This is a genomic window from Ruegeria sp. AP12 (genome assembly GCF_056540025.1).
Map to the genome: position 1 here is coordinate 1 of NZ_JBQFVZ010000006.1, position 56,740 is coordinate 56,740.

The 56,740-nt window shown below is 55.5% G+C and carries 55 protein-coding genes and 2 tRNA genes (1 of these 57 cut by a window edge); 31 read left to right on the forward strand and 26 right to left on the reverse strand.

The window, feature by feature from the left end; translation table 11 throughout:
* Nucleotides 1–120 precede the first annotated feature (120 nt).
* A tRNA-Met gene (locus ACR0E6_RS15540) sits at nt 121–197 on the forward strand.
* Nucleotides 198–595: 398 nt separating this feature from the next.
* On the opposite strand, the gene ACR0E6_RS15545 is transcribed toward ACR0E6_RS15540, so the two are convergent.
* Nucleotides 596–1,309 (reverse strand): response regulator, encoded by a 714-nt coding sequence (locus tag ACR0E6_RS15545; protein WP_480584990.1) that lies wholly within the window; start codon nt 1,307–1,309, stop codon nt 596–598.
* Nucleotides 1,302–3,533: an ATP-binding protein gene (locus ACR0E6_RS15550; RefSeq protein ID WP_480584992.1), complete on the reverse strand. Its 2,232-nt coding sequence runs from the start codon at nt 3,531–3,533 to the stop codon at nt 1,302–1,304. The genes ACR0E6_RS15545 and ACR0E6_RS15550 overlap by 8 nt, the downstream gene beginning before the upstream one ends.
* Nucleotides 3,534–3,792: 259 nt before the next feature.
* On the opposite strand from ACR0E6_RS15550, the gene ACR0E6_RS15555 reads away from it, so the two are divergent.
* From ACR0E6_RS15555 to ACR0E6_RS15590, 8 genes are all read left to right on the forward strand, one after another.
* Nucleotides 3,793–4,632: an alpha/beta fold hydrolase gene (locus ACR0E6_RS15555; protein WP_480584995.1), complete on the forward strand. Its 840-nt coding sequence runs from the start codon at nt 3,793–3,795 to the stop codon at nt 4,630–4,632.
* Between the two features lie 73 nt (nt 4,633–4,705).
* Nucleotides 4,706–5,536, forward strand: a complete 831-nt coding sequence (locus ACR0E6_RS15560) for a class I SAM-dependent methyltransferase (RefSeq protein WP_170519856.1) — start codon at nt 4,706–4,708, stop codon at nt 5,534–5,536.
* A 115-nt stretch (nt 5,537–5,651) separates the two neighbouring features.
* Nucleotides 5,652–6,017: a group I truncated hemoglobin gene (locus ACR0E6_RS15565; RefSeq protein WP_170455020.1), complete on the forward strand. Its 366-nt coding sequence runs from the start codon at nt 5,652–5,654 to the stop codon at nt 6,015–6,017.
* Nucleotides 6,014–7,036, forward strand: a complete 1,023-nt coding sequence (locus tag ACR0E6_RS15570) for an adenylate/guanylate cyclase domain-containing protein (RefSeq protein ID WP_170455018.1) — start codon at nt 6,014–6,016, stop codon at nt 7,034–7,036. The genes ACR0E6_RS15565 and ACR0E6_RS15570 overlap by 4 nt, the downstream gene beginning before the upstream one ends.
* A 267-nt stretch (nt 7,037–7,303) precedes the next feature.
* Nucleotides 7,304–8,395, forward strand: a complete 1,092-nt coding sequence (locus tag ACR0E6_RS15575; RefSeq protein ID WP_170624496.1) for an integrase family protein — start codon at nt 7,304–7,306, stop codon at nt 8,393–8,395.
* Nucleotides 8,395–9,132 (forward strand): hypothetical protein, encoded by a 738-nt coding sequence (locus ACR0E6_RS15580; protein WP_480585000.1) that lies wholly within the window; start codon nt 8,395–8,397, stop codon nt 9,130–9,132. The genes ACR0E6_RS15575 and ACR0E6_RS15580 overlap by 1 nt, the downstream gene beginning before the upstream one ends.
* Nucleotides 9,133–9,207: 75 nt before the next feature.
* The gene (locus tag ACR0E6_RS15585) at nt 9,208–9,411 is read left to right on the forward strand and encodes a helix-turn-helix domain-containing protein (RefSeq protein ID WP_170624492.1); all 204 of its coding nucleotides are present in this window, start codon (nt 9,208–9,210) and stop codon (nt 9,409–9,411) included.
* Entirely contained in the window at nt 9,411–10,055 is a 645-nt protein-coding gene (locus tag ACR0E6_RS15590; protein ID WP_480585003.1) for a helix-turn-helix domain-containing protein, read from the forward strand. Before ACR0E6_RS15585 ends, ACR0E6_RS15590 begins: the two co-directional genes overlap by 1 nt.
* 238 nt (nt 10,056–10,293) lie before the next feature.
* Here ACR0E6_RS15590 and ACR0E6_RS15595 read toward each other — a convergent pair whose 3' ends face one another.
* The 4 genes from ACR0E6_RS15595 to ACR0E6_RS15610 form a co-directional block, all read right to left on the reverse strand.
* Nucleotides 10,294–10,599, reverse strand: coding sequence for a hypothetical protein (locus tag ACR0E6_RS15595; protein ID WP_480585006.1), 306 nt, complete (start codon nt 10,597–10,599; stop codon nt 10,294–10,296).
* A gap of 87 nt (nt 10,600–10,686) precedes the next feature.
* A complete protein-coding gene (locus tag ACR0E6_RS15600) occupies nt 10,687–11,364 on the reverse strand; it encodes a GntR family transcriptional regulator (protein ID WP_480585009.1) in 678 nt (225 codons plus the stop codon).
* Nucleotides 11,361–12,392, reverse strand: coding sequence for a Gfo/Idh/MocA family protein (locus ACR0E6_RS15605; RefSeq protein WP_170694206.1), 1,032 nt, complete (start codon nt 12,390–12,392; stop codon nt 11,361–11,363). Before ACR0E6_RS15605 ends, ACR0E6_RS15600 begins: the two co-directional genes overlap by 4 nt.
* Entirely contained in the window at nt 12,389–13,477 is a 1,089-nt protein-coding gene (locus ACR0E6_RS15610; RefSeq protein WP_170694207.1) for an isocitrate/isopropylmalate family dehydrogenase, read from the reverse strand. The genes ACR0E6_RS15605 and ACR0E6_RS15610 overlap by 4 nt, the downstream gene beginning before the upstream one ends.
* Nucleotides 13,478–13,612: 135 nt before the next feature.
* Between ACR0E6_RS15610 and ACR0E6_RS15615 the strand changes: the two genes are divergently transcribed.
* Genes ACR0E6_RS15615 through otnC form a run of 7 tightly spaced genes read left to right on the forward strand, consistent with a single transcriptional unit; the run spans nt 13,613 to nt 19,936 of the window.
* The gene (locus tag ACR0E6_RS15615; protein ID WP_170387573.1) at nt 13,613–14,620 is read left to right on the forward strand and encodes a Bug family tripartite tricarboxylate transporter substrate binding protein; all 1,008 of its coding nucleotides are present in this window, start codon (nt 13,613–13,615) and stop codon (nt 14,618–14,620) included.
* Between the two features lie 57 nt (nt 14,621–14,677).
* Nucleotides 14,678–15,427 (forward strand): hypothetical protein, encoded by a 750-nt coding sequence (locus tag ACR0E6_RS15620; RefSeq protein WP_170694208.1) that lies wholly within the window; start codon nt 14,678–14,680, stop codon nt 15,425–15,427.
* Between the two features lie 4 nt (nt 15,428–15,431).
* On the forward strand, nt 15,432–16,943 hold the full coding sequence (locus tag ACR0E6_RS15625) for a tripartite tricarboxylate transporter permease (protein WP_480585014.1): 1,512 nt from the start codon (nt 15,432–15,434) through the stop codon (nt 16,941–16,943).
* Nucleotides 16,943–17,230, forward strand: a complete 288-nt coding sequence (locus ACR0E6_RS15630; protein WP_170694210.1) for a putative quinol monooxygenase — start codon at nt 16,943–16,945, stop codon at nt 17,228–17,230. The genes ACR0E6_RS15625 and ACR0E6_RS15630 overlap by 1 nt, the downstream gene beginning before the upstream one ends.
* Nucleotides 17,227–18,024, forward strand: coding sequence for an N-acyl homoserine lactonase family protein (locus tag ACR0E6_RS15635; RefSeq protein ID WP_170694211.1), 798 nt, complete (start codon nt 17,227–17,229; stop codon nt 18,022–18,024). The genes ACR0E6_RS15630 and ACR0E6_RS15635 overlap by 4 nt, the downstream gene beginning before the upstream one ends.
* Nucleotides 18,021–19,298, forward strand: a complete 1,278-nt coding sequence (gene otnK / locus ACR0E6_RS15640) for a 3-oxo-tetronate kinase (protein WP_170694212.1) — start codon at nt 18,021–18,023, stop codon at nt 19,296–19,298. The genes ACR0E6_RS15635 and otnK overlap by 4 nt, the downstream gene beginning before the upstream one ends.
* Entirely contained in the window at nt 19,295–19,936 is a 642-nt protein-coding gene (gene otnC, locus ACR0E6_RS15645; protein WP_170694213.1) for a 3-oxo-tetronate 4-phosphate decarboxylase, read from the forward strand. Before otnK ends, otnC begins: the two co-directional genes overlap by 4 nt.
* Before the next feature lie 214 nt (nt 19,937–20,150).
* Here otnC and ACR0E6_RS15650 read toward each other — a convergent pair whose 3' ends face one another.
* A complete protein-coding gene (locus ACR0E6_RS15650; RefSeq protein ID WP_170694214.1) occupies nt 20,151–21,830 on the reverse strand; it encodes a BCCT family transporter in 1,680 nt (559 codons plus the stop codon).
* Between the two features lie 154 nt (nt 21,831–21,984).
* Nucleotides 21,985–23,631, reverse strand: coding sequence for an ABC transporter substrate-binding protein (locus tag ACR0E6_RS15655; RefSeq protein ID WP_170694215.1), 1,647 nt, complete (start codon nt 23,629–23,631; stop codon nt 21,985–21,987).
* 95 nt (nt 23,632–23,726) lie between these two features.
* On the opposite strand from ACR0E6_RS15655, the gene ACR0E6_RS15660 reads away from it, so the two are divergent.
* The 4 genes from ACR0E6_RS15660 (at nt 23,727) to ACR0E6_RS15675 (ending at nt 27,558) form a co-directional block, all read left to right on the forward strand.
* Nucleotides 23,727–24,659 carry a LysR family transcriptional regulator gene (locus ACR0E6_RS15660; RefSeq protein ID WP_480585018.1) on the forward strand — a complete coding sequence of 311 codons (933 nt, stop codon included), beginning with the start codon at nt 23,727–23,729 and terminating at the stop codon, nt 24,657–24,659.
* 667 nt (nt 24,660–25,326) lie between these two features.
* Nucleotides 25,327–26,400 (forward strand): hypothetical protein, encoded by a 1,074-nt coding sequence (locus ACR0E6_RS15665; protein ID WP_170624464.1) that lies wholly within the window; start codon nt 25,327–25,329, stop codon nt 26,398–26,400.
* 11 nt (nt 26,401–26,411) lie between these two features.
* Nucleotides 26,412–27,083 (forward strand): hypothetical protein, encoded by a 672-nt coding sequence (locus ACR0E6_RS15670; RefSeq protein WP_170624462.1) that lies wholly within the window; start codon nt 26,412–26,414, stop codon nt 27,081–27,083.
* Nucleotides 27,084–27,093: 10 nt separating this feature from the next.
* Complete coding sequence (locus tag ACR0E6_RS15675) at nt 27,094–27,558, forward strand: HEAT repeat domain-containing protein (RefSeq protein WP_170624460.1); 465 nt, start codon at nt 27,094–27,096, stop codon at nt 27,556–27,558.
* A gap of 689 nt (nt 27,559–28,247) precedes the next feature.
* Here the strand turns inward: ACR0E6_RS15675 and ACR0E6_RS15680 are convergent.
* The 3 genes from ACR0E6_RS15680 to ACR0E6_RS15690 form a co-directional block, all read right to left on the reverse strand.
* The gene (locus ACR0E6_RS15680; protein ID WP_170624459.1) at nt 28,248–29,267 is read right to left on the reverse strand and encodes a glutathione S-transferase C-terminal domain-containing protein; all 1,020 of its coding nucleotides are present in this window, start codon (nt 29,265–29,267) and stop codon (nt 28,248–28,250) included.
* A gap of 10 nt (nt 29,268–29,277) precedes the next feature.
* Nucleotides 29,278–29,844, reverse strand: coding sequence for a hemerythrin domain-containing protein (locus tag ACR0E6_RS15685; protein WP_170624457.1), 567 nt, complete (start codon nt 29,842–29,844; stop codon nt 29,278–29,280).
* 401 nt (nt 29,845–30,245) lie between these two features.
* A complete protein-coding gene (locus tag ACR0E6_RS15690; RefSeq protein ID WP_170624455.1) occupies nt 30,246–31,418 on the reverse strand; it encodes an adenylate/guanylate cyclase domain-containing protein in 1,173 nt (390 codons plus the stop codon).
* A 131-nt stretch (nt 31,419–31,549) separates the two neighbouring features.
* Here ACR0E6_RS15690 and ACR0E6_RS15695 point away from each other — a divergent pair, with 131 nt between their 5' ends.
* Nucleotides 31,550–33,160, forward strand: a complete 1,611-nt coding sequence (locus ACR0E6_RS15695; RefSeq protein ID WP_170624453.1) for an arylsulfatase — start codon at nt 31,550–31,552, stop codon at nt 33,158–33,160.
* Nucleotides 33,161–33,480: 320 nt separating this feature from the next.
* Here ACR0E6_RS15695 and ACR0E6_RS15700 read toward each other — a convergent pair whose 3' ends face one another.
* The gene (locus tag ACR0E6_RS15700; protein WP_170483685.1) at nt 33,481–34,437 is read right to left on the reverse strand and encodes a helix-turn-helix domain-containing protein; all 957 of its coding nucleotides are present in this window, start codon (nt 34,435–34,437) and stop codon (nt 33,481–33,483) included.
* 106 nt (nt 34,438–34,543) lie between these two features.
* Between ACR0E6_RS15700 and ACR0E6_RS15705 the strand changes: the two genes are divergently transcribed.
* From ACR0E6_RS15705 to ACR0E6_RS15720, 4 genes are all read left to right on the forward strand, one after another.
* Entirely contained in the window at nt 34,544–34,699 is a 156-nt protein-coding gene (locus ACR0E6_RS15705; RefSeq protein ID WP_170380012.1) for a hypothetical protein, read from the forward strand.
* A gap of 14 nt (nt 34,700–34,713) precedes the next feature.
* Nucleotides 34,714–36,387, forward strand: a complete 1,674-nt coding sequence (locus ACR0E6_RS15710; RefSeq protein WP_480585022.1) for a sulfatase-like hydrolase/transferase — start codon at nt 34,714–34,716, stop codon at nt 36,385–36,387.
* Between the two features lie 152 nt (nt 36,388–36,539).
* Entirely contained in the window at nt 36,540–37,220 is a 681-nt protein-coding gene (locus ACR0E6_RS15715; RefSeq protein ID WP_480585025.1) for a hypothetical protein, read from the forward strand.
* Nucleotides 37,221–37,253: 33 nt separating this feature from the next.
* Nucleotides 37,254–38,069, forward strand: a complete 816-nt coding sequence (locus tag ACR0E6_RS15720) for a hypothetical protein (RefSeq protein WP_480585028.1) — start codon at nt 37,254–37,256, stop codon at nt 38,067–38,069.
* A 365-nt stretch (nt 38,070–38,434) separates the two neighbouring features.
* On the opposite strand, the gene ACR0E6_RS15725 is transcribed toward ACR0E6_RS15720, so the two are convergent.
* The 7 genes from ACR0E6_RS15725 to ACR0E6_RS15755 all read right to left on the reverse strand — a co-directional run bounded on the left by ACR0E6_RS15725 (nt 38,435) and on the right by ACR0E6_RS15755 (nt 42,396).
* Nucleotides 38,435–39,313 carry a CopD family protein gene (locus tag ACR0E6_RS15725; protein WP_170624441.1) on the reverse strand — a complete coding sequence of 293 codons (879 nt, stop codon included), beginning with the start codon at nt 39,311–39,313 and terminating at the stop codon, nt 38,435–38,437.
* A complete protein-coding gene (locus ACR0E6_RS15730) occupies nt 39,310–39,654 on the reverse strand; it encodes a copper resistance CopC family protein (protein ID WP_480585030.1) in 345 nt (114 codons plus the stop codon). The genes ACR0E6_RS15725 and ACR0E6_RS15730 overlap by 4 nt, the downstream gene beginning before the upstream one ends.
* A 12-nt stretch (nt 39,655–39,666) precedes the next feature.
* Entirely contained in the window at nt 39,667–40,110 is a 444-nt protein-coding gene (locus ACR0E6_RS15735; RefSeq protein WP_480585034.1) for a c-type cytochrome, read from the reverse strand.
* A gap of 20 nt (nt 40,111–40,130) precedes the next feature.
* Nucleotides 40,131–40,466, reverse strand: a complete 336-nt coding sequence (locus ACR0E6_RS15740) for a DUF411 domain-containing protein (protein ID WP_480585037.1) — start codon at nt 40,464–40,466, stop codon at nt 40,131–40,133.
* A gap of 190 nt (nt 40,467–40,656) precedes the next feature.
* Nucleotides 40,657–40,992: a hypothetical protein gene (locus tag ACR0E6_RS15745; RefSeq protein ID WP_170451089.1), complete on the reverse strand. Its 336-nt coding sequence runs from the start codon at nt 40,990–40,992 to the stop codon at nt 40,657–40,659.
* 209 nt (nt 40,993–41,201) lie between these two features.
* Complete coding sequence (locus tag ACR0E6_RS15750) at nt 41,202–41,741, reverse strand: luciferase domain-containing protein (protein ID WP_170624435.1); 540 nt, start codon at nt 41,739–41,741, stop codon at nt 41,202–41,204.
* A gap of 64 nt (nt 41,742–41,805) precedes the next feature.
* On the reverse strand, nt 41,806–42,396 hold the full coding sequence (locus ACR0E6_RS15755; RefSeq protein ID WP_170624433.1) for a YceI family protein: 591 nt from the start codon (nt 42,394–42,396) through the stop codon (nt 41,806–41,808).
* 124 nt (nt 42,397–42,520) lie between these two features.
* On the opposite strand from ACR0E6_RS15755, the gene ACR0E6_RS15760 reads away from it, so the two are divergent.
* Nucleotides 42,521–43,102 carry a TetR/AcrR family transcriptional regulator gene (locus ACR0E6_RS15760; protein ID WP_170624431.1) on the forward strand — a complete coding sequence of 194 codons (582 nt, stop codon included), beginning with the start codon at nt 42,521–42,523 and terminating at the stop codon, nt 43,100–43,102.
* Between the two features lie 392 nt (nt 43,103–43,494).
* Here the strand turns inward: ACR0E6_RS15760 and ACR0E6_RS15765 are convergent, their stop codons facing one another.
* Nucleotides 43,495–44,265 (reverse strand): TIGR01458 family HAD-type hydrolase, encoded by a 771-nt coding sequence (locus ACR0E6_RS15765; RefSeq protein WP_480585041.1) that lies wholly within the window; start codon nt 44,263–44,265, stop codon nt 43,495–43,497.
* Nucleotides 44,266–44,371: 106 nt separating this feature from the next.
* Between ACR0E6_RS15765 and ACR0E6_RS15770 the strand changes: the two genes are divergently transcribed.
* The 4 genes from ACR0E6_RS15770 (at nt 44,372) to ACR0E6_RS15785 (ending at nt 49,383) form a co-directional block, all read left to right on the forward strand.
* A tRNA-Gly gene (locus ACR0E6_RS15770) sits at nt 44,372–44,445 on the forward strand.
* A gap of 131 nt (nt 44,446–44,576) precedes the next feature.
* A complete protein-coding gene (locus ACR0E6_RS15775; RefSeq protein ID WP_480585044.1) occupies nt 44,577–46,397 on the forward strand; it encodes an ABC transporter transmembrane domain-containing protein in 1,821 nt (606 codons plus the stop codon).
* A gap of 160 nt (nt 46,398–46,557) precedes the next feature.
* On the forward strand, nt 46,558–48,447 hold the full coding sequence (locus tag ACR0E6_RS15780; RefSeq protein WP_170455014.1) for an acyl-CoA synthetase: 1,890 nt from the start codon (nt 46,558–46,560) through the stop codon (nt 48,445–48,447).
* Nucleotides 48,448–48,459: 12 nt separating this feature from the next.
* Nucleotides 48,460–49,383: an alpha/beta hydrolase gene (locus tag ACR0E6_RS15785; RefSeq protein ID WP_170624424.1), complete on the forward strand. Its 924-nt coding sequence runs from the start codon at nt 48,460–48,462 to the stop codon at nt 49,381–49,383.
* 9 nt (nt 49,384–49,392) lie between these two features.
* On the opposite strand, the gene ACR0E6_RS15790 is transcribed toward ACR0E6_RS15785, so the two are convergent.
* Nucleotides 49,393–50,229: an alkaline phosphatase family protein gene (locus ACR0E6_RS15790; protein WP_170455009.1), complete on the reverse strand. Its 837-nt coding sequence runs from the start codon at nt 50,227–50,229 to the stop codon at nt 49,393–49,395.
* Between the two features lie 176 nt (nt 50,230–50,405).
* Here ACR0E6_RS15790 and ACR0E6_RS15795 point away from each other — a divergent pair, with 176 nt between their 5' ends.
* Nucleotides 50,406–50,903: a TlpA family protein disulfide reductase gene (locus ACR0E6_RS15795; protein WP_480585047.1), complete on the forward strand. Its 498-nt coding sequence runs from the start codon at nt 50,406–50,408 to the stop codon at nt 50,901–50,903.
* Between the two features lie 55 nt (nt 50,904–50,958).
* Here the strand turns inward: ACR0E6_RS15795 and ACR0E6_RS15800 are convergent, their stop codons facing one another.
* The 5 genes from ACR0E6_RS15800 to ACR0E6_RS15820 form a co-directional block, all read right to left on the reverse strand.
* Nucleotides 50,959–52,596: an ABC transporter ATP-binding protein gene (locus tag ACR0E6_RS15800; protein WP_170624420.1), complete on the reverse strand. Its 1,638-nt coding sequence runs from the start codon at nt 52,594–52,596 to the stop codon at nt 50,959–50,961.
* Nucleotides 52,593–53,408: an ABC transporter permease gene (locus tag ACR0E6_RS15805; RefSeq protein WP_170455004.1), complete on the reverse strand. Its 816-nt coding sequence runs from the start codon at nt 53,406–53,408 to the stop codon at nt 52,593–52,595. The genes ACR0E6_RS15800 and ACR0E6_RS15805 overlap by 4 nt, the downstream gene beginning before the upstream one ends.
* Complete coding sequence (locus ACR0E6_RS15810) at nt 53,405–54,361, reverse strand: ABC transporter permease (RefSeq protein WP_170519884.1); 957 nt, start codon at nt 54,359–54,361, stop codon at nt 53,405–53,407. Before ACR0E6_RS15810 ends, ACR0E6_RS15805 begins: the two co-directional genes overlap by 4 nt.
* A 15-nt stretch (nt 54,362–54,376) precedes the next feature.
* Complete coding sequence (locus tag ACR0E6_RS15815; RefSeq protein WP_170455000.1) at nt 54,377–55,960, reverse strand: ABC transporter substrate-binding protein; 1,584 nt, start codon at nt 55,958–55,960, stop codon at nt 54,377–54,379.
* A gap of 238 nt (nt 55,961–56,198) precedes the next feature.
* Nucleotides 56,199–56,740 carry the final stretch of a glycerate kinase type-2 family protein gene (locus ACR0E6_RS15820; RefSeq protein ID WP_480585050.1) on the reverse strand. Its footprint extends 562 nt past the window's final position, so the window shows 542 of its 1,104 coding nt (coding positions 563–1,104); the start codon falls outside the window, past its right edge; its stop codon occupies nt 56,199–56,201.

Sequence of the window (56,740 nt, forward strand, 5' to 3'; positions counted from 1 at the left end):
GGAAGTTAAGCACTGCCGCGCCAATGGTACTTGGGCTTAAGCCCCGGGAGAGTAGGTCACCGCCAAACCTAGTAAAAGCCCATATCTCTCTCGAATACGATGATACAAATCTGACTCTGACGCGGGATGGAGCAGCCCGGTAGCTCGTCAGGCTCATAACCTGAAGGTCGCAGGTTCAAATCCTGCTCCCGCAACCAGTGTCAGAAAATCTCAGCAAAGCCCGTTCAGACTACAATTGATCCACTGGATCAATTGCTTAACGTCTTCACCTCGTCGTTATCAGGGCTTTCGCGGCCCCACTGCGGCCACGGTCCCTTCAAACCATAACCTGATGGTCAAAGGTGCAATTCCTAAGCCCGAAACCATTACAATCGAACGCAGTGTCAGACGAGCCGCTTCAACGCGCACAGGTTGAACCTGTTCTTCACGGAATAGCCTTTCCGTATGCCGTTCACTTCTGGCATTACTAAGAAGCCGCGCCTAACCATTTGACGGGTAAGTTTCACAAAAATATCGGGTCCAAAGCTTCGCCAGCGCGATCGATGCCAATGGTGCTGTGTAACGCGGCTAATGCAGAGAAGCCAAGGACCGCCAATCACTTGGGATCATATAAATAGCCAATTCCCCTAACGGTTCTGATGATTTCGGGCTTTTCGGGGTTGGCCTCCAGCTTGCGGCGTAATCTTGAGATTCTGATGTCGATGCTGCGGTCGAAAGGGTCCCAGCTGCGGTCATGGGCCTGTTCCAGCAGCTGATCCCGGTTCAAGACACGCCCTTTGTTTTCCGCAAAGACCTTGAGCAGACTGTACTCCATCGCCGTGAGTTGAACCTCGGTCCCATCCGCGGCGAGAAGCTTTGCTGCCTCTTTATCCAAAGTGTAATCTCCAAACAGCGCGTAGTCTTCACCGGGTTTTGCAGAAGGCGCGCTGTCATTCATAGAACCGCGCCGCAGGATGGCCTTGATCCGGGCTTCCAGTTCACGCAGGTCAACGGGTTTGCCCAGATAGTCGTCGGCACCCATTTCAAGGCCGATGATGCGATCCACCACGTCGCCTGCTGCGGTTAGCATGATCACCGGAGTTGTATTCTCGGGGCGAAGGGACCTCAGGATCGAAAGGCCGTCTTCTTTCGGCATATTGATGTCCATGATCATGACGTCCACGGGTTCAGCGGCAGCAATTGCCCGGAGCTCTTCGCCTCCGGGTGCCGCCGACACCTGGTAGCCGCGTTTGCTGAGGTATTCCTGCAGCATCTCGCGCACGTCGACTTCATCATCGCAAACCAGGATATGGGTTTTTTGATTATCCATCTGTTTCGTCCTTCCGGTCGGCAATCAGCTTCCCGACAAGTGTTCTGAGCTCTGTCGGCGAGACCGGTTTTTCCAGATAGGGCAGGCCGGAGTCCTGCAACAACCCCAAGGAACTTTCGCCCATCGTGTCGCCGGTGATATATGCGGTTCTGGGCAGCATGTCGGGGAAGCGGGACACCAGCGCCTCGTATATCTTGCGGCCATCTACGCCGGGCATGTTCAGATCGCTCAGGAAGACGTCATAAGAGGTGGATTGCAGGCGGTTCAGCGCCTCTTCGCCGGATGAGACGAAATCGACGTGAAAGCCTTCTCTCCTGAGAATTTCGGCATTCAACTCGCCCACCTCGACCTCATCATCCACCACCAATACGCGGTGTTGAGCCACGGTCGGGACTGGGTCGTGCGGTTCATCAGCCTCATCTGTGTTGGACACCGCAACAGGCAGCGTGATCCGAAAACAGGTGCCCGACAGGACAGTTTGATCAAGCCTGATCTGCCCGCCATGAGACAGCACGATCCGGTGGCAAAAGGCCAACCCGATCCCGGTTCCGTCGCCAACCTCTTTTGTTGTGAAGAAGGGCTCAAAAATGCGGGGGCGGATGGATTTGGGAATTCCGGGGCCGTTGTCTTCGACCGTCACCTCGACAATTCCTGCGTCGGGATTAGCCGCCGCCGACAGTGTTATCCGGTCGCCAACGCCGCTGGAGGTCATGGCCTGTTCTGCATTGAAAATCAGGTTCAGGATGACCTGCGTCAGTTGATCGGCGTCCCCGGCAATCGGCGGCAAATCGGCGGGCAGGTTGCGCGTGATGCTGATCTCGCCCGAGGTGCTGCCATAGCCCGCAACATCTGCGGCGGTTTCGATCATACCGGGTACATCGACCTGTTCGATCTTGCTGGGCTGCTGGCGTGCCATCGCAAGAAAAGTCTTCACGATCTTGGCGCAGCGTTCTGCGGCACTGCCGATTTTTTCGATCCGGGCGGTCAGGTCGGGGTCCGTAATCTCTTCTTTCAGCATCAGCGAGTGACCCACAACAACTGACAGCGGGTTGTTCAGTTCATGCGCGACGCCTGCCAGCAGCTCACCCAAAGCAGACATCTTTTCGTTCTGGAACAGCAGCTCTCGCTGTTTTTCAAGCTCTGCTTCGATTGCCAGTTCGTCCGTCAGATCGCGGGTGTTGGAAACGATGACTTCTTCGCCGTTGAATTCAATAAGGCGCGAAGAATCCGCGCCCCAAAACTTGCGCCCCTTTGCATCCACAAATTCCATGCGCCGGTCTTTCAGCGCACCTGCTTGTCGAAGGTCCTTTAAATAGCGGTCCCGTTCTTCGGGGTCTGCGTAGTAGGATTTGGAACTTTTGTTGTCACCAAACAGCGCCTTGATTTCCGGCGTGGCAAATAGAACCTCGCCAGTGTCGGCATGCGTCATGTTGATGGCGGCCGGATATGCCTCCATCACCTGCCGGATCAGGGCGTCGGCTTCTTTCTGAACAGTCAGATCGATGATGCTGGTGACGATGACCTCTTCGCCCTTGTAGTCGATCAATTGCGAAGAAATGGACGCCGGAAAAGTCTTTCCCTGCGCATTCACCAAATCGAGCTTGTAGTCTTCGACCTGACTGTCAGCCAACAGCAGAGTAATAAAATCCGCGCGTTCTTCGGGGTTCAGATAGTGCTCTCGCGCAGATCTGGACGGCCCGAACATCTGCAGGGCCGCCGGCGTGCGATACAGGATCTGTCCGTCGCCAATCCGGGCCATTGTCACCACTGCCGAACTGGCGTCCAGAACCTGCCGGATCAGAAGATCGCCGTCGCGTTCTTCCACCTCGGCCTGTTTGCGGTCGGTAATGTCCTCGCGGGTGACGACAAAGCCGCCCAGCTTGGTGGGATGGACCGAGACCAGATAGGTGCGCCCATCCGTTTCGGTCAGTTCAAAATCCTGAATGAACTCGATCCCGTTGACCAGCCTGTCTGAAACCCATTGCTGTTCATTACCGATGGCGTCAGCGTAGATCCCCCGACGCGCGGTCTCGCGCATAAGGATTTCCCAATCCAGACCGGGCTCCAGCAGATCGGCAACCCCCTTGTTCATTTCGGCATAGCGCTGGTTGAACATCACAAGGCGACGGTCGTCATCATAAAGGGCGAACCCTTCCTTGAGCGATTCAATGGCGTCGCGAAGAAGGTCTCGTGCCTTCTCCATCTCTTCAAGATTGTTCGCCATGCCCATCGTCATCCTGAATTTCTAAGATACCATTGTTTCAGTGCCATTTCAAAATCGGCCTCTTGTGTTTCAATTGTTTCACAGCGCGCCCCGCCGCGCCAGCTTCAGCCCGAAAGCTGGTTGTTTTCGAACCGGATAGCCAGTTGTGCGAACCACTTCACCAAGCAACAACTGAAACACTTTGCGCTGCATTCAGAAATCACATTGAAACAATGAAAGGTCAGTTATTGCCCATCACAAACGCAAATGGGTAAGTACGATGACTATTTCATTTAACACTTCTGAACTCACCAACGCTCCTATTGTCGCGTTGCATTCTTCTGCGTCGAACGGTGGGCAGTGGGGGCCGCTGGCAGCGGATCTGGACGGCCGCTTTTCGGTTCACGCCTTTGATCTGCCCGGCTATGGCCAAGCGCCCCTTACAGGTGACGCGTCCCAGACCGGTGCGGCCGTTTCCGCCATGCCGGTCATCCGCGAAATCGAAGCGATGGGTCGCCCTGTCCATCTGGTTGGGCATTCCAACGGTGGCGGTATCGCGATCAAGATCGCGCTGATGCGCCCGGATCTGGTGAAAAGCCTTACGGTTTACGAACCCGCCGCCTTTCATTTCCTCAAGCATGGGACTGAAGACAGCAAGGACCTGTTTCGGCAAATTCAACTGGTTGCGGCCATGGTGACGGCGTCGGCAGCAGACGGCAATCCCGCTGCGGGTATGCGTCATTTCCTGGACTTCTGGAATCAAAAGGGGTTCTGGGATGCGCTTCCAGCGCCTGCGCAAGATCGGTTCAGCGGGATGATCGCGTCCATCATGACCGACTTTGCCAATGGGTTTGCCGAGACCTGGACATTGAAGGATTTGGCCGGGATCGAAGTTCCGACGCTTGTCATGACCGGTCTGGAATCTCCGGAAATCGCTCAGCACACGTCGGTTGCGATCGCCAAGGCCCTGCCCAACGCACGGATCGCGCTGCTGCCAGAGCTGGGCCATATGGCACCGGTCTTCCAGCCCGACTGGGTCAACCCAAGAATTCTTGAGCACGTGGCCAGTGCGGAACGGCCCGTCATGAATATCAGCTGGCCGGATCGGAAAGCTGCTTAACCCGCATGTGACGATGCGAATTTTTCAAAACCCGCTGGTGTCAGGCCAGCCTACCATCAAAAGGAACAAAATCATGGGTATTCAAACAGCTATCGCCTCTACAACGGACTTTACGGCAATCAAGGCCAAGCAGAACGTTGCCTGGGGATCCGGGGATTACAGCAAGGTTGGCGTCACCCTTCAAATCACCGGCGAAGAGCTTGCCGAGGCCATGGACATGACCCCAAGCGCCAAGGTGCTGGATGTCGCGGCCGGGAATGGCAATGCCACTCTGGCCTTTGCGCGGCGCTTTTGCGACGTGACCTCGACCGACTATGTCGAGGCGCTGTTGGAAGCCAGCAGCCAACGCGCAAAGGCAGAGGGCCTGTTCGTGACCTACAAGGTAGCGGATGCGGAAAACCTGCCCTTTGCGGATCAGTCGTTCGACGCGGTTGTGTCCACCTTCGGGGTGATGTTCACGCCCAATCAACAGCAATCCGCGGCCGAGCTTCAACGCGTGGTCAAACCCGGCGGCAAGATTGGCATGGCGAACTGGACACCCGAAAGCTTTATCGGCCAACTGTTCAAGACCATCGGCAAGCATGTGCCGCCGCCCGCTGGCGTGAACTCCCCCGCGATGTGGGGCAGACAGGACTGGGTCGAGGACACCTTTGGCGACAAGTGCGAGGTTATTTCCTTCCGGCGCAAGAACTTCATGTTCCGCTACCGCTCGGCCGAGCATTTCCTGGAATACTTCCGGACGTTCTATGGCCCCATGCAAAAGGCCTTTGATGCGCTGGACGAAACGGGGCAGGCGGCATTGCAGGCCGACCTTATGGCGCTGATCGAAAAGTTCGACATCTCGACCAACGGTTCCCTGTGCATCTCGTCCGAATATGCCGAGGTCATCGCCCAGCGTCGCTGACGGTGTGACACGGTAACTCAACGCTCTTGCGGTTTTGCATCCAAGGGCGTTGAGACTTGGCGACCAAGGCATCTGGGTCGCGTTTCTTTATCGGTTTGTCAAAAGGGGTTTCGAAATGGCTGAACGCACACTTTACGAGAAATACGGCGGGTTCTCGAAGATCAGCAAGATCGTGATCTCATTCTACGACACGCTTTTGGACAATGATGAGGTTGGCCCCTTCTTCGATCATGTGGACATGACCAAGATGGTCGATCATCAGACCAAATTCATTGCCTCGCTGCTGGGCGGTCCGGCGTCCTACACAGACAACCAGCTTCGCCAGCTGCATTCTCACCTTGAAATCACGAATGCGCATTTCGATGAACTGGAAACGGTGTTGCAAGACGCTTTGCAAAAACACAACGTGGCTACAGAAGATATTGCGGCCGTTGTCGCCGAATTCGCGAAACGGCGCCCTCTGATTGTAGGTAAGCCATGACTATTGCAGCCATAAACGAACAACTGCTTCGCGCCATTGGCGTGGGCGTTGCCCTGCTCGACCGCCAGACACTGCAGTTCGGTTTTCGAAACGACACGTTTGACGAATGGTTCAGCGGCGACACCCCGTCGGATCAACTGCAACAGCTTTTTCCTGATCTCGATACTAGCGCGGTGCAGCAAAGCCTGCATGAGACCGGGCGGCATACGTCCGAGATCAGTTTCAAGAAAAAGCGCCGAACGCTGGTCATCGCGCTCGACTTCACGGTGGCGCATGATGACGTGCTAGTTCTGGTCTGCCAGAATATCACCCGCATCAAAGAGCTGGAATCCATGATCGATTCCTATTCGATGATGGTCGAGCGCAACACGCGCGAGTTGAAGCGCGAAAAAGAGCAGGTCGAAAAGCTGCTGCTCAACCTGATGCCGCGGTCGGTTTATGAAGAATACAAAACCTTCGGCGTCGTCACACCGCAGCTTTATGACCCGGTATCCGTTCTGATGCTGGATTTCGTCGGGTTCACCGAGATGGTCGCCGCGCAAGAACCCAGCGTTACGGTCACGGAACTGAACGACATCTACAGCGCCTTTGATCGCATTGGTGAGCAATTTGGTTGCGAGCGCATCAAGACAATCGGGGATGCCTATATTACCGTGGCGGGCCTGCCTGATCCGACGCCGGATCATGCCAAGGCGATTGCAAACACGGCCATTCGGTTTGTGCGCTACCTGAACCGCCGCAACCTGAGTCACCCGCATCAGTGGCGGTGCCGCATCGGGCTGGCGTCCGGGTCTGTCGTTGGGTCCGTGGTGGGCATTCAGAAATATGTCTACGACATCTTCGGCCCCGCCGTTAATCTGGCTTCACGGCTTCAGGAATTCTCGGATCCGATGCAGATCACGGTTCAGGATGAGGTCGCGGATATTCTCAAAGATCAATTCGACCTCGAGCCAATGGGGTCCAAGGCAATCCGTGGATTTGATGAGCAGGAGGTCTGGCGTTTGGCCGACAAAAGCTGATGTCACAGCATCTGGCAAAACCCTAAAATCAGACCAACGCATACTGGGGCGAGATCGCTCTTGACGCCCACTTGACCTTCACATAGGAAAGCCAAACCGTGAGCGGGTATAGCTTAATGGTAAAGCCCCTGCCTTCCAAGCAATGACAGTATGTTTCCCAGACATTCCCTGTCTTGCCAAGTAATTCAATATAAGTAATTAATTTTGTCACGATAGTTCCTGTGGTATCCTCAGGTTTCAATCCAGTTCCGACAAAAAGCTGACAAAATGCCAAAGCTCACAGAGACATTCGCACGCAAGGTTCCGCAGACAAAACAGGGCACTGCCAAGCACTGGGATAGCGAGATAAAGGGGCTTGTGCTCTTCGTCGGGAAACAGTCAAAGACCTGGTACTTCCAGAAAGACGTTGGAGGCCAAACGCGGCGTGTTTTGATCGGGCGCTACCCGATGATTTCCGCAGATACTGCTCGACAAACTGCACTGGGATATGCGCTTGACTGGGGCAGGGGAGCGGGCAAGCGTATACAGATCGGAGCGCCGACGCTTGAGACAGCCATGGAAACCTATTTGGCACGTCCCAAACTTCGGTCTGAGGCTCACCGATCCGGGGTGCGTCAGCAGTTCGAGCTACATTTGAAAGATTGGCTGCGACTGCCGCTGGATGAGATAACCAAGTCGATGGTGGTTGAGCGTCACAGATCCATGGCAGCAACGCCATCTTCGGCAAATCATACGCTGAAATACTTTCGGACGGTCTGGAACCATGCACGGCGCATCTACGATCTGCCGGAAAGCCCAACGATGGCTATCGAGTGGTATGAGGAACAACCGAACGGTTCGATCATTGAGGACTTGAGCGCCTGGCGCCAATCAGTGGACGATCTGTACAACCCCATCCACAAGATCTTTTACGAGCTGCTTTTGTTCACAGGCTTTCGCAAAACCGAGGCACTGACGCTCGAATGGAAGCATATCCATGAAGATCACATCCATTTGCCGATGACAAAGAATGGTCGCAGCTTTGATCTTCCCATTTCACAGGTCCATCACGAAATACTGGCCCCTGTGCGCGGTCTGCATAGGCAATGGGTGTTTCCGTCACCCAAATCCCCCACAGGCCATCTGAAGGGACCCGAGCGTCTGCAATGGTCCAGCCATGTCCATCGTCGGACATTTGCAACGGTCGCAATGGAGGCAGGGATACTCGAAGAGATAGTTGGCCGTTTGCTGAACCACACTCCGCTTTCGATCACCGGACAACGCTACGTGAAACCGTCGCTCGACGCACTCAGGCCGGCGATGGACGCTGTCAGTCGGGAGTTGCTTCTCAGGACCACGGGCAAAAACGGTGGTTTGTGATGAGTGGGCGAGATTGGATATTGCCGATCGACCCGGAAATATTCGAACTTGATTTGCTAGACCAAGAGGAATTCGAAGCTGGCGCCAGCAAGTTCCATAGCGAGTTAATTCGACTTCTTAGAAAACACTTTGAAAAATACGAATGTTTTGACGATGAGAGCTTTGGTTGGGTGGCGCATTTCTTGGTTTTCGATCAAGCGCATGAACTGGATGAATTCTGGTCAGCTAAACGCGTATTGGAAGACCTCACTAAACTGAGAACACGTTTGAACGAAGCAGATGAAATTCTGGACCGTCTCCCCACTCCTGTTAGCGATGCATTCCGTATCGGAGCTATTCAAAGAAGCAGGTTGTTAAACGAAAATGAAAGCACCGAAGGCGACCACGATACTCTCACTGACAAATTGAAGGAGTCTCCACACTGGAAGGCGATGTTGGCAAAGGCAGAGTTTTTCAGGAGACTTCGTCATTTCGTGGACTTGATTGAAGACTTTGAAAAGGCGGCAACTCAAGGTGTGCCGGTTGGAAAAAAGGCAATAGAGGCTTGGCGCCTGGTGGCAGCTTGTGTTGGATTATGTGAGCGCCACCCTGGAACGATAAAAGTTCCCAAAGCGATGAATGAAAGCGGGCCATTCTACCGCTTTCTGAGCGATATGTTTGAGCTCTTCGACATAGAAGAACTGCCGACGTCAGCGTTTCGCAGTTGGAGAAGGTATGTGGGGCGTAAAGAACACTAATTCGTTTGCACGACCCATGACGCCAACTCCAATTGTTTCTCTGTTGCTCCCAGACGTGTTCAAAGGAGCAATGCTATGCAGGCAAACTATCTGACGGCCCGGGAGGCCGCTCGTTACACTGGAATCAGTGAAAGCTACCTCGCGAAACTGCGGATGGGAATTGGCGCTGTCGCCGGGCCCAGGTATATTCGGATTGGAATTCGTTCCATCCGGTACAAGCGCTCTGACCTCGACGACTGGATGGCCTCGCGCAGTGAAGGTTTGGGAGGAGCGGACTGATGTCTCGGAACTCCCCATTCTCAAAATATCGTTTTGATTGGAAGAAACGCGTTCACGCTACAGATCACTTAGCACTGCGCACCAAACACTTCGCGTCTTTTGTCTGCGACGAGTTTGTATCGAAAGATAGCGGCTGCTTCTGGGCGAGCAACGCTACCCTGGCCAACAGGTTTGGCGTCCATAAGCGCAGCATCCAACGCTACATTCGGGAGCTCGAAAAGCTCGGCTGGATCCGGCGTGTACGCAAGCAAGGTGTCAGGCGCACGTTCCAAATCACGGAGCCCAAAATCAGCTTTAAACGTGACACTGGCACGCATCATGAGGCGACAACCGTGTCGCAAAAAGGTGACAACGCTGTCGCTCATTATAAGAACAAAGGAATGAACAAAGAAAACGTGAATGTTGGAGCCAGTCGTGGCGGATATCTTTGGTTTGCCGAAGATGACCAGCAGAACCTTCTTGAATGGGAAGCGTTCGTTACTGCCCACACGGTCTTCGACTTTGCATCGCTTTTGCAGTTGCTGCGGAAGAACGGCAGCATTGCATTGCCGACCCGTTTTCCAAGGCACGAAGAAATTGATCGCTACATTCTCTTTTTCAGCGATGTCGTGTTGAGTAAGGGACAGAGCATTGGTGTCACGTAGTCCTGAGTCCTCATCAGAGTTGGGGGGGGTATCAAAAGTTGGTGGCTCCAACCCACGGGACCGGCGGGGGTAATCAGATTTTTCCGCGGGAAAGTTTTAAGGGGGGGGGGCTACAGGCAACGGGCGGAAAGCTGACCTTCGCTGCAATCGCATGAATCCCCGGAAGCGACTTTCAAAGCGGCCATTCATTTCGGTAGTGGTGAGTTGAATCGGAAGGTAGTTCTTTTGACGAGGCGGCTCAGTCTCGTTTGCCAATCTCGGTTTCGACAAATGCTTCAACTTCGGTCTTTGTGACTGTTTCAATCTCTGGGTTGATGATTGTCGAGTTGGGTGTTTGCAGATCAACTTCATCGTCCGGGGACTTGAAAGACACGATCAGCGCAAAGCGCGCAGACTGACTGTTATTTCTCGGTGTTTTAGAACCTTTCCACCAACCTTTAGCTGGATACACGCAGATCATGTTCCGGGTCAGGAGTTTGGCAGCATCTCCGCGCCAAACATCACAGTGAAGCGATCCAGAAGCTACGGCAGCACTTCGGAACACCAATCCTTCATCAGACGGCCTAGTCTGTTTCTTTGCCGCTGTTCAAAAAACTATTCCTTAGACGCCTAGTGGTCGGAAACGAGTAAATCAGAGACTATTAAGTCGATGCTTCTCTAGTATCCCACAAAGCATAGCCTTGGCCTGAAGCCTGTGTTCGCGATGGCGTTCACGCGCAACATCCGGTCGACTTTCACTAATCGCCTGGAAAACGACCCGGTGATCTTCATTGGATTTGACTGGCAGAGGTCTGATGAAAAGCGTTGTAACGCGCGCGCGGCGAACCTGATCGCTCATCATCGCGACAATCGTTTCTACACGTTTGTTACCACCTAAACGCACGAGTTCCTGGTGGAACAGCTCATCAGCTTCGGCCCAGGCTTCCAGGTCTTCGGTGTCGATTGCCTGATCCATCTGCGCGATTGAACCGGCAAGGACCGCAAGCTCTTCTTCTGAATAGCCCGCTTCGGCGGCGCGCTGCGCGGCAAGGCTTTCGAGTTCGGTCAGGATGTCATAGATTTCGCGCATATCCTCTGCGGAAACGGGCAGGATGCGCACACCTTTACGGGGGCGCATTTCCAGCAACCCTTTGCTTTCCAACATCAATGCGGCTTCGCGCACCGGGGTGCGGGACATGCCCAGTGTTTCTGCCAGCTCCGATTCCAAGTGGTCCGTCCCGGCGGCGAGTTCGCCAGACAGGATCATCCGACGCAGGTCTCGGACCGCGCGCTGCGTATTGGAAAGGGTTTTGTTGTCCTGATCCTTCACGGCGTCTCCAAGTTGATCTTTCGTCCCTCGGCAGTCGAAAGATAGATTTTCTCTTCGATACGGATCACGTCCAGATAATCTCGGGCTGTGTTCTCAAGCGGTGTGCCCCGTAGAAGGCCTGAAACAACGTGGCTTTGCAAGGCGTGTACGCAGTCGCCTCCAAATCCATCATGAAGGCTTGGAGGTAGAATTAGATGCCGCTTCAGTTCCCCGAAAGCGCGGAGTTCAACCGAACCGTCACCATTCAGGACCAACGACCCCTCAGTTCCCTCGATAAGCGCTTCGCCCATGGTCTGGCGCAGGTTTTCGGCGCTATGGTCAAGGCATCTGTTTCCGTCGAACACAGCTTTCAGACCGCCGGGGTGGTCAAACAGGATGTAACCCGCGTCTTCGCCAGCGATCACGGGGTTAATCCGGCGCAAGTCAGCATATACCGCATTTGGATTCCTGAATAGAAACCGGAACGTATCTATCCAGTGCACCGCAGTTTCATGCACCAGGAACCGCGGCATGTCCTGAAAATACGGCTGCCGGTCGAGATAGGCGCGGGGCCCTTGTCCATCGCCGGGGCGGAGCCGGAATGTGGCTTGCAGGGGCGTACCAATTCGACCCTGTGAAATCGCTGCTTTGATTGCGCGATACCAAGGCTGAAAGCGAAAGTTTTCATGAACAACAATAGTTGCCCCAACCGTTTCAGCCTCTGAAACGACCTCCTCGGCCTCTGCCAGGGATACGCAGAACGGCTTTTGACAGATCAACCATTTGATACCCGAGCGCAGGGCCGTCCGGATTGCGTCGGCTTGCGCCACGGGTGGAAGGATGATGTCCACGAGATCTGGTTCTTCCTGGTCCAACATTTGCGATAGATCATCGTAAGCAGGTAGTCCGGTGGCTCTGGCCTTGTTGATATCACGATTACACGATGCAACCGGAACAGCGCCGGGCATTCGAGACCAGCTTTCATAGTGGAACCTGCTAAAGTATCCCGCCCCGACACAGGCAACCCTGATCTCTGATTTTGCAGTCATGTCTGCAACGCTTCCATCACGGATGAGGCCGCTTCCTTCGTCCCCGCTGTGCCACCCAGATCACGCGTCAGCACACGGCCGTCCGCTGTAACTTTTTCCACGGCCTCACTCAGGCGTACGCCGTCTTGCGACAATTCCGGGTGATCGTGGGTCAAACCCAGCCATTCAAGCATCATCGCCGCAGACAAGAACATCGCGAAGGGATTAGCGATGCCGCGTCCGGCAATGTCCGGAGCCGAGCCGTGGCAGGGCTGGAACACCGCGTGATTCAACCCGATATCTGCGGACGGCGCCAATCCCAACCCTCCCATAAGTCCCGCGCCAAGGTCCGAGAGGATGTCCCCGAACATGTTCTCGGTCACCAAAACGTCGAACTCCCACGGTTTCTGCACCATCCAGAGGGCAGTGGCATCCACGTAGGCATGATCTGCCTGCAAATCGGGATGGCGGTTGGCCTCGGCATCGAACATTGATCGAAAGAAGGCAAAGGCGCGGAAGACGTTGGCCTTGTCGACACATGTCACGCGCCCCTGACCGCGCCCGGATGCTTTGCGGTTCCGGGCGAGTTCAAACGCAAAGCGGAACAGCTTCTCGGATACCTCTCGGGTGATCAGCAAGATTTCGCGCGCCTCGTCATCGGTGACTTCACCGGTACCTTGAGTGAAGAACAGACCCTCGGTGCTTTCGCGTATCAGGACAAAATCGATCTCGTGCCCATTGGGCAGCGCCAAAGGTGTTTTCTGTCCGTTGCTGACCTTCACCGGGCGAACACCGGCAAAAAGGCCCAGCTGTTTTCTAAGGTCGATCTGGGGTGAGATTTCCGTTCCGTCGGGGTAGCGAACATCCGGCAAACCCATTGCAGACAGCAGAATCGCATCAGCGCTGCGCGCAGTTTCAAGCGATCCCTTCGGAAACGATTCTCCGGTTTTTGCGTAGTGGGAGGCTCCAGCCGGCGCATCCGTAAACGCGAGTGCGTAACTGGGATTGCTGCATGAGAGCTGGCGCAGAATTTCCAGCGTAGGGGCCATAATTTCAGGGCCAATACCGTCCCCGTGGAAAACTGCCACATCGTAAGTCTTTTTCATTTTGCCCCGCTTCCTTCCCGTTTCGCATTCATAGCGCGATAGCAGCTTTCACTACAGTCCGTTGACAACGCATTCTTTAATGTATACGCAAATAAATGCAATAATAAACGCAAAGATGTTTGGGAGGACTTGGAAATGAAACTAAAGCTAGGGCGGTTGGCGGCCGCAGCCGTGATGGCGACTGGGATTGCAGGGGCAGCTGTTGCGCAGGATTATCCCTATCGCGATATCACTACAGCTGTGGTCTGGGGGGCCGGAGGTGGCACGGATACGATCAACCGAATGATCATGGCTGAGATGGAAAAACACCTTCCCGTCTCGATCAATGTGATCAATCAAACAGGTGGTGTCGCGGGCTCCAACGGGATGGTCTATGTCATGAACCAACCAGACGATGGTTATACATTGGTTGGTCTGTCAGAGTCGAACGTCACAGCTGCTGTGCAAGGTGGTTGGGATAAGAAATTTGATTTTTGGTATCCGTTCATTGTTGGCGGATCACCTGATCTGATCTCGGTTCCGGCGGAGAGTCCTTACAATACTCTGGAAGAACTGGTCGACGCTGCGAAAGCTGCTCCTGGCACTATTCCAGCGGCGGCTTCCGGCGCAGGTTCGATCCACCACTTGAACCTTCTGGCCATCGAAAAAGGGTCCGGTGCAGAGTTCAAGTTTGTTCCATACAAAGGCTCAGCGCCAGGGCAGGAAGCAGCGATAGCGGGTGAAGTTGCGTTGGTTGTGACTTCTCTAGCTGAACAGGCCCCGTTGATCGAAGGCGGTCAACTTAAACCGCTTGCGATGTTGACGCCCGAAGATGCGCAGATTGCAGGGGCAACAGTGCCTTCTGCCTTTGGCATATATGACGGTCTCGATCAGTATTTGCCGCTCAAGCAGGCCATCGGGTTTGCAGTTCACAGTTCAGCCGGGGACGACGTAAAGGCCGCGCTTGGTGATGCCTTCGAGCAAGCGATTGCCTCCGACACCGTCGCTGAATGGGCCTCTGCAAACAATTATGATGTCGGTGGTCAACACGGCGAAGAAGCTCAAGAGCTGTTTGCAAACCTCGAAGCTACCTTTGCCTATACCTTGCAAGATCTGGGCGCAGCGACCGTCGATCCGGCGTCGCTGGGTATCGAGAAGCCATAATCCGATCACTTTTGAAAGGGCGCGTCTGATCGCGCCCTTTCCGACAAGAGGCAGGCAATGGACGAATCTGACGATACACTGATCATGCGGGCGCGCGATTTCTGGGCATCGATTGGTCTGATAGCAATTTCCACCTTTTTCCTTTGGAAGACGTCGGACATCCCGCTTTGGGGCGAAAACCGCGCAGGTGTAAGTGGATCTGATTGGTACAACTCGGCTGCAATTGTACCGCTGTCCATCTTCGGTGGATTGCTTGGTTTGTCCTTCGTCTTGCTGGCTATTTCGATCCGTTCAGGTGGAGCCCAAAACGCGCTCAGTGCTTTGGGGATCGGATGGGATAAGTCGGAAGCCTATCGAGCATCAACAATCGGCCTGATGCTTCTTGCATATGTCGTCGGACTGGTCCCCAGAGTGGACTTCATTCTGTGTTCTGGGTTGCTGATTACAGCTTTGACTTACGGCTACTACGGAGGTCATGCGCGACGTGCTTTGGTGGCCTGTGTCGCAGTTGTCGTCGCCGGTTTGTTTGCGTTCGCCGCGTTTCCTGCTCAGGCGGATTGGAATGCACGCGGTGATGATTGGTTCACACTGGCCTTGTGGGTCGCGTTAACACTAGTGGTGTTGACCAAAGCGGCTTCCGAACGCGTTTTGCGGTTCGTTCCATTGGTGGCAATACTTGCCCCGCTCATCCTTGTTTGTGCGATGGCCTTTGTTTTCCGGCAGAACGTGCCCGCGCGCGGCGGGCTGATCTTCAAGCAAATCGAATACCACTACTACGTGACGCTTCGTCCGCTATGGAAAGACTGACCGGATGGACTTTATTCTTTCGCAACTGGCTGGATTTGGGACTGCATTCGTGGGTCTGGCAGTGGACCCGCTGACCTACCTATATTTGATCGCATCCGTGTTCCTGGGCATCACATTCGGCGCGTTGCCCGGCCTTACGGCAACTTTGGCAGTGACGATCCTGACGGGTTTTTTTGGCAACAAAATCCCGTTGGATTATTCGCTTATCGCATTGCTCGGGGCCTATGTCGGCGCGATTTACGGCGGCTCTTACCCGTCTATTCTGCTGAACATTCCGGGCACGGCAGCCAGCGCGGCGACGGCCATGGATGGCTACCCTTTGGCCAAAGCGGGTCGAGGGGGCGAAGCACTTGGGTTGACCACAACGGCCAGTTTCATTGGCACAGTTATCGGGACCATCACGCTTTTGATTTTTGTCTGGGCGCTGCTTTTGGTTTCAAAGAACATCGCAAGCCCGGAGAAAGCACTACTGGCCCTGTTCGGCATTCTGCTTTCTGGCACTTTGATGAGCGAAGACCTGGTGATTAAGGGATGGATCGCCGGTCTGATCGGGCTTGCGATGTCCATGGTGGGGCTTGACCCTCTGTTGTCTGAACCGCGCTATACCTTCGGTTGGTCTTACCTGATGAGCGGATTTCAGGTCGTGCCAGTTTTGATGGGGGCCTTTGCCATTCCCCAAATCATCGACGGTTTGAGGCACGTTGAGGCTGGGAAAGTTCTGGCTCTGAAAGGCCGTATACTTCCAAACCTTCGCTCTATTCGACATTACTTGCCGACCATTGGCCGGTCAGGTGTGATTGGAACCGGGGTAGGAGCGCTCCCCGGCGTGGGTGAAGATGTCGCTGGTTGGGTCAGCTACGGTGTTGGCAAGACCGTATCCGCCGAGGGCGACGAGTACGGAAAAGGCTCCGTGGAAGGTCTGCTGTGCTCCGAGACTGCAAACAACGCCTGTATTGGCGGCGCGCTGATCCCGCTTTTGGTGTTGGGTATTCCCGGTTCACCACCCGCCGCCGCTTTGATGGGGGCCTTCAAGATCAACAACGTGATCCCTGGGCCGACGATTGATCCCGAAATCATTCTGCGCGTGGTTGCGATTTTGGTGCTCGCGTCGCTGACGATGTTTCTTATGGGGCTTTTCACCGCTCGGGTATTTATCAAAATCCTTGCCATCCCGCAGACCATCTTTTTGCCGGTCGTGATGGTTCTGACAACAATTGGGTCTTTCAGCGTTGGTGGGGGCATCAATGATCTCTACTTGATGCTCGGCGTCGGTGCCGTCGCCTATTTCATGAACCTGATGAAATACCCAATCGCGCCGTTGGTGATCGGGGTTATTCTGGGCAGCCTGTTTGACGAAACCTTCCGCCGGTCGCTGTTCTTGTCGGACGGGGATCTTTCGGTCTTCTTTTCACGACCCGGTGCGGCCATTCTGCTGATGCTCAACATTGGTCTGATCCTTAGCCAACTGCCCGTAGCAAAACGCGCTTTCTCACGTCTGAAAGGACTTTCAGTCTGATGTTTGTAGTTACTGTCACCTTCACTCTCAAACCCGGTACGAGAGACACCTTTTTACCGCTGATGGTCGAAAACGCTTCTACCTCTTTGCGTGAAGAACCCGGATGCCAGCAGTTTGACGTTTGCCTCGGCGATGATCCCGAGACAGTTTTTCTCTATGAGGTTTATGATGACAGCGTGGCGTTCTCCGCCCACCTAGAAAGCGTGCATTTTCAGTCATTCGATACGACAGTGGCTGATATGGTCGCCACCAAGGTGGTTCACCAGTATTCCGAGGTCATCCGATGAACGATTGGGAAATCCACGCCGTGAAATACGCGGATCGAAATGCCCGGACGAGAGCTGATAGTTTCATCATCGATGATAATCACGACGCGCCTCATGCGATGGACTACTTCGTTTGGGTGCTCAAACGCGGCAACAAAGTCATTTTGGTTGATACTGGTTACGATACCGAAGAGGCAACCGCCCGTGATCGCCCCATCGCTATGGATCCTCGCGAGGCTTTGCGGCCCTTAGGCATTTCGCCGGAAGCGGTCACTGAGGTCATCGTGACCCATCTTCATTATGATCACGCAGGGGGGCTACATATGTTCCCTAACGCGAAGCTGCACATGCAATCGGCGGAAATGGCCTTCGCCACAGGTCCCTGCATGTGCCATGACCACCTACGTGCGCCTTTCACGGCTGGCCATGTCTGCGAGGTCGTTAGGCGCCTCTATTCAGGCCAGGTCGTATTCTACGACGGAGAAGCCGAGATTGCAGATGGGGTCACGGTGCACTGCATCGGTGGGCATTCACGCGGGTTACAATGCGTTCGTGTAAGGACGGCAGCCGGGTGGATTGTGCTCGCCTCTGATGCCTCGCATTACTATGAGAATTTCATGGCGCGCAAAGCCTTTCCCATTGTCGTTGACCTGCAAGACATGATGGATGGATTTAGGACGCTCGAGAGGTTGGCCTCGCACCCTCGACTCATCGTGCCCGGCCATGATCCACTTGTGCGAGAGATTTTTCCCGTTGGAGCGGCACCGCATATTCATAGGCTGGATCCCGGGCCAACTAGGGACATCAAACTATGAAGATCGGAGTCATCGCGGACGATTTTACTGGTGCGAGTGATATTGCGAACACCTTGGCAAAGGGTGTTGAGCCGGAAGGTGGGTTACGAACGGCTCAGTTTCCGGGTATTCCGACCGCCTCGGCGGATAAGGAGATCGAGGCGGGTGTGATCTCGCTCAAAAGCCGCACCGCACCTGTCGAGGAAGCTGTTGCGGACAGCCTGCGCGCCCTGGGGTGGCTTAAAGATCAAGGATGCCAGCAGTTCATCTTCAAGTATTGCTCGACCTTTGATTCCACGATGGAGGGAAACATCGGCCCCGTTGCGGAAGCGTTGGCCAACGAACTGGGTGCGCAAAAGGTTGTTTTCTGTCCGGCCTTTCCGACAACGAGGCGGACGGTTTATCAGGGCCATCTTTTTGTGCTCGGTAAGCTGTTGCACGAGTCTGGGATGGAAAACCACCCTCTCACTCCGATGACGGATGCCAACATCAGGCGATGGTTGCAGCATCAGACCGAAGAAGCGGTCGGGTTGGTGTCAATTGATGCCGTGAAGCAAGGATCAGAGGCGATTGCTACTGCTTTGCTGAGTACCAAAGAAAGATTTGTGATCGGTGATGGGATTTCAGATGAAGATTTGTTGGCCTGGGGCGAAGCTCTAACGGATGCGGAGCTCATTACTGGGGGATCGGGCATAGCGCTGGGGTTACCAAGAAACTTCTTGAGAGAGACTTCGCCTAAAAGTGCTGGCAGTGTGTTCACTGGTATCGCTGGACCTGCAGCGATCCTTGCCGGGTCGTGCTCGGGTGCAACCCGTGGGCAGATTGATGTTCACTCGAAATTCAATCCGTCCTTCGCCATTGATGTGCAAAGTGTCATGTCCGGGGATGTGACCACGCAAACGCTTCTGGATTTCTTCGAAGCGCATCCCGATCAGGCGCCGCTCGCATATTCATCGGGATGCCCGGAGGATGTACGAGCGATCCAAAATCAATTTGGTCGGGAAGCAGTTGCGGACAGGTTGGACAATCTCTTTGCAGATACAGCCCGACAACTTGCCGAAACGGGGTACAAGCGCCTTGTCGTGGCCGGAGGTGAGACGTCGGGAGCTGTTGCCAAGGTCATCTCTGAGGCAGTGGGGTCTCCAGCCATGTCAATTGGGCCAGAGATTGATCCGGGCGTGCCAGTCCTGAGCGTGGGAAAATCTGAACCCATTGCGCTGGCTTTGAAGTCTGGAAACTTTGGCGCTCCAGACTTCTTCGCGAAAGCGCTTAGAATGATGGAGGCGGGCAAATGAGTTCCGAAGAAATGGCGCTGCGGCAGCAGATGTCGGAGCTGTGTGCCTCGCTGTTTGCGCGTGGATTTTCCGTTGGCACTGCGGGCAATGTCTCTGCGCGTTTACATGACGGGATTCTCATGACGCCAACGAATTCCACCTTGGGCGATATCAATCCCGAGCGCATCGCCAAGATTGATTTGGATGGCAACCACGTCTCCGGAGACAAGCCGACCAAGGAGGTCTTTCTGCATCAAGCCTTCTATGAGACGCGGCCAGAAGCGGGCGCCGTGGTGCATCTGCACTCGACTTGGGCCACCGCACTGTCGTGTCTGGAAGACACCGATCCCAGTGATTGTATTCCACCGCTTACACCATACGTGGTGATGCGCGTCGGCACGGTCAAACTGGTTCCATACGTTAAGCCCGGTGACCCGAAATCTGGTGATTTGATCCGCGAACTGGGCGGCAAGTATAGTACGGTTCTGTTGGCCAATCACGGTCCCGTCGTCTCGGGAAAGGATCTCTTCTCAGCGGTCTGTGCAGCAGAGGAGCTGGAAGAGACTGCCAAGTTGCTAGTGGCTTTGCGGGGCCTGCCAACCCGAATGTTGGATGCAGCACAAGTTGCAGACCTCAAGGGAACTTTCGGAAGAATTTAATCCCGCACCGAAAAGGGGAGTGCGCAAACGTTTGGGCAAATTGTGCAAAGTTATGCGCAAGTACTACGCAAAGTTTCGGCCCAACTTCCAAGGTTTTTTGGATAGAATCAATGTAAGAAATTCGCGGCAAAACCTGCGCTTTGGAAAACTTCTGAATAAGCCCTGGTCCTATTTGTGACCCCAGTTCCTGGGGTCACAGTTGGATACGCGCGTACTATTCGGCGGGCATAGTTGATGTTTCTGGATCAATAGTTGATGCAACACCGGCGGCTTCGCGGCGTCCGTCATTCCAGATCGCTTTTATCAACGCAATACACATCAGCGCCATGACGATAGAGAACGGTAGTGCGCCAATTACCATGGCGGTCTGAATGGCGCCTGTTCCGCCTGAGATCAGAAGACCTCCAACCACCAATGCTAGCGCAGCACCCCAAAACATTATATGCGGCCGCGCCTTGGGCCCTTCGTCACCAGCCGCGTTGATCGTATTCACGATCAGCACAGCCGAGTCAGCGGAGGTCACAAGAAACGTCATTAGCAAGATCACGATGACAACCGCCATAGCCCAGGCAAGGAACTCAGCGATTGGCGCGAGCATGTAGGTGGTCATGGCAAAGATCTTGTCGCCATTGGCCGCATCAAGGATCACGCCATTGGCGTCTCCGTTAAGCTCTAGGTCAATAGCGGTGCCTCCTGCCCATGCGAACCAGACAAAGCACATCAGCGACGGCACGATCATCGCACCTAGCACGAACTCACGGATAGAGCGACCGCGTGAGATGCGCGCCAAGAACAATCCGACGAAGGGCGCAAACGCGATCCACCATGCCCAGTAGAAAACTGGCCACCAGCCTTGCCATTGCGCCAACAGGAAGGATTCGGACCCCTCGACACCGTCTGACGCATAGACGTTGAAGCTGAGCCACGGCAGAGCGACCAGATAGTCCCATATGCCAACAAAGAATGCCTTAGCGCCAAAGAATGTCGCCCCGAACAGGATGAAAAATCCGAGCAGGAAGATCGACAGTGCCATGTTAATGTTCGACAGCCACTTGATGCCCTTGCCAACACCGGATAGCGCCGACAACGTCGATGCCCCCATGATGACCAGCAATGCTACGATGATGCCCAACGTGGTGGCCGAGCCATCCGCATGTGCCAGACCGCCAATGCCGATACGCGTCAGGCCTGCCACGAATTGCTCAACACCAAAACCAAGCGTCTGCGCCACACCGAGGATGGTTGCAACGACGGCGACGATATCGATGAGGTGGCCGAGGTTGCCCGACAGCGCCTTGCCAAAGAGGGGCGTCAGAGACGAGCGGATGGTCAGTGGAAGCCCGCGGCGATAGCTGAAGAACGCCAGTGCAAGCCCTGCAATCGCGTAACACGCCCATGCGCCGAGACCCCAATGCAGGTAGGACCAGACGTAAGCCGTGCGCACATTGTCCGCGTCAAGGGCTGTTGTCACGCCCTGAATAACTGACGGGTTGTTCTTGAAATGCGCGACGGGTTCCGCAACGGCCCATGTCAGCATCCCGACACCGATACCGGCACCGAACATCATTGAGAACCACGAGAAATTCGAGAATTCGGGCTTTTCGCCTTCGACACCCAAGTTCAGGCGTCCGGCTGCTGGCCAGATGGCCAAACCGATACAGACAATAACAAATCCGGTGACAACCCAGATGTACCACGCGGCAAACTGAGCCAGGATGGCTGCGTTCCAGTCGCCCAGAATCCTGCCGGCCTGGGTTGGCCACACGATGCACCAGACAACTAACAAACTGATGATTATCTTACTGACAACCGTCACGTTTACGCTGAACCCCCGATAAAAACCGTTGTCGGCGGTTTTAATCGGAAGTTCCGAAAGAGGTGGCTTTATCGCCATAGTCAATTTCTCCCTGTTTTTTGATTTTAGAGCGGATAGATTTGCTTGTTCTGTCTTGTTCTCCCATTTCCAAAGACACCAATGAGATCAACGATGCAGATAATCTGCTTCGCCAATCTCATTGGGTCCGGGGAGTTAAAACTTGCCGGTGCTCTCAGCTTTCCAGAGCCAGCTTATGCACGTGAATTTCGTTGATCGGGTGACTTTCCGCGCCAATGACTCCAGGACGGGAATGGCGATACAGCGACCGCCAGTAGGGTTGAATTATTGTTCCGTCATCCCGCATAAACTGTTGGATCTTTTCCATGTGACCGCGGCGCGTTTCCGCATCGGCGATTGCTGATGCTTCTTCCAGCATTGCGTCAAATTCGGCGCTGGCCAGGCCGGTTTCGTTCCAAGCCACACCCGATTTGTAGGCCAGAGTCAGCACCTGTACACCAAGCGGCCGATGCCCCCAGTCTGTCGAACTGAACGGGTATTTGTTCCAATCGTTCCAAAACGTATTTCCCGGCAACACTGTGCGCTTAACATTCAGCCCAGCATCGCGTAGTTGCGCCGCCAATGCGTCAGTTGTGTTTCGGCGCCAGTCATCGTCGATCGAGACAATTTCGTGCTCGTAGTCGAGCATGCCGACTTCTTCCAGTAACGCACGTGCCCCTTCCACATCCCTTTCCGGCGCGCCAATGTCTGCATATTCTGGATGAATGGGGCAAACGTGGTGATTTTCGCCTAGAGTTCCGCGATTTGCGTATCCCAATTCCAGCAAAACGGCATTGTCGCAGGCCATCGCCAAAGCCCGGCGAACTCGTGCGTCTTCATATGGCTTCACTCCGTCTACCTCAGCATCGCGGTTTGTTCGCAAAACCATAGTGTTGGCAGAAACGGACTCGCTCTGGTTCCAGCCGATGCTCTCATAGATGTCGACAAATTCGCCGACTGTTTCGTAAGTCATGTCGATTTCTTCAGCTTCTGCCGCAGCCAAATGCGCTGCGCCATCCGTGCCATAATCGATAAACTCGATCCGATCTAAATAAGCGCCTTCGCCCCACCATTCGTGATCTGTGTTCTTCTCCAGAACGACCTTTTCACCGACCAGGTATTCAACCAGCTTGTATGGTCCCGTACCAACCGGATCATTCGCCGGATCGCCAGACCAGCCATCAGGCACGATTGCTGCCGGGTATTCGGTGACAGCAGGAATAATGGTGATGTCCGGTCGCGTTAGCTTCAGTTTCAACGTCAGATCGTCGACCACTTCCAAGGCCCCTTCGGCAGGGCCATCTCCGGCGTCATTTTGCAAGGACCCCATACGCGCGGCCATGGAGTTGCCTTCCCAACTGCCGTCACACCATCGACCAAAGTTGTACGCAACATCCGTAGCCGTCAGCGTTCCGCGACCGTCGTTCCAGTTCACTCCGGGCCGTATGCGCAACACGTACTCCGTCGCGTCGTCGTTCACTTCCCAGCTTTCAAGCAACCGAGGTTCGAATGCACCATCTGCGTTGTACTGAACGAGATACTCCAAGAACCCACGGACCACGTTTCCTAGCTGAGGCCAGTTATAAAGCGGCGGATCAAGCTGAGCACGCACAACCTGCTGAATACGAATCGTTCCGCCGGGTTGGATATTCGACGCAGCCTGTGCTGGCCGAGATACACCAATCATCGAATAGGCAGCAGATGCTGACAAACCAAGTGCAGTCGCGCGTGTCAGGAATTCACGACGGCTGAGCATTCCGTCGGCCACCTCACCGGCGTGCATTGCGATGGCTGGATGAATTGTTTGGCTTTGTTTTGTCATCATTGGCTCCCATGTTTTTCCCATAAGGCTGCATTCGCGCCCTTTGGCACAGTTTTTGGTACATATTTCCTCTTTTTTGCAGTAGCTGAGTAATTATGGATGACATTAATAGAGCTAATACCAACTTAAGTCGGAACCTTGTGGCGCTTTATGCGTTCGAGATGGTCGCGAAACACGGCAACTTTACAAGTGCCGGCGACGCTCTCGGGCTTACCCAGTCCTCAATCTCGCAGCGAATAAAAGGTCTGGAAGTTGATCTGGGCGTGGTCCTCTTCAAAAGAGAACACCGTGGCGTTTCACTCACATATGAAGGGCTGAGACTTCTGAATGTGGTCAGACCCGCGATGGCGCAAATGAACTATGCTGTAAGTTCTTTGCTTGAGCGTAAAACTAAACCCAGGGTTCGAATTTCTGCAGATTTCGCGTTCTCAACGTTCTGGTTGTTACCGCGTCTGGGATATCTTCGAGAGGAAATCGGTGAAGAAATCGAAATTCAGATTTTGGCCTCGACTGTTCCACCCGGTCTAGATGACACCGATTGCGACATTCAAATCCATGTTGCACCAAAAGACCAAACTAAAGCCGATGAAATACTGCTGTTGGAAGAGGTCGTGGCGGCCGTCTGCAGCCCGAAGCTATTAGATAAGATTAGACCAATCCGATCACCCGCGGACTTACTGGATGTGCAACTTCTGAGCCTGTCAAAACCTGCAACCGCTGCTTGGCAAACCTGGCAAGGATGGTTTGATAGCTTGGGCGTAACGGGCGAAAGAAAGAGAAATTACGTAAGTTTCAACAACTATGACATGGTGACTCAAGCCGCTTTATCCGGCGATGGCGTGGCTTTGGGTTGGATTGGCTTAATCGACGATCTGCTCAGCAAGGGTTCTTTGGTGACCGTTACGGATGATTTGGTCTATAGCGACGCTGGGTATGTCATGTCACGGAGCCTTACCAACTCGGGCCGAGGTCCGAGGCTTGTGTTTGACTGGATCGCGGATCAAGTGCTCTCAAAACCTATGAAATAGTGCGTTGTCTAACTGTTCGGCTGACACTACCCCGAAGTCATGTCAATTCGAAGAATGACGGCGTCTTAACAACGCCTAGAAACGACACTGAAGGCTCGCTCTTTAGCGCCCTTCGAAAATGCGAAGGCTGGTCGCGAATGTCAGCTTTGGCTGAGTGAACAGCTGTCATTCCCAGGTATTTTCCAAATGGCAGCTTCGTTTCGCGAACTGATAGTTCGCCACCAAGCATAGTTCACAGACGTGATGAAGGTCTCCTATGGTGGGGTTGGGCCGCAGCGTCGGTACAAGTCGATGAACGGCAGGTATGGGCCGTTAGCGGACAAGTGCGTGCTGCAGTGGGTTGTCGTGGACGACGCGGATTGGTTTTATGCGTCGGTCGGAACCGAGGCAAGGGACAACAAGCCGCCGAATGCTCGCTGGAGCCGGCGAGTGTCCGGCTCAATAGCAAGTGCTCTTGGGCCAAGGGTTTGAATTGCGTGCGCCGATGACGACCCGGAGATTGAGGATAGTTGCGTAAAACGGGTTGTCATGGTACAATTATTGCACGGTCTCGGGCCTGAGGCGTTATTGTACCAACACGCAATCACCCCTCTATACAAATTTTAATTACCTATTTTTTGATCCACCCAGACTGGCGACAAACCTCTGATATTACGGAGACATATTCATGGCTATTTCGATAAATTCGAACAACGGAAACATCTCGGCTGGTGGCGACAACACCGACGGTGATCTGCTTTTGAATGCCAATGACGGTAAGCGACGCATCCATCTGGATGCGGGCAGTGGCAACGCGTATTTAGGTGGGAACGGCGCCGACGGGGACCTTGTGCTAATGCCCAGCGGGGCGACCAGCCAATCGGCTTCGGCGGGTACGATCCATATGAGCGGCGACTCCGGCAACTATCGGGCTGGAGGTAATGGCGCGGACGGCGATATCACGCTGAATTCCGTCAGTGGTGAACGGCGTATCCACCTTGATGCCGGCGGCGGCAACTTGTGGCTGGGTGCGAATGGCGCCGATGGTGACCTCGTGCTGATGCCCAGCGGCGCAAGCACGCAATCGACGGCCGCGGCGACGATCCACATGAGCGGCGATTCCGGGAACTACCGCGCGGGCGGCAACGGCGCCGACGGCGATATCACGTTACGGGCCGATAATGGTGATGACCGTATCCGGCTAGATGCTGGCGGCGGCAACATGTGGATCGGTGGCAACGGTGCCGACGGCGATATCGTGGTCTTCGCCTCGGACGGCGACAACACGACGCTGAGCCAAGCCACGATCCATATCAATGGTGACGCCGGCGACATTATCATGCAGAACGCGGACTTTGCCGAGGATTTCGATGTGGCCGCCTGTGCCGTGGCCGATGCGAGCCCCGGCACTGTTATGTCGCTGATCGACGACGGATCGCTGGTGCCATGCGAACGTGTCTATGATCCAAGAGTGGTAGGCGTGATTTCGGGCGCCGGCGATTTCAAACCGGGAATCGTCATGGACAAGCGTCACGACGTAGAGGACCGGATGCCAATCGCGTTGGTCGGTAAGGTCTATTGCAAGGTCGATGCACGCATGGAGCCGATCGCGGTCGGGGACCTGCTGACCTCGGCGGACATGCCGGGCCATGCGATGAAAGCCATCGACCGCGACCGAGCGTTTGGCGCAGTGCTGGGCAAGGCGCTGGCACCGCTGGAGGAGGGCACTGGCCTGATCCCCGTCCTGGTTAACCTGCAATAGGGGGCCGGGCCATGAGTGCAAGCATCAGAAATGTGGCGGGCTCGTGCCTGGACAAAACCGGGCGCCTTTCACTGCGCGAGGATATCCTTGGCGTCTACGGCAACGACAATCCCCGCAACCGATCGGTTTTGGCGCAGATGGACCGAATCCAGAATATGCCATTTGTCAAAGTGGCGCTGGTTACAATCCAGGGGGCTACGCCTCAGATCCAGCGCGACCTGGACAATGGCAACGACGTTTACCAGAACGAGTGCGATGTCTGGATCTATCCAACGGACAGCATCACGGTGAACAACCCCGGGCTGCTGGTTTTTGAGCAGGACGATTGCCGGGGCAGCGGCCACAGCGTGAGCGATGACGAAGACGAACTGTTCGATTTGGGCCGGAACCTGGGAGCGAATGTTGTTGGGTATTACGTCAATAACCCCAGCCCGTTCGGGTGTGCCGCGCACCCGTCGGACCGGCGAGGGTTTTGGGTCGGGCCAGGGGCATCGCCATGGACATGGGTGCACGAACTGACCCATGTGGTCGGCGACAACTCGCACATTGACAGTGACGACAGTTGCGACCTCACAAACCTGATGACCGGTTGCGGCACTAACAACATCAACGTTGCGCTGCCCAACCTGAATACATCGCAGTGCAACAACATCAACGACGACGACGATGTCGAGGAATGCTAAGGAGGCGACAATGGCAGAGCTAGACAACATTGCTGAGCGCATGCTGGCCACCGATTGTGGCCACTCGCTGGAGGAACTGGCCGGCAAGGCGAAGGCCGAGGACCTGGCTGCGCTGGTCCGGGTCATCGAGGACGCCGGCGCACCCAATGCCAGAACGACCCGTGCAATATTCGTGCTGGGACGGATGAACAAGAAAGAGGCGGTGCAACCGATCCTGAAAGCGTTGCCCAAGCTGGACGAAGGCGGTCTAATTGCCGCGGTCGACGCGCTTGGACGGCTGGGTGGAGCCAAGGCGCGGGGCGAACTTGTTAAGATGACAGCCAAGGACAATGCCCAAATTCGCAAGGTCGCCGCTCAGGCGCTGGCGCGGATCGGTGACAACACCGCGATGGACCGGTTGAAAGAGATTGCCGAGAGCGACGCCGAAACATTCGTGCGACGGGCGGCACGCAAGAAGCTGGACCGCGCGAAATAGACCAGTGCCGATCCAATGGACGGGCGCGCGCGTGTTTTTAGGTATCGTCCATGCTCTGGTAGTGACCTGAAGCTATCGACGGATCGTCGGGCACTTACAGGCAGATTTGCCGCGTTCTCTCGTGCAACCGAGTTTCGTAGTTTTCCTATCTCTTCGAAAAAAGGTGTAAAATTCCATAGATTGCTTTGGCGAAAAAGAAAGTACCTCTGATCTAAAGAGATACCATGTGATATACTCGGCACTGGTGCCAGCGAAGGGTGCCATCGTATCCGTGATCCTCCTGCAAGTGCCCTTTTCGATTGCCAACAACTCTGGTCTCCTAATTGTGACCCACGGTGTTTCAACCCCCCGCACTTTTCGGAAAAACCCAAAGGCTCAAAACACTCTTTGAGGAGGGTGCACCGGTGATCGCCACTGATCCACACCCGAGCAATGCCGGGCGATTGCTGCATACAAAAAAAGCAGGTTTCAAGGAGTTGCGCCCTGCCGAGGAAACTCCTTGTGGCTTAATTCTTCCCATGGTCGTGTACACTTAGCCGGGAATATCCCACTATCCGCTTCCAGCCCAAACCGGACATTCGCAACTAAGAATAAGCAGGTTTCGAAATGCGGGGAAAAAGTGCTCTCGTAATCCAAAATAGTAACGTTTGGTTACGAAGCTAGGCCTCCCAAATACACCTAGACGAGGCCTACAGTGTTGCAAGGTCAGGGTGGTGATAGGCCTCAGGGTACGACATCGGCTTGAAAGGCCCCTTGGGCACTACGCTATTCCAGCTGCGTCCGAAATAACCCTGGCGGCAGTGTACAAGAGACCCTGCCTCGGCAATTCCGGGCAACGCATATACTCGGCACAGCCACCGCCACAAGTATGGGTAATCTAGGATTCTCGCACCATTAAGCTTCATTCGCACATAGTAGACGGGATCGTGACGATAGAGTGTTGGGAACAGGCGAAGATCTACTTCTGAAAAGTGGTTGCCTGTCAAATAGAGCCTGCCATCTGAGAGATGCTCCTCCAAATATTCTAGTGTCTCAAAATAGGCGTCAAAAGCTTTGTCATAGATCGTTTGATCAGACGAAAACCCGGCCTTGTAGGCACCATTGTTAATCGCTGTATATATCCGTTCGTTCAGGTCGTGAATTTGGTGACGCGGCACTTCGTCTGGGTAGAGCTTAACGCGATCAGCTGCCGGGATTGTGCTGCCAAGAGAATCCACCCCAGCGTACAGCATTCGGACAATTTCAGCGCTTTCGTTGTTAACAATGCGTCTTTGTATCTTGTCATACAGGATTGGAAGGGATTGCTCTTCAGAGCCTTCGGCACGATAGATCTCTTTGGCAAGGCGCAGTCCTTTGCCGGTGCCGGTCTCACTCGTGCATTCTGGCAAAGTCTCACTTGTAAGCGATGCAATCCGATCAGGCGCAAACTCCCATAGGTTTGGCGCCTCTGGATCGTCGTCGCCGGTGCGGTTTGGAAATGCAACGTCCATCGTGATGCTGTTTCGAAGGCCCAACACATTTCGCGCCAGCGTCACTCTGTGACACCACGGACAATTCAGTGCTACGAACAGGTGATAGCGATAAGGTTCTGCCGGGAACACTGGATCGCCAATAGCGTGGCGAAAGCCGCTGACACCGCGCACGAATTCACCCCGTGCGCGGCGCTTGTTGATATCAGTTTGGTCTTCTTCGGTAGACGTGTCGGTCATGACTTCAGCATCATCCTCTCAGCCGGTGATGCAAGATGATTGGCACGGCCAATTCTTCTTCATCGCTGAGATGCCGTCTGAGGAACGCTTCAATCGTGTCGCTCGTCGCATGTAGCTGTCCGGCTTCATCGTAAGCTTGCGCCTCATCAAGCGCGGATAGCTTAATCACACGGTTCGCCGTGCGGGTGAAGTCATTCAGCACCTTATCCAGATCGAAGTGATCCTTTTCCAGCAACTCCAGCCCCGCATCAAAACGAGGATCCGCAGCAGAAAGTTCAGGGAAATAGCTGCGATCTTCCCAGCCGTGATGGCCATGCAGGGTCCCGACTAGGTTGCCGCCATAGTAGGACAGCCGCCCCACGTAGTCGTCCAACCCCATCTCGTTGCTCAAAACCCCTTCTGTATCCAAGCGAATACGTTCCGCAACATGGCGGAACATCTCATGCGCGCCGAGCCAATGCTTGGTTTTTTCTTTGAAACCTGGATGGGTTTCCCAACTGTCGCGGGGGTATTGGTCCAAGAGAAACCGCATTTCTTGAGGCATGTCGTCTTGGCGAATGGCATATGTATCGAGCATCGGTTGTCTCCTTTCAGGCCGAAGATGGGAGGTCGGACAACTGCTCGCCACTAGCGAGAACGCACAGTCACTATGCGTCAGCGAACCCCCGCTAAGTCGGTGCCACTCAAACCAACGATCTTGTGGTTCCGGGATGCGATGTTGTGCTTGATGAATCCTTACAGGCCTTCGCGGCTGAAGTTGCGGACGTGGACATAAATCGGCTCAACACTTGAGCCAAACATCGCGTGAGCTTGCAGACTGTCTGTGCCGCAAGTTGAATCAGTATCCAGCCCGAACCGAACCTTCACCGTCGGGCTTTGCAAACCCCCAAATGTGGGACAAACCAGCCTTTTGACAATTGGCGCCCAATACCCGTTTCCTGCTTTTTGCGATGCAGCCAAAATCAGTTCAGCACGAAATCAAAGCTCTTCTTCGACGAGAGAAAACAATTCGATTGGACGAGCAAGGCCACGAACTTCGTGAAACCCACAAGGGGAAAACAGATCAGGGGAGGCATCAGCAATCGCTGATGTCGCCAGCACTCTGCGGCCAATAGACTTAGTTAACCCTTCAATTCGACTGGCAACGTTCACTGCGCCCCCAAGAACCGTGAAATCAAGCCTTCCTGGGCTGCCGATGTTGCCATAGCTGACTTGCCCAACATTGATCCCGATCCCAACATCCAAAGATGGCTTTTTAGCCTCGACACAGCGACGGTTTAGCGTCGTCAAACCGGCCAATACAGTTTTTGCGGCTTGCGCTGCCTTTCGGCATCGTTCTGCGTGATTAGCCTGAGTTTCGATGGTGAAAATCGAAAGAATTCCGTCACCCATAAATTTGAGAACATCGCCTCCGTTGTCTTCCACAGACTGAACAACCAGATCAAAGTAGCCGCTCAGCGCGTCAAAAACATCTGCCTCTGGCGCGACTTCTGAAAGTGCCGTAAAACCTCGTAAATCAGAAAACATGACGACCGCATCAAGGGTCGTTCGCTCGCCTCGCTTGATCCGCCCGTTCCACACGGCGTCGGAGGGCCCGTCGCCGAGATATGTTCGTAGCAGCCCCTGGGCTGACTTGCGCATCGTGACGGGTTCCAAAGCGGAAGACAGAGCAGGCAGTGCCGCCTCAATCAACGCCAGATGTTGCGGTGAAAAGCCTTCTCGCTTCTGCGTGACAAAAGTGCAGCCGTGCAGAGATCCGTCGCCATAATACATCAAAGTGGCATAGTAATCTGTGCCACCTAACCCAGCGAATTCAACATACGATGAGTGCTCAGTCTTTGGGTCCAGCTGTCGCAGGCTTTTGTGCAGAGGTTTTCTGTGCTCCAGAATGTACTCAAATGAGCTACCAACATACCCTTTTGTCAACGTCGTTTCATGAGTTACGTCGTAGCTGTCTGTTCCGTCAGGGGTCCAAACGACCCCCCATGCGATGAGTAGCGGATTGGCGAAGCGCTGACCGATATTGACCCGCCAGAGCGGTACACCTTCCTTACTTAAGAACGAGCAGAAATAAGAAACTACTTTCTCAGGGTCGCCTGAGCGGCGTCCTTCGGTAATCATCCAGTCGGTTAGTTGTGCTACGGAGGCCATGTTCTCAAACTAGTCGCTCGGACAGGATGATCAAAGAACCTTGGCTCTACACTTCTGTGGTCGGGTCGCTTGGGGACAAGATCATCTTCAATCGTGCGGTAAGATCACAAGTGTAGCAATGGAGCCCCCGAATGCCGACAGGAAAACGACCGAATGTGATACTGATCCTGGCCGATGATCTGGGCTTTGCAGATTTGGGTGCCACCGGGTCGGAAATACGCACTCCAAATATCGATGGCCTTGCAAGGGATGGTGTGCTGCTTACGGCAATGTATAACTGTGCCCGCTGTTGTCCTACGCGGGCGTCTCTTTTGACAGGGTTGTACCCGCACAACGCCGGCGTGGGCCACATGGGGGCCAACCTGGGAACGCCCGCATACCAGGGGTTTTTGCGGAATGACAGCGCCACCATTGCCGAGCACCTACGTGCTGGTGGCTATCGGACTTTGATGTCCGGCAAATGGCATGTCGCCGGAGATTTCATGGCGCGCGAAGTTGACAGTTGGCGTGTTGGAGATGTTGAGCACCCAACGCCGAGACAGCGCGGTTTTGATCGCTTCTATGGGATCGTCGATGGCGTCACCCATTTCTTCTCACCGCATTACATGCTCGAAGATGACAGCCGTGTCATGACATTCCCTGATGACTTTTATTTCACAGATGCAATCACGGACAAAGCGATTGGAATGATCGAAGAAACGCCCGACGATCAGCCATTTTTTCTTTATCTCGCACATACTGCACCGCATTGGCCGCTGCATGCCCATCCCGAGGACATCGCTCGATATGACGGGGTGTATTCTGGCGGTTGGGACGCAATCCGTACCGCACGACACGAAACCATGAACAGCATGAACCTGTTTCAGAAGAACTGGGAAATATCTCCGCGTGATGTTGCTGTTCACCCTTGGGAGGTTGAACAGAATACCGATTGGGAGGCACGGAAGATGGCCACCTATGCTGCGATGGTTGACCGGATGGATCAATCTATCGGCAGGCTCATCGCTTCGTTAAAGCGTTTTGGGCAGTTTGAAGACACCTTGATTTTGTTCCTGTCCGACAACGGTGGTTGCGCTGAATTCATGGCGGAAGACGGGTGGGCAAAGTTCTTCCCAGATACGACAAATGACGGCCTAACCATTGAAATGGGAAACCGCCCCGACGTGATGCCGGGCGGTGCCCAGACATACCAGAGCTACGACAAGCCGTGGGCAAATGTCTCGAATGCGCCATTTCGGTTGTTCAAACACTACGTCCATGAAGGCGGGATTTCGACACCACTGATAGCGCATTGGCCGAAAGGGGTCGCTTCCGGTGCGACCGCACATGCGGCCTGTCATGTCGTCGATATTTTGCCGACTATCTTGGACGCAACGGGTTGTCAGTACCAAAGTGAGGTTGGTGGCCACGAAATTCAGCCCATGCAAGGGCAGTCATTGATGGACCTGTTCCGCGGCCAGGATTGGGCGCGAGAAGAGCCTATCTTCTTCGAACATGAGGGAAATTCGGCGGTGCGGCTGGGTCAGTTCAAACTTGTCAGGCAGCATGGGCAAGATTGGGAACTTTACGACGTCGAAGCGGATCGCACAGAGTTGACTGATTTGAGAGGGAGTAACGTCGAATTAGAGGCAGACTTAGTTGGCCAATACAACGACTGGGCCAAACGGACAGGTGTTGTTGATTGGGATGTTGCACTTCCGCAGTTGCTAAAGGCGTGGAAAATTGAAACAGCAGAAGGATAGTTAACTTCACGCAGGGCTCAGAACCGTCCATCTCTTTACTCCAAGAAGTGGACCCTCTCCAGCCCGAACCGGACTTTCTAAAATAGGTTTAGCAGTTCCGATTGGCGGACAATACTGTCACTCGCCTGTTGAGGGTGGATGACCACAGGCAGCCCGAAGCGGACCTTCAAATTCCAACTTTGCAGTTCTCGTGTTGCGGATAAGTTAGGCCTCGTTCTGCCAATATCTCAGCGTCGCTAACCACGGAAATCTGACATTGGCTCCGCAACAAGAATGGCTTAACATAAACTTTGCGCCAAAGACTGTTGCCAAGCTCTGTTTCAGTTCATTTTGCCGGACAACGTTTGTGTCGGCAGTTGTCCAAAGAGTGCTCTGTAGTCTCGCGCGAACTGACCCATGTGCCAAAATCCGTAAGCGTTTGCGATGTCCGATATACTCTCCTCTGGCGAGCAGGATACCAGTTCATGGCGCACAGCACCGAGACGGGCTCTTAGATAAAACTGCTTGGGGCTCACCCCATATGTTTCCTGAAACGCGCGACGAAGAGTGCATGCGGATACCTGAATATCTGCACATACTTCACCGATTGACACGTTATCCATCAAATGGGCCCGCATGAACTCAACGGCTTGTTGTGCTAAACGGGTTCTATTTTTACTGTTTCGCCGATCACTCCATTTTTCGCCTACCACCAGCATTTCCAGAAGCTCTAAGATCATATCACTCTCTTCACTATCAGAGCTTGGTCCAGCCGCTGATCCAATTAGAAAGCGCGCTTTGTTTTTGACTAAGGAATGAAGCTTGCCAGCGTCGCTAACGAAAGATCTTAAAGCGTCATTTCGCGCGGTGCTGATATCAAGACCGCAATCGTCGGCGATCCGTTGAGCCCTTCGGATGTCGATGGCAAAGGTCAGGCCTGTGAGCGTTGAATTGCTCACGCCTTCAAAAGGGTCTCCGCTACCAAAATTCATCAGAGCGGTGTCTGAGGGTGAGCCGTTAAGCCAAGTCCGTACACTCCCTTTGTCTGGTAAGCCAAACGCTAGAATGTCAGAGCGAGAAACACCGGTTTGGTACACAGCCTTATCAAACGACAAATCGATCATTTGAAGGTCAAGACCTGCCCAAACGGATACCGAAGAGTTCATAGTTCCCTCTTCAATTTGGCGTAGCTCGACATCCCATTGGGACAGCTCGCGGAATTGCGAAGGGTCCTGCAAAAAAAGTGTGTTTGGGGCGCAGGTTTTTTTGGGGGCTGATCGTTTTTTGATGTCGTCCATTCCGCCCCGCAGGTAGTTTTCATGAAATGTTATTCGAATATGTAGGCTTGGACAATTGCAAGACAAAGCAGACAAATCGAGAGGGAAGAGGTTCGGACGCCCATCGTTGCCTGACGATACTGCGCGCACCGAACGCGTCGTAACGCTGCTAACCAAAAGCGAAAAAGAGTTGTTGCGCTCACAGGCTGAAGACAGCGAACTCTCCCTTTCAACCTTTTGCCATCACCTGATCCTTGAAGGTCTGAAAACAAGTAAATCATGAAACAGGGGTATCTCATGAAATCAAAACTGTTCCTCTCCGCGCTGGTCTTTGCCGGCTCCGCTATCACGGCGGCAGCTCAGGACAGCAATATCGTGCATGATGCGGAATACTATGTGCTGAAGCAGCAAAACGAAGCCGTTTGGGTCGAGAACGACGCACAGGTTGACCAACTGCTGGCCGATTTTCGTGAGAAAAACGGAGGGAACCCTCCAAACATCTTCTACATCCTTATTGACGATATGGGTTTTGGCGACATGGGTATGCCCGAGATGAACGCGATACGCGGGTATTCGACGCCCAATATCAACGCGCTCGCAGAGGAAAGCATGCGGTTTGCGCGCATGTATACCGAGCCGTCCTGCACACCGTCGCGGGTCGCCTTCATGACGGGTCGCCAGCCGTATCGCAATGGGATGGGCGATACCGCCGTCGATATTTCAGGTTTTGGCCTTGCCGATGAAGAAGTCACAATTGCCGAAGTTCTGAAATCCGTAGGCTACAACACCTCGCATGTTGGCAAATGGCACATGGGCGACATTCAGGAATCCTGGCCTACTTATCAGGGCTTTGACTACGCCGCGTTCCCCATCCATCAGCAGGGCCAGTTGGCCATCTTCAACGAAGATGCAGCCAAGGAAGAAATCACCATGGCCATAGGGGAAGACAACTACAACTCCAAATACACGCTGGATGATTGGTTTCGCCCTGATCCGGGACACATGATTACCGGCCTTGAAGCTGTTATTGGCGGGGAGGTCCGCGAAGTCCATATGGAACCGGGTGAGAAATGGACCCAGGACAAATATAATGAAATGAACATCCGCTATCAGGCACAGGCGATGGAACAGTTGCGCCTGCTAGCAGAACGGGATGAACCGTTCTTCCTGCAATACTGGCCGCTTGTCCCTCTGTCGACAACGCGCACGACGAGAGAGGCGTTCACGACACCCAACGGCGGTACATTCGTTGAAAGCATGGAAGAGCTGGATGAATGGATAGGGGTCATTCTGAACGAAGTCGATGCGCTGGGGCTCAGGGACAATACCCTAATCGTTTTGATGGGCGACAACGGTCACTTCACCAAATATGCCCCCGGCAGTGGGTTTTCGCCGCTGGTCTTCCGCGGCGGCAAGGCCGATACGTCTGAAGGAGGTGTTCGGGTGGATGCGTTCGCCCGCCTGCCCGGCTTGATCGAGGGAGACTCGATTGTGTCTGACATTATTCATATCTCTGATTTGTTCACGTCAATTGCGCGTATAGGCGGAGCGATGAATGCCATCCCCCGCGACCGGATCATTGACGGTGTCGATCAGACGTCTCTGATGTTTATTGGCGATACGCATGGGCGCAGGGATCATGTACTGATCTACTCGATCAATTCGCTGAAAGAGGTGGTAAAGGAACACATCAAACTCAAAGTTCCGGCCAAAGGTGAAAATGCTATCGTGGCCAAGTTCTACAACCTGTTCCGCGACCCCCGCGAAGAACAGAGCGTATCGACAGAGATCGGCGCGTGGGCAGGTCATGAGTTCAACCGGATCATTGCCCGCCACCTGAAATTCAAGGAAATGTACCCCGATCAACCTGCCGCGACGGGACGCCCCTATGAAGGTATCGCGAACCTTCGTCCCGAAACTGTCGCAGCGGTGGATGCCTTTGTCGCCAAGCGGGACATTCAGCCTGAGTAATAGGTGACTCTGATACGAGTAACGCAAACCCCGCGCCGCAAAACGAAGCGCTCAACGCGGGGTTTGACATCTACTTCAAAGATCATGGGAACAGTATGAAACTCCAAGCGCTTGCCCTAGCATTGGCAACTGGTATCGTCGCGACCCCTTCAATGGCAGACGAGAACGCCTCGAACCCGTTGGCCGCAGTCAACAACACGGACATCCGGTATCAGTATTTTGATCTGGGCAATGGCGCTGATCGGCAGGACGCCTTTATCGATGGTGCCTATATGCTGCGGCCCGATCTGAAACTGAAATATGAGTTGCACTACAACTCAACAGATGTGACCGGAACGCGGTTCACTAATTTCGAGAAAGCGAGCCTCAAAGCGATCTACTTTCCTTCTCAGAGGCCGCTCAACGACACATGGGCCATCAAGTCGGCCATTGGTCTGGAGTGGATACTGGACCTTGGCGATCCGGAAAAAGGAATCGGCACCGGGTCCGATCAAATTGCGCCTTTTGGCGGGTTCGCCTTTGCAAACACAAAATCAGGGCTGACGCTGATCCCCTTGCTCCAGCATTTTGCTTCGTACAATGGACCGACCGACATCAGCCAGACCGCAATGCGGTTGATTGCGCTGCAACCGTTTGGCGATGGGTATTGGGCCAAAGCCGATATCAAAGCGCCATATGACTGGGAAAACGATGCTTGGCCAGCGACCGCAGAGTTGCAGATCGGCAAGAACCTCAGCTCCGGAATAGCGATTTATGCCGACTTTCTCATCGGTATAGGTTCCGACCGCCCTTACGACAAAGGTGCGGGCCTGGGCCTGCGGTTCAACTACTAATATATCCTCAATCAACTTCGGTGGAGATCATCTATGCCAAAGTCCGGAACCCTGTTCAGCCTTTTGTTTTCTGCGTCCATCCTGGCCTGCCCAGAGACCGTCGTCGCGCAATCCCTGCCTGCCGCGGGACAGGATGAAGCAAATTGGCGTCACGCCGCATCATTCTATCTGTTCACTCCGCTCCGCACTCGGGGAACCTCAACGGTCGCTGGGCAATCCGCTGAGTTGGATTTGAGCCTGGGAGATGTTCTCGACGTCTTGGATTTTGCAGCAGCAGGCCGATACGAGGCGTGGAAAGGTGATTTCGGTATCATCGTTGATGCGAATTATGTCGGCATCGAACAAGATGCCAGCCTACCGGGACCACTGAACGCAGATGTAAATGTTGACGTCCGACAAAAATGGTTTGGTATCCTCGCTGCGTATCGCGTTGCGGACGGGACTTACGGGGGAAAAAATCAAAGATACGCAGTCGATATCCAAGGCGGTGCGCGCTTGAATTCGATCCGACAGGAAATATCAGTTTCAACCCCTGGTCCCATGACGCTTCCGGTTCTGGGGGGCGATGAAGGCTGGATAGAACCTGTCGTGGGCGCAAGGGGTATGTGGCGCTTGAATGAAAAATGGACCTCTATCGCATCTCTGGAATTGGGTGGCTTCGGCGCCGGAGGAAACGATTTGCAAATTGGGGCCAACGCGGGATTCGACTACCAACCCTGGGAAAAGGTCGCGCTGACGTTCGGCTATCGGTATTTCAGTATTGATTATAGCGACACACTCAGCTCAGGCGAGTTCGCATATGACGTCACGCAGCAGGGGCCGTATTTTGGGCTGAAATATTTCTTTTAGATTGTATGCCCGATTGTAGATCGGCGAGATTCAATGTCTCTTTCTGAAACCCTTGCCGCGTTGCACGCTACTTGCCACATCGGCAACTCTGGGCTCAATGTTGCTGTCCTGTGCAGTTTAAATGATTTGCGGAACGCAGCTCAAAGCCGCATACGCTGCTATTGGAAGGAATACCCGCTTTGAGCAGTCTGCTACACTTTGCAAAGTCCGCTTTCTGCGCATTGCTGTCATTGGAGCTTTGCGCAGCATCAGTCAATTTTGGGCTCTAAATAGTCATTCCCTGCGGTACACGTGATTGGCTGATGGCAGCGCTAAGCGGACCTTCGTAGCAAGGCTTTGCAGTTCCGGCATCAAACTATAAGCCGTCAGAAGTTGATAGGAGGTGTCGTCACACTGGTCAGCGTCGCCGTTGCAAACAGGATAAGGACAACGGCCAACATCTCCATTGAAATCGACCGCCTGAGTGAAGTCGTGGCACTAGGTTCTTTGGCCCTGAGAGCCGGAACAAATCTCAGCTTGTTCAGCGCCGCGAGGCCAAGAAGGGCAGAAACGATCACGACCTTGGCCAAAAGTACCAATCCATAGGCCGTTCCGAACAAGTCGGCCACAGTGCCCGAAAGCAGCCACGCGAGCGCTGCACCCGCAACAATCAGGACGGCAACTCCATAAGCAGCGACATTGCCAAAGTGGCGCAATAGATCGGCCCCATTAGGAGTGAGCGCCGCTTTGCGCAAAGGCAGGAGAGCACCGACCCAAAACGCGGCAGCCAGTAGATGCAAAACCAGCAAGATTGCGAGAGCCGCCCTGGGCTGTCCGAGCGAGTGTCCCACCTGAGCAAAGGAAATCGCTATGGCAAGGCTGCCCGCCAAAGCAATCCATTGCCCGGCACGGGGGAGTAGGATTGCCAATATCGCGAATTCACCCACCGCTCGCCAAATCGCGGCGGTGCCAAGCGGACTGTCCCAAACAAAGCCAAGCATTATTGGGTCCGTCGCGCCATCAAAGCCCATCCCGGATATCCGCGCCGCTCTGATGCCGAAACGTAGAGCGAGCACGGCGAGACCGAGAAGCGCCGCACCGACCGCGAGTTGACGTGCAAGGCGCAAAACAGATGCCTCGGCGCGCTTGGCAAAGAGGACCGTGAATAGGACGCTACCCATCGCCAACAGCGCCGCACCGTAGCCAAGTGCCTTCGCCAAAATGGCCAAGACGACGACACCATCTATAGGGGCCAGTCCGATCACTCAGCGACCGTGAAAGAAAAGCTGCCCTGCATCGGGTGACCGTCTGAAGCCATACCTCGCCAGTCGAAGCGGTAGCTTCCGGGAGCAAGCTCCTCCAAAGGCATAGCCCGGAATTCCGTGTTGGGGTCCATACCCGTTTCGCGTTCAATTTCGACGTCGCCATCGGGTGAGGTCAGCGTGACCGAGATGATGCGCATCGGATCATCGAACCGCATGGAAAGCTCTGGCACGTCAGTGACAGTCGCGCCGTCTGCCGGCGTCGTATCTTCGGACTTGGAATGCGCTGCCGCAAGTATTGGAGCCATTGCTACGACCAAGCCGAGAAGAGTTTGTTTGATCATCTGAGTTTTCCTCTATTCGGATTGGGCATTCAGCTCGTCGTGGTACTCACGAAGGTCATTGGGCCAGGTTGACTTGATAAAAGAAAGAACCGCTAGGATTTCGTCATCGCCGAGCACACTTTCATAGACCGGCATACCGGTTGGGGACGCATTTTCCATCAGTCCGGCCAGGCCAAATTTGGTCAAGGTGAAGAGCGTTTCATCATCGTGGTGCCACGTATGCCCTGTGGCGTCGTGCGGCGGTGCCGGTAGCAAACCATCCTCGCCGCGTATCTGCCAGTTTGGCTGTCCTTCCAGGCGTGCTCCGTGGCAGGCAGCACATTGGTCCGCGTAGATATCTTGGCCAGTTGCGACCAGTTCGGCGTCATCCGGCCTCAATAGACCGACGGCCTTAGAGGGCTGGGCCAGAACGAAAGCTAGGGCGAAACCGGCGAGCGCAAGCCCACCGGTGACCAAGAGTGTTGTGCGCCCTAGCATCAGGTGTGGAACGGCAGTGCGTTGCCAGCGCGGTAGTATACCGTACCGGCTCCAGCCTCTCCCCCAAATGCAATGACGTCGTAACGGGCGGACGGATCGTCGCCCATACCAGGGGAGCCCATTGGCATGCCAGGAACGGCAAGCCCTGTAATGTCAGGCCGATCCTTCAACACGGCTTCCAGTGCTTCGAACGGCACATGGCCTTCAAAGACATAACCATCGGCTTCAATGGTGTGACAGGATGCGAGGTTCAGCGGGATACCCCGCGCTGACTTCTGTGCCTCGGGGTCGGTCAGTTCCTCAACGGTTACGGCGTTGCCACGTGCGCGAGCCAAGTCGGCCCACGCGTGACAACATCCGCAACCTGGTGAACTGAGCACGTGCATTGGGGTGCCTGCACGGACGGGAAGAGCTGTCGCGATGAGAGCAGTTGCAGACATTGTGGTGAATTGACGACGTGTGATCATGTCTGTCGGTCCTTTGATGTGAAATTTGAACGGAATGCGGGCGAGCGCCCGTTGCCATTCAGGCTTTCGGAGGACCGGTGGGAACACCCAGTGCGAGGCCCGAAAAATCGGCTCCAGCGTGCGTCACACCACCCACTGAGATCACCAATGGAGCAATAGGCGAAATCCCCGCCGTGGCGACGAGATCACCAAAACAGGATGTTGAACCCATGCCGCTGGTGGTGTCGCAACAATCCGCAACAGCTTTCTCGGCATTAGCCAACGGATCGTCGTCCGCCATTTGAGCATGATGACCAGAATGATCCGATCCATGGGTCAAGCCATGCTTCACGGACGCTGCGGATGCGCCAGAGAATGCAACAACAAGAAGTATCGACAGGACCAGGCGAAACATACCAAATACCTACTGGGGGCACGTGGTTTTGACAAGTTACGAGGATGGGTCGACGCAAACGATCCTAGTTGCACCCATTATGGGTGCGCCACATCTCTGGATCATGTCCGTCCGGAACAGCGGAACATGGATCACCTGAAAGTCCGGTACAACTGAATTTTGACTGATCTGCGTATTAGTCAGCAACGGCAAGGTCAGCAGAGAGGCGTTTAGCCTAAGGTGTTTCCGGTGATGAAGGTGTACGAACTTTCGACCAGGCCGATGACGACATCCAACTCTTCTGGTGTGGTCGGAGTATAGATCATGACAAAGCCACTCCATCCGGGACGTTGATTGGCCCAAGGGTGTCCTACGGCCCAGCCAGCCTCAATTGCCCGTCGGGCCATTGCGGGGTGCAGCGAAGCGTGCAAGCTGCCATCAGGATGCATATGCGCAAACTCAAACCCACCGACGATAGAGTTCGGTTGAGACATCAACATGTCAGGATCAAGCTGAAAGCCAATCGCGCCAGGTAATGATATGCGTGTTGGGCCAAGTGTGACCCCTGGGAATTGCGCAACACGCTCCAGCAATAGCTTGGCCAAATCGGCATCAATTTCGACACCAATCTGTGTATGGGGTACGCCGCTTGTCGTTTCGGGACTGGGCGAGGTGCGCTCCGGCAAGGAGCGCTCTTGTGCGGATACCATCGGGCACATCAATGCCACCGCTGTCGCGGCAGCCGCCAGTAGTTTCAGGAACACATTCATTTGTTGTCAGCCGGTCAAAAGTTAAGAATGAGCGCTCGGTGCCATATCAGTTCCCTTGCACACATCATTCAGCCTTTAACGCTTCGACATTGATCAAGACTGCTATTTCGTCGCTCACCGCAGGTGCAAACGCCCCAAGTCCGAATTCAGACCGCACGATAGTCGCCGTGGCTGCCAGCCCCAAGGTCGGCGTGCCCTCCTTTTCGCCAAAAGGGTATGGCGCTGATTTGTTAAGCGTTGTTTCCAGAACAACAGGTTTGGTGACGCCATTCATGGTCAGGTCGCCAGAAATATTCGCGGAATTGTCCCCGGTCACTTCAATGCTGGTTGAGGCGAAAGTGACCACGTCATCGTCACTCGCGCTAAAAAAGTCATCGGACATGAAGTGTTGCAAACGGGCATCCCAGCCCGTGATCATGGATTTTATAGGCATAGACACTGTGACAGATGACGCAGACGGATCATCTTCATTGAACTCAATCTCACCGCTAAACCCTGAGAACATTCCAAACGTTTCTGAGAATCCGATGTGGTCGTAGCTGAACAGTACCTGGCTGTGCCCGGGGTCCAGCTCGTACGTACCACTCTCGGACAATGCGGTTGTCGCGACCATCGATAAGAGTACCGCTAGCGGGGTTGCTGCCACTTTGAACATTGATACGCTCCCATTTTGACAAGACGTGTTCGCGGAATTGAGTATTGAGCTTTAGTTTTTGGCTGGCAGTACTTTTAGAACAAAATGTTCTACTGTGCAACAAGATGTTCTATAGGAGGGGTGATTGAAAGAAGATCCTAGGCTGATCGCCACACGGCAGGCCGCGCTTGATGCGGCGCAAAGGATACTGATGGATGAGGGCGTGCTGCACGTAACTCATGGCGCAGTTTCGAAGGCAACTGGCATTTCGCGCAGTACACTTTACAGGCACTGGCCAGATGCGCGCAGTCTGCGTGATGCAGCATTCCGGCGCATCGCAACACCGCCAAACATACCGCCCAAAACCGATGGCCCGCTACGATCTGACCTGCGCTGGTTACTCGGTGTACTGATGGGAGCCTTAAATGACACACCGTGGGGCCAAATCGCGCCTCAGGTGGTCGCTGCTGCGTCCACCGATGCAGAAGCGCGGTTGGTAATCACTGAATTCATGAAAGACAGGTTCGCAAGTGTTGAAGCAGTATTTGCAGCCGCAATAGACCGCGGTGAGATAGCCGCGGATGCACCGGTTGACCAGCTCATAGAACTAGCAATCGCTGCACCCTACTTCCGCAAGCTCATACGTTACGAGGCACTGGACGAAGAATGGTTGGACAGACATGTCGATCTGCTTTGCAGTATCGCGAAAACCAATTCGGGACAGTGACCATTGCCTGACTTTGCAATCAAAGCGACCAGCAACGGACGCGAGAATACGGCAGAGCATCAAATCATGATCAATGGCATGTTCAGCCAGTTCCTAATAGCGGCTGCTCCAAATGGTCTTGGCAAACGTTTGCCATGATTGTCCGCCGAAGATTGCAAAGTCCGCTTTCTGCACATATAGCTGCCGGTCGTGAGACACAGTGCTGGTAGCGCAGCGAACGGCAGCTTGGTGGCCAAATTGCGGCCCTGTTTGCAGTGTTCTATGACTCATTCGCATCGCCGCAGCATTGGAAGATTCAACGGCGATTGCAATGAATATGGATGCCGAACTATGATGCCTGCGCACTTTCTGAATGCGGTATCGTTGCTGCAAAATGATCTTCTTGTCGTCGGTTAAACGGTTCTGTCTAAAATCTGCCTAGCAGCGGAGAGTATGGAGTCTTCTGTTGATGACGGTCGCGGCTGATGTTGCGCCTCATCTCCAGCTTGATACTTTCCCGTTCGGAGAAGAATGGCGGCTCCCAATCCTGCTTTCAAAGCGCCCGCGATATCGTTTTCGGCATCATCGCCGACCATTGTGACCTCCGCAGGGTCTCGTTTCATACTGTTGGCGGCGGCGTGGAAAAAGGCAGGTGCGGGTTTGCCGAACAGAAGTGCCTTTGTCCCGCTCGAATACTCGAGCGCCCGAGCAAATGCGCCCGCATCCATGCTGAGTTCGCCATCTGCATCACGAAAGATCCTGTTGGACGCTAAAGCAAGAAAAGGCGCGCCATCTTTTATTAGATGAAAGGCAGCGTTCAGCCTTTCATAGGTGAAGTAGGGACCGGCATCTCCAACTATGACCGCGCAAGGACCTGACCTCCGGCAGGTCGCAAAGTCTTCCTCCAAATCTGGATGGATTAGCAGATGCGGCGCGTATCCGTTCTTTTCAAGCCAGGAACATGCGGCGGCCGCCGGTGTCATGACCTCGACTGATGATGCGTCTATTCCAAACCCGCGAAGCTTGTCCAAAATCGCACGCTTTGGTCGGCGGGTTGAGTTCGTTAGGAACCGGATCGGTAGACCCGCGTTTCGCAGGCTCGAGACCGCTTCGGCAGCACTCGGCAGCGGTTGGTCACCCTGATACAGAACTCCAGCGATATCGAGCAAAACGCCGCGCGCCATACCAGCCTCGCACAATCCAAAACAGCTTTTATTGAGGTCAAATTGACCCGCTGATAGTTCACCCTTGACGCCCACTTGGCCATCACATAGGAAGGCGAAACCTTGAGCGGGTATAGCTTAATGGTAAAGCCCCTGCCTTCCAAGCAGGCTATGTCGGTTCGATTCCGTCTACCCGCTCCAGTTGTTTCCCCTTAAATTTCTGCGTCAAATGGCCCTGTCGGACCAGCAATCAACTGGGTCCTGCTTGACCCCGGATGCCGCTGCCGCCAAGAAGCATGGACCCAGCAAAGTTCAGGAAACAAGGGCCCCACATGGCAAGACGGACTGAAACCAGTCAACCGACCGCACCGGCACCCGGGGCCAGCGAGGAACGCGCGACCTCTAAGAAAATCGGCGTGCTGCGGGCGCTCTGGCCGTTTATGCGGCCTTACAAGCTGTTGATGCTCGGTGCGACCCTGGCCTTGATTCTGACGGCGAGCATGACGCTGACCCTGCCGTTGGCGGTGCGCCGCGTGGTGGACAATTTCCGCATTCAGGATGGCGAACTGCTGGATTGGTATTTTCTGGCAGCACTGGTTATCGCGGGCATTCTGGCTGTTGGAACAGGTATCCGCTACGCGCTGGTCACACGCTTGGGTGAAAGGGTCGTGGCCGACATCCGCAAGGCCGTCTTTGACCGTGTCATCGGCATGAGCCCCGAGTTTTACGAACGCATCATGACCGGCGAAGTGCTCAGCCGGATCACCACCGACACGACTCTGATTCAGTCGGTGCTGGGCTCGTCCGTCTCGATTGCCCTGCGCAACTTGCTGATGTTTGTCGGTGGTCTAGTGCTGATGCTATTGACCTCGGCCAAGCTGACCGGGCTGGTTTTGTTGCTGATCCCGGTGGTCATTGTTCCAATCCTGGTTCTGGGCCGCCGCTTACGGGCAATCAGCCGCGAGAATCAGGACTGGATTGCCGCGTCCTCGGGCAATGCGGGTGAGGCCTTGGGCGCGGTCCAGACAGTTCAGGCCTTCACCCACGAACAGGCCAGCCGCGCACAGTTCGATCAGATGACCGAGACATCCTATGTCGTCTCGCTGCGACGCATTCAGACCCGCGCGGTTCTGACGGTCATCGTCATCTTTCTGGTCTTCTCGGGCATCGTCGGGGTGCTGTGGATGGGGGCCAACGACGTGCGAAACGGGGTCATGACCGAGGGCGTTCTGATCCAGTTCGTGATCTACTCGATCATCATGGCAGGCTCGGTCGCCGCCCTGTCCGAAATCTGGAGCGAACTGCAGCGCGCCGCTGGCGCGACCGAGCGTCTGGTCGAATTGCTGCATGCCGAAGACACGGTGACTGACCCGGCGCAGTCCAAGTCGCTGCCTTTGCCTGTTCGCGGTGAGATCCGATTTGAGGACGTAAGCTTCCGCTATCCCGCAAGGCCGGATGTGGTTGCGCTGGACAACCTGTCCTTGCAGGTGAAACCGGGGGAGACGGTTGCTTTTGTGGGCCCCTCAGGCGCGGGCAAGACCACCGTGATCCAGTTGATCCAGCGGTTCTACGATCCAAATGCAGGGCGTGTTCTGATCGATGGCGCAGACCTGCAGGATCTGGATCGGGCAGAGTTTCGGACGCATATGGCGCTGGTGCCGCAGGATCCGGTGATCTTCGCCGCCTCGGCGCGCGAAAACATTCGGTTCGGCCGTCTGGACGCCTCGGATGCCGAGGTCGAGGCTGCCGCGCGGGCCGCTGCCGCGCATGAGTTCATTGCGGCTTTGCCCGAAGGCTATGACAGTTTTGTAGGCGAGCGCGGCGTGATGCTGTCGGGCGGTCAGAAACAGCGCATCGCCATCGCCCGCGCCATCCTGCGCGACGCGCCGGTTCTGCTGCTGGACGAGGCGACCTCGGCCCTGGATGCGGAAAGCGAACGCGCGGTGCAAGGTGCGGTGGATCAGATGCGGGCGGGGCGCACGACGCTGATCGTGGCGCACCGCCTGGCAACCGTGAAAAAGGCAGACCGGATTGTTGTGTTGGAGGCCGGGCGTATCGTTGCGCAGGGCACCCATGACGATCTGGTGGCACAGGATGGCCTGTATGCCCGTCTGGCGCGGCTGCAATTCACCGACGGGGTCGCTGCGGAATGAAGTGACGTACCGAAATTCCCGGTTCCGCCGCAGCGTCATTCTACATTTTGAGCATTTTCGTCGCTAAGCGCTTGCTTGCGTCGGCAAGGTTGTGATCCCATCTTAGGACGGATCATAACCGCGTGTGGCGCGCGGGAGATTATAAGACGGGAGGAGCCACATGGCCTTTGTTGGGCTGGAAGACAAAACGCGTGTTGAACAGGAAATGCCGTGGGAGGATCGTGACCTGCCGGTTACGTTTCATCAATTGCTGTCACGGACAGCCGGGAAATTTCCAAATCACAACGCAGTCAGTTTCCAAATATTTTCAGGCCCCAATGACAAGGCCGAAACGCTGACGTGGTCGGACCTTCTGGGACAGGTCAATCAGGCGGCGAACCTGTTCCGCTCGCTTGGAGTTGGGGAAAAGGATGTGGTGGCTTATGTGCTGCCCAACTGTAACGAGACCCTGGTGACCATGATGGGCGGTGCCGTAGCTGGGATCGTGAACCCGATCAACCCACTGCTGGAGCCCGAGCAAATCGCAGCGATTCTGCGTGAGACGGGTGCCAAGGTCGTCGTGACGCTGAAGTCATTCCCGAAAACGGATGTGGCGCAAAAGGTGGAAGAGGCCGTTCGACACGCGCCCAAGGTCAATACCATTCTGGAAATCGACCTGAACCGCTATCTGACGCCGCCCAAATCGTGGATTGTTCCTCTGTTGCGTCCGAAGATGGGCGACAAGGAAAAGCTGGCCCATGCGGATTACAAGAACTTCAACAAAGAGCTGGCCAAACAACCGAAGACGCTGACCTTTGAGGACAGCAAGGAAGACCGCGTCGCTTGCTATTTCCACACCGGCGGTACGACAGGTATGCCCAAGGTGGCACAGCACAAGTATTCCGGCCTCGTCTACAATGGCTGGTTGGGTCATACGCTGCTGTTCGATGAAACTGACGTCATCATGTGCCCGCTGCCCATGTTCCACGTCTTTGCCGTCCACGTCATCATGATGGCGGCCGTCTCATCTGGCGCTCATGTAATCTTCCCGACACCGCAAGGGTATCGTGGCGATGGCGTATTCGACAATTTCTGGAAACTGATCGAGCGTTGGAAGGTCAGCTTCATCATCACGGTGCCCACGGCAATCTCGGCCAAGATGCAGCGCCCGGTAGATGCGGATATTTCCTCGGTCAAAACCGCCTTCTCGGGCTCGGCGCCGCTGCCGGTTGAACTGTTCCGCCGGTTCGAGGAAGCCACCGGCGTTACCATTGTGGAAGGCTATGGCCTGACTGAAGCCACCTGTCTGGTGTCCTGTAACCCCGTGGATGGCGAGAAAAAGATCGGCTCGATCGGTATCCCGTTCCCGTACACGGATGTCAAAATCCTGCAGGACGGCCCCGATGGACCCAAGGAATGTGCAGCGGATGAGATCGGAGAAATCTGTATTTCAAACCCGGGCGTCTTTGCGGGCAACACCTATACCGAAGCCGACAAGAACGTGAACCTGTACCACTATGACAAATACCTGCGTACAGGTGACCTGGGTCGTTTTGACGAGGACGGTTATCTGTGGATTACCGGTCGTGCCAAGGATCTGATCATCCGTGGCGGTCACAATATCGACCCGGCCGAGATCGAAGAGGCGCTGTTGGGTCACGAAGCCGTTGCCTTTGCCGGTGCCATCGGCCAACCCGATGCGCATGCGGGCGAAGTGCCTTGCGCCTTTGTCGAACTGGTCGAGGGGGCCTCGGTCACCGAAGAGGCTCTGATGGAGTTCTGCAAGGTGCATGTCCACGAACGCGCGGCACAGCCCAAGCATATGACCATCCTGTCGGAATTGCCCAAAACTGCCGTCGGCAAGGTGTTCAAGCCTGATCTGCGCAAACATGCCATTACCCGGATCTACAACGGTGCGTTGGAAACGGCAGGCGTCGATGCGCGCGTGGTCTCGGTCATTGACGATAAGAAACGCGGCCTAGTCGCGCAGCTTGACGCGAACGGCGCGTCAGAGGACGATGTCAGCAAAGTGCTGGGGTCGTTCACCCGGCCATGGGAGTGGGCTGCCTGACCGGGAGGGAACATGGATTATGAACGTCTGATTGATGAGGAAACTTGGGCGTTCATAAGACGCACGGCGGAAAGCTATCCTGACGACGCGGTTGATCTGTCGATTGAGGATCAGCGCCGGGTTTATGACACGATGTGTCAGGACTTTCGCCAGCCCCGCCCAAAGGGTGTTGAAACACAGGACAGGCGCGCCGATGGCGTGCCTGTTCGCATTTATACGGCCGGAGATCCCACCCGGACTGTGGTCTATTTCCACGGCGGCGGATTTGTTGTTGGCGGGCTGGACAGTCATGACGACGTCTGCGCCGAGATCTGCGCACAGACAGGGTATCGAATCGTGGCGGTGGATTATCGGCTTTGCCCCGAACATGTGCACCCGGCGCAGTTTCAGGATTGCCTGACTGCGGTGAACTGGGTCGTGTCGGAATTCGGTGACCCTATGGTTCTGGCCGGTGACAGTGCAGGCGGCAATCTGGCCGCTGCGGTCGCCCATCAGCTTCGGGGGCAGGGGGCGGAAATACTCGGCCAGGTCCTGATCTATCCGGGTCTGGGCGGCGACAACTCGAAGGGTTCGTATGTCGAACACGCCCACGCGCCGCTTTTGACCCGCGACGAGATTCTGTTTTACGAGAATGTCCGCTGTGGCGGCCCCGCCCCGCACGACGATCCGACCTACGCGCCGCTTCACGACAGCGATTTCTCGGGCCTGCCACCGACCGTTGTTGTCACCGCGGATTGCGACCCGCTGCGTGATGATGGCTCGACCTATTGCGAACGTATCTCTGCCGCCGGCGGGCAGGCGCACTGGATCAACGAGGCGGGCCTGGTCCACGGATACCTGCGCGCCCGAACCTCGGTCAAACGCGCGGCGGACAGTTTTGAGCGCATCTCTGTCGCGATCGAGGCTTTGGGTCAGGGCATCTGGTCTTACGACTAAAGCCCAAGATCACGTCAGGAACGGTTTCCCCTTCATGGTGTCCGCAATTGGGGCGCCCATACGGTTCAGGATCGTGGGCGCCAGTTGCACCTGTTCAATTACCGCGTCCGCGTCGGGCCCGGTTGCATCCCCGAAATAATACAGCGCAGTTTCCTGCTGCAATGGCCCACGCCCGCCGTGGTGGCCGCGTTCATCCTGACCATGATCGGCGGTTACGATGACGTCATAGCCCAATTGCCGCCAACGCGGGATGAAGGGGGCAAGCATTTCATCCGCGACAAAGCAGGCGTGGTCCATTTCCTCGCAATCATGGAAGAAGCGGTGGCCCATACTGTCCAGCGTGCAGGTGTGCAGAATGCCGTAATCCAACCCAAAGCGCAGGCACAGGTTGGTCAGGGTCGCATACAGATCGACATCCGACGGGGTCATCTGATTGGCGCTGCCGTAGCCGGTCATGGTGTGGAACCGACCGTGGTTGATGGTCATGCTGTCCGGCTCGTCATATTCAACATCGCGGACGTAATCGAACGGGTGGCGGTTGAAGAATTGCGACCAATAGCTGTGGGTCACGGCTCCGGTCACGCCACCAGCTTCGCGGACCTGACTGAACACGTCCTTATGGCTCAGGCGGAAGACGTTGCCGTTGCCGGTACAGCCATGTTCCTGCGGCGTCACACCGGTATGGATCGAGGCATAGCAACTGGCCGAGGTCGAAGGCAGCACGGCGCGCAGTTTCCAGACCTTTGCCTCGCCACTGTCGACCCAGCCTTCCAGATTGCCGAACAGGCGACGGAAGTTGCGCCAGGGAACACCGTCCAGAATGATGAGAAGGAGTTTGCGGTCCATGTCAGGCGTCCTTTGCTACTGTTGATGCCTGTTTGACGCGCCGGGCCGTGCCGGGCAATGCGAAAAACGACATGTTGCCGGTCGAAGGCGCGTTGAAGCCGATGCCGCGATTGTGAGGTCGCCTGACCGCGCGAACGCATATGCTTCTGACCAGGCGAAAACACTCGGGTCGAACCATGGCTAAGGTCTCAAAACGAAAAAAGGCGCAGATCGAGAAGGCGAAAACCGCTGCGGCACAGGGCGCGTCGCGTCGCGATGTTCTGAGGCTGGTGCGCAATGGTGCAATCGCTGCGGCAGTTGTGGGCGGCGGTGGGTTTTTCACGATACGATCCGTCCGGGCAATGCAGGCCGAGCATGACCTGACGCGGGTCGGGCAAGGCAAACCGGTCGTGGTGCAGGTGCACGACCCGCAATGTTCGACCTGTACCGCGCTACAGCGCGAAACCCGCAAGGCGATGAAGCAGTTCGGGGAATGCGATCTGATCTATCTGGTCGCGGATATCAGCCAGCAGGACGGGGCCAGATTCGCAAATCAATACGGCGTGCCCCATGTGACCCTGTTGCTGTTCGATGCCGAAGGCGGGTTGCGCCAAACCTTGCAGGGGATGCGTTACCGGGATGAACTGAGGCAGGTTCTGACCAGACACCATCAACGCTATGGCCAGAAGGCATAGCCCAAAGGAAAACCGGCGGGCCAACGACCCGCCGGTTTCTTTTTGAAGCCCCGGATCAGTTCCCGGCGCTTTCCATCTTGCGATGGGCGACAACCTCTTCCAACCAGCCCAGATGCATCTCGGGCACCGAGCTGAGCAGCAGGTCGGTATAGTCGTCGAACGGCGGGCTCAGCACCTGTGATTTCGGGCCATAGCGGACCACGCGCCCCTGATACATCACCGCAATGCTGTCGCTGATCGCGCGGACCGTTGCCAGATCGTGGGTGATGAACAGATAGGCCACATTCTCGATCTTCTGCAGGTCGAGCAGCAGTTTCAGAATGCCATCCGCCACCAGCGGATCCAGCGCCGAGGTGACCTCATCACAGATGATCATCTTCGGTTTGGCCGCCAGCGACCGCGCAATACAGACACGCTGTTTCTGACCACCGGATAGTTCTGCCGGATAGCGGTCGATGAACTTTTCGCCCAGTTCGATCTCGTCCAGCAACTCGATGATCCGTTTGCGCTTTTCCGCGCCACGCATGCCAAAGTAGAACTCCAGCGGGCGGCCAATGATCGTGCCAACGGTCTGACGCGGGTTCATCGCCACGTCGGCCATCTGATAGATCATCTGCAACTCGCGCAGATCCTCGCGGGTGCGGCCCTTGAGGTCGGACGAAAGCTTGCGACCGGCAAAGGTGATCTCGCCATCGCGTGGCGGCAGCAGGCCGGTGATCACCCGCGCCAGTGTGGACTTGCCCGAACCGGATTCGCCCACAACCGCCAGCGTCTGCCCCGGATGAAGCTCGACGTTGACGTTGTGCAGCACGTCGAAATTCAGCCCCTTGTAGCGCGCGGTGATGCCGTCGACGGTCAGCACCGGATCCGGCGTGGGCTGTTTCTCTTCATGCTCAATCGAACGGACCGAGACCAGAGCCTGCGTGTACTCTTCCTTCGGGTTGTTGATGATCTGGTCGGTGTCGCCGTATTCGACCGTATTGCCCATCCGCAAAACCATGATGTCATCGCTGACCTGCGCCACGACCGCCAGATCGTGCGTGATATACAGCGCGGCAACGCCGGTATCGGCAATGGCTTCCTTGATGGCCATCAGAACGTCGATCTGGGTGGTCACGTCCAGCGCGGTGGTGGGTTCGTCGAACACCACCAGATCAGGCTCGGGGCACAGCGCCAGCGCGGTCATGCAACGCTGTAGCTGACCGCCCGAGACCTGGTGCGGATACCGATCCCCGATATTGTCCGGATCGGGCAGGCCCAGCTTGGCGAACAGTTCACGCGCCCGGCCTTCGGCAACTTTGCGGCTGAATTTCTTCTGCTCGACCGCTGCTTCAACCACCTGATCCATGATCTTTTTGGCCGGATTGAAGGACGCGGCGGCGGATTGGGACACATAAGTGACCTCACCCCCGCGCAGTTTGCGAATATCGCCATGGGACGTTTTCAGAATGTCACGTCCGTTGACCCAGACCTCACCGCCGGTGATCTTCACGCCACCCCGGCCATAGGCCATCGAGGCAAGACCGATGGTGGATTTGCCGGCCCCGGATTCGCCGATCAACCCCAGCACCTTGCCGCGTTCGAGGTCGAAATCGACCCCGTGCACGATTTCGATATCATGAGGCTTTTCGCCCGGCGGGTACACCGTCGCGCCAATCTTCAGCCCGCGGACTTTGAGAAGCGGTTCACTCATCCCCGGCCTCCTTTCAGCGATGTGGTGCGGTTCAGGACCCAGTCAGCCACAAGGTTGACCGAGATTGCCAGCGTCGCGATAGCGACAGCGGGATAAAGCGCCGCGCCGATGCCATAGACGATGCCGTCCTTGTTTTCCTTAACGATGCCGCCCCAATCCGCCAGCGGCGGCTGGACGCCCAGTCCCAGGAAGGACAGGGTCGAGACAAACAGAACCATGAAGATGAAACGCAGGCCCAGTTCAGCCACCAGCGGAGACAGGGCGTTGGGCAGGATCTCCCGGAAGATGACCCAGACCTGGCCTTCACCTCGCAGGCGGGCGGCCTCGACATAATCCATGACGGCGATGTCCACCGCGACGGCGCGTGCCAGACGATAGACGCGGGTCGCATCCAGCAGGCCCATGACGATGATCAGAACCGGAATGGTGACCGGCACCATGGCCAGAACCACCAGCGCGAAGATCAGCGACGGGATCGACATGATCAGGTCAACGGTCCGCGACATGACCTGATCGGCCCAGCCCCCCAGCACAGCGGCCAGAAAGCCCAGAACCGAGCCGGTCACAAAGCTTAGGATCGTTGCCGCCGTGGCGATAAAGATCGTCGTGCGCCCGCCATAGATCATACGGCTGAGAAGATCGCGGCCAATGTTGTCGGTGCCCAGCCAGAATTCTTTGCTGGACGGCTCCCACACGTCGCCGACCACTTCGGCCATGCCGTAGGGTGCCAGCAGGGGCGCGAACAGGGCGATGATAAAATACAGTACTGTGAAACCCAGCCCGATCATTGCAGAGATAGGGATGTTCTTCATTTCGGATGCCTCAGCCTTGGGTTGGCCAGAATGGCAACGATGTCTGCAATCATGTTCAGTCCGATATAGATGGCCGCAAAGATCACCCCACAGGCCAGAACAACGGGCACGTCACGTTTGGTCACATGGTCCACCAGATACTGGCCCATGCCGGGATAGACGAACACCACCTCGACCACGACGACGCCAACGACCAGATAGGCCAGATTCAGCATCACCACGTTCACAATCGGCGCAACGGCGTTGGGGAAGGCGTGACGGTAGATGACCTGAAAGTTGCTCAGGCCTTTCAGTTCGGCGGTTTCCACATAGGCCGACTGCATCACGTTCAGGATGGCGGCGCGGGTCATGCGCATCATATGCGCCAGCACCACCAGGGTCAGAACGATGACCGGCAACGCGATCGAGTTCAGCTTTTGCCCAAGGGACATGCTGTCGTTGATCATTGCCAGCGGCGAGAACATACCCAGTTTCACGGCCACGAAATAGACCAGCACATAGCCGATCAGGAACTCGGGGATCGAAATCGTCGTCAGGGTGACGGCCGAAATCATCTTGTCGGGCCAGCGGTTCCGGTAACGAACAGCCAGAAGGCCCAGGAAAATGGCAAGCGGCACCGAGATAATCGCGGCCCAGAACGCCAGGAACAGAGTGTTGCTCAACCGGCTGCCGACGGATTCGGCAATATCAAGCTTGTTTGTCAGGGATTGGCCCAGGTCACCTTGTACGATGCCACCCAGCCATTCGAAATAACGGGTCAGGGCCGGACGGTTTAGGCCCATTTCCTCGCGCAGGTTCGCCAGCGCCTCGGGGGTTGCGGATTGGCCGAGAACCGCTTGCGCAGCGTCCCCGGGAAGGGCTTCAGTGAGGCCGAAGATCAGAGCCGATGCACCGAAGAGAAGCAGGAGTCCCAGCGCAAGGCGCTGGGAAACCAGTTTGATGATGGGATGCATTATCCGGGGTCCGTATTATGCGAACCACAATTTGCGCGAAACCTGACCGTTCATCAGCTCGCCGTTCGGGTCGGTTTCCCATCCATCCAGCGTATTGCTGGAGGCATCGACAAAGTTGTTGAACATCGGGCAGATCAATCCGCCTTCGTCACGCACCATCATACCCATCTGGCTGTACAGGCCCTTGCGCTTGTCAGCGTCCAGCTCGGCCCGTGCGGCAAACAGCAGATCGTCGAACGCCTGTACCTTGAATCGCGTGTCGTTCCAGTCTGCGGTCGACAGATAGGCGGTGGCATACATCTGGTCCTGAACCGGACGACCACCCCAGTACGAGGCGCAGAAGGGCTGCACGTTCCAGACCTCGGACCAGTAGCCGTCATTGGGTTCACGCTTGATCTCAAGCGGGATACCGGCCTGTGCAGCGGTTTGCTGGAACAGCGATGCGGCGTCCACGGCACCGGGGAAGGCCCCATCCGCAACGCGCAGAACAATGGGTGAGCCGTCATGGCCGGACTTCTTATAGTGCTCTGCCGCTTTCTCGACGCTGAACTCGCGCTGGGCGATTGTTTCATCGAACAAAGGATACGCCGCATTGACCGGCATGTCGTTCCCGACAGAGCCATAGCCACGCAGAACCTTGTCGACCAGTTCTTCACGGTTGATCGCGTATTTCAGCGCGGTGCGCAACTCGTTGCTGTCAAACGGGGCCGTGTCGCAGTGCATGATGAACACATAATGACCGCGGCCCGGTGTCGACTGGACCGTGATGTTTGGCGCGCGGCCCAGCAAGTCGGCAACCTTCGGCTCGATCCGGTTTGCAAGCTGAACCTGTCCACCCTGAAGCGCAGCAGTCCGTGCAGTCGCATCATTGATCACAACGTTTTCGACGCTGTCAAAATGGGCGTCGTCATTCCAGTAGTTGGCAAACTTGGTGAACAGGTGGCGCACGCCGGGTTCGTCGACTTCAACCTGGTATGGACCTGTGCCGATACCGGCGGCTGGGTTGTCCATGCCTCCATCGGGCTGAATCACAAGGTGATAGTCCGACAACAGATAGGGAAGGTCGGCGTTTGCTTCGGTCAGAGTAACCTGAAAGTTGTCGCCATCGGCCTTCATAGATTCGATGCCCTTCATGATGCCTAGGGCACCGGATTTCGAATCTTCGTTCGAATGGCGTTCCATGGTCTTCAGTACATCTTCGCTGGTCATGGTCTTGCCGTTATGAAACTCGACCCCCTGACGCAGCTTGAATGTCCAGACCTTGGCATCCGCGCTGCCTTCGACGCTTTCGGCCAGACGTGACTCGATCGTGCCGTCGGGTGCAACTTCGACCAGCGTGTCCCCAAAGTGACGCCCGTTCATGTACGGAACCGAGCTTGCATAGGTTGCCGGGTCCAGCGAGTTGGTGGACTCGCCGCCCTGAAGACCCAGTTTCAGATCGCCGCCTTTTTTCGGGCCTGCCGCCCGTGCAGCATCCGCGAACATTGTGCTGGCCATTGCCGCCGACACACCCAAGGCCGCAGCTTTCCCCATGAATTCGCGGCGCGTGAGTTTGCCCGCAGTGACCTGGCTGGCCATGTGCGTGAGTTGTTCGTTCATTTAGTGTATCTCCCTGTTGAGTGATGTGTGCCCCTGAGGGGCTTATTATTGACGCATGAGTCAACGTTGGCGTATTTCCGGCGACCGGGCAAGTTTTATTGTTCCGCGTGCATTGATGTCAGACGCAATCATATTTCCTGACCGCGGGCTGGCAGAGTTTCGTTTCGGCGGTGCTATCCGTAGTTCATGAAACAAAAGTGACGGGCTGATCCCGAAAGGTAGCATACAAAGCGTCAGTTCAGCCTCGGATTGCGACAATCAGGTCCATCACATTGGTACCTGTCGGCCCGGTCACCAGCAAAGCGTCCGCCTGTTCAAGGAATGTGCCGCTGTCTGCGGCATTCAGCGCCTGCGCGGCCCCCTCTGCCCAGGTTGCACCTGTGATGACACCCCCGGCGGCGTTCGTCGGGCCATCGGTTCCGTCCGTTCCGCCCACGACAACCACCAGATCTTCGAGGCCCGAGATCTCTTTTGCCAGCGCAAGCGCAAGGGCCTGATTGCGCCCGCCACGACCCGGAGAGTCCGGCAGAACAACCGTCGGCTCGCCACCAAAGACCATTGCGCCGGGTCCCATATCCCGCAGGCTCTGCCCGACATAGGTCGCAACCGCCAGATAGTCATCGTGAAGCGCTTCTTCATTGGCATGAACTTGCAGACCGGCTGCCTGCGCGCCCTTGGCTGCGGCGTCGCGGGCATGTGCATTGGACGCGATGATCCGGGTGCTGGCATCAAAGTCATATGTCTGGGGCAGCGAGCCGATACCGGATCCGATGACGTTCA

Bases quoted from the DNA above. Each gene is read 5' to 3' on its own strand.
- ACR0E6_RS15545 (WP_480584990.1), bottom strand. From the start codon at position 1,309: ATGGATAATCAAAAAACCCATATCCTGGTTTGCGATGATGAAGTCGAC.
- ACR0E6_RS15550 (WP_480584992.1), bottom strand. From the start codon at position 3,533: ATGGCGAACAATCTTGAAGAGATGGAGAAGGCACGAGACCTTCTTCGC.
- ACR0E6_RS15555 (WP_480584995.1), top strand. From the start codon at position 3,793: ATGACTATTTCATTTAACACTTCTGAACTCACCAACGCTCCTATTGTC.
- ACR0E6_RS15560 (WP_170519856.1), top strand. From the start codon at position 4,706: ATGGGTATTCAAACAGCTATCGCCTCTACAACGGACTTTACGGCAATC.
- ACR0E6_RS15565 (WP_170455020.1), top strand. From the start codon at position 5,652: ATGGCTGAACGCACACTTTACGAGAAATACGGCGGGTTCTCGAAGATC.
- ACR0E6_RS15570 (WP_170455018.1), top strand. From the start codon at position 6,014: ATGACTATTGCAGCCATAAACGAACAACTGCTTCGCGCCATTGGCGTG.
- ACR0E6_RS15575 (WP_170624496.1), top strand. From the start codon at position 7,304: ATGCCAAAGCTCACAGAGACATTCGCACGCAAGGTTCCGCAGACAAAA.
- ACR0E6_RS15580 (WP_480585000.1), top strand. From the start codon at position 8,395: ATGAGTGGGCGAGATTGGATATTGCCGATCGACCCGGAAATATTCGAA.
- ACR0E6_RS15585 (WP_170624492.1), top strand. From the start codon at position 9,208: ATGCAGGCAAACTATCTGACGGCCCGGGAGGCCGCTCGTTACACTGGA.
- ACR0E6_RS15590 (WP_480585003.1), top strand. From the start codon at position 9,411: ATGTCTCGGAACTCCCCATTCTCAAAATATCGTTTTGATTGGAAGAAA.
- ACR0E6_RS15605 (WP_170694206.1), bottom strand. From the start codon at position 12,392: ATGACTGCAAAATCAGAGATCAGGGTTGCCTGTGTCGGGGCGGGATAC.
- ACR0E6_RS15610 (WP_170694207.1), bottom strand. From the start codon at position 13,477: ATGAAAAAGACTTACGATGTGGCAGTTTTCCACGGGGACGGTATTGGC.
- ACR0E6_RS15615 (WP_170387573.1), top strand. From the start codon at position 13,613: ATGAAACTAAAGCTAGGGCGGTTGGCGGCCGCAGCCGTGATGGCGACT.
- ACR0E6_RS15620 (WP_170694208.1), top strand. From the start codon at position 14,678: ATGGACGAATCTGACGATACACTGATCATGCGGGCGCGCGATTTCTGG.
- ACR0E6_RS15625 (WP_480585014.1), top strand. From the start codon at position 15,432: ATGGACTTTATTCTTTCGCAACTGGCTGGATTTGGGACTGCATTCGTG.
- ACR0E6_RS15630 (WP_170694210.1), top strand. From the start codon at position 16,943: ATGTTTGTAGTTACTGTCACCTTCACTCTCAAACCCGGTACGAGAGAC.
- ACR0E6_RS15635 (WP_170694211.1), top strand. From the start codon at position 17,227: ATGAACGATTGGGAAATCCACGCCGTGAAATACGCGGATCGAAATGCC.
- otnK (WP_170694212.1), top strand. From the start codon at position 18,021: ATGAAGATCGGAGTCATCGCGGACGATTTTACTGGTGCGAGTGATATT.
- otnC (WP_170694213.1), top strand. From the start codon at position 19,295: ATGAGTTCCGAAGAAATGGCGCTGCGGCAGCAGATGTCGGAGCTGTGT.
- ACR0E6_RS15650 (WP_170694214.1), bottom strand. From the start codon at position 21,830: ATGGCGATAAAGCCACCTCTTTCGGAACTTCCGATTAAAACCGCCGAC.
- ACR0E6_RS15655 (WP_170694215.1), bottom strand. From the start codon at position 23,631: ATGACAAAACAAAGCCAAACAATTCATCCAGCCATCGCAATGCACGCC.
- ACR0E6_RS15660 (WP_480585018.1), top strand. From the start codon at position 23,727: ATGGATGACATTAATAGAGCTAATACCAACTTAAGTCGGAACCTTGTG.
- ACR0E6_RS15665 (WP_170624464.1), top strand. From the start codon at position 25,327: ATGGCTATTTCGATAAATTCGAACAACGGAAACATCTCGGCTGGTGGC.
- ACR0E6_RS15670 (WP_170624462.1), top strand. From the start codon at position 26,412: ATGAGTGCAAGCATCAGAAATGTGGCGGGCTCGTGCCTGGACAAAACC.
- ACR0E6_RS15675 (WP_170624460.1), top strand. From the start codon at position 27,094: ATGGCAGAGCTAGACAACATTGCTGAGCGCATGCTGGCCACCGATTGT.
- ACR0E6_RS15680 (WP_170624459.1), bottom strand. From the start codon at position 29,267: ATGACCGACACGTCTACCGAAGAAGACCAAACTGATATCAACAAGCGC.
- ACR0E6_RS15685 (WP_170624457.1), bottom strand. From the start codon at position 29,844: ATGCTCGATACATATGCCATTCGCCAAGACGACATGCCTCAAGAAATG.
- ACR0E6_RS15690 (WP_170624455.1), bottom strand. From the start codon at position 31,418: ATGGCCTCCGTAGCACAACTAACCGACTGGATGATTACCGAAGGACGC.
- ACR0E6_RS15695 (WP_170624453.1), top strand. From the start codon at position 31,550: ATGCCGACAGGAAAACGACCGAATGTGATACTGATCCTGGCCGATGAT.
- ACR0E6_RS15700 (WP_170483685.1), bottom strand. From the start codon at position 34,437: ATGGACGACATCAAAAAACGATCAGCCCCCAAAAAAACCTGCGCCCCA.
- ACR0E6_RS15710 (WP_480585022.1), top strand. From the start codon at position 34,714: ATGAAATCAAAACTGTTCCTCTCCGCGCTGGTCTTTGCCGGCTCCGCT.
- ACR0E6_RS15715 (WP_480585025.1), top strand. From the start codon at position 36,540: ATGGCAGACGAGAACGCCTCGAACCCGTTGGCCGCAGTCAACAACACG.
- ACR0E6_RS15720 (WP_480585028.1), top strand. From the start codon at position 37,254: ATGCCAAAGTCCGGAACCCTGTTCAGCCTTTTGTTTTCTGCGTCCATC.
- ACR0E6_RS15730 (WP_480585030.1), bottom strand. From the start codon at position 39,654: ATGATCAAACAAACTCTTCTCGGCTTGGTCGTAGCAATGGCTCCAATA.
- ACR0E6_RS15745 (WP_170451089.1), bottom strand. From the start codon at position 40,992: ATGTTTCGCCTGGTCCTGTCGATACTTCTTGTTGTTGCATTCTCTGGC.
- ACR0E6_RS15750 (WP_170624435.1), bottom strand. From the start codon at position 41,741: ATGAATGTGTTCCTGAAACTACTGGCGGCTGCCGCGACAGCGGTGGCA.
- ACR0E6_RS15755 (WP_170624433.1), bottom strand. From the start codon at position 42,396: ATGTTCAAAGTGGCAGCAACCCCGCTAGCGGTACTCTTATCGATGGTC.
- ACR0E6_RS15765 (WP_480585041.1), bottom strand. From the start codon at position 44,265: ATGGCGCGCGGCGTTTTGCTCGATATCGCTGGAGTTCTGTATCAGGGT.
- ACR0E6_RS15775 (WP_480585044.1), top strand. From the start codon at position 44,577: ATGGCAAGACGGACTGAAACCAGTCAACCGACCGCACCGGCACCCGGG.
- ACR0E6_RS15780 (WP_170455014.1), top strand. From the start codon at position 46,558: ATGGCCTTTGTTGGGCTGGAAGACAAAACGCGTGTTGAACAGGAAATG.
- ACR0E6_RS15785 (WP_170624424.1), top strand. From the start codon at position 48,460: ATGGATTATGAACGTCTGATTGATGAGGAAACTTGGGCGTTCATAAGA.
- ACR0E6_RS15790 (WP_170455009.1), bottom strand. From the start codon at position 50,229: ATGGACCGCAAACTCCTTCTCATCATTCTGGACGGTGTTCCCTGGCGC.
- ACR0E6_RS15795 (WP_480585047.1), top strand. From the start codon at position 50,406: ATGGCTAAGGTCTCAAAACGAAAAAAGGCGCAGATCGAGAAGGCGAAA.
- ACR0E6_RS15800 (WP_170624420.1), bottom strand. From the start codon at position 52,596: ATGAGTGAACCGCTTCTCAAAGTCCGCGGGCTGAAGATTGGCGCGACG.
- ACR0E6_RS15805 (WP_170455004.1), bottom strand. From the start codon at position 53,408: ATGAAGAACATCCCTATCTCTGCAATGATCGGGCTGGGTTTCACAGTA.
- ACR0E6_RS15810 (WP_170519884.1), bottom strand. From the start codon at position 54,361: ATGCATCCCATCATCAAACTGGTTTCCCAGCGCCTTGCGCTGGGACTC.
- ACR0E6_RS15815 (WP_170455000.1), bottom strand. From the start codon at position 55,960: ATGAACGAACAACTCACGCACATGGCCAGCCAGGTCACTGCGGGCAAA.